At 37.5% G+C, this 57671-nt stretch carries 53 protein-coding genes (1 of these 53 cut by a window edge); 32 read left to right on the top strand and 21 right to left on the bottom strand.

The window, feature by feature from the left end:
* On the bottom strand, nucleotides 1-1569 hold the 5' portion of the coding sequence (gene rapA / locus H4J62_RS03330) for an RNA polymerase-associated protein RapA (RefSeq protein ID WP_182213738.1). 1359 nt of this gene lie to the left of the window's left edge; the window shows 1569 of its 2928 coding nt (coding positions 1-1569); it begins with the start codon at nucleotides 1567-1569; its stop codon lies beyond the left edge, outside the window.
* Nucleotides 1570-1924: 355 nt separating this feature from the next.
* On the opposite strand from rapA, the gene H4J62_RS03335 reads away from it, so the two are divergent.
* Together H4J62_RS03335 and H4J62_RS20620 are read left to right on the top strand one after the other, a co-directional pair.
* Entirely contained in the window at nucleotides 1925-3304 is a 1380-nt protein-coding gene (locus tag H4J62_RS03335) for a PhoH family protein (RefSeq protein WP_182213736.1), read from the top strand.
* Between the two features lie 162 nt (nucleotides 3305-3466).
* Nucleotides 3467-6751 (top strand): ATP-binding protein, encoded by a 3285-nt coding sequence (locus tag H4J62_RS20620; protein ID WP_182213735.1) that lies wholly within the window; start codon nucleotides 3467-3469, stop codon nucleotides 6749-6751.
* Between the two features lie 42 nt (nucleotides 6752-6793).
* On the opposite strand, the gene H4J62_RS03345 is transcribed toward H4J62_RS20620, so the two are convergent.
* Complete coding sequence (locus H4J62_RS03345; RefSeq protein ID WP_259364817.1) at nucleotides 6794-7813, bottom strand: hypothetical protein; 1020 nt, start codon at nucleotides 7811-7813, stop codon at nucleotides 6794-6796.
* Between the two features lie 217 nt (nucleotides 7814-8030).
* On the opposite strand from H4J62_RS03345, the gene H4J62_RS03350 reads away from it, so the two are divergent.
* Complete coding sequence (locus H4J62_RS03350) at nucleotides 8031-9812, top strand: acyl-CoA dehydrogenase C-terminal domain-containing protein (RefSeq protein WP_182213733.1); 1782 nt, start codon at nucleotides 8031-8033, stop codon at nucleotides 9810-9812.
* 156 nt (nucleotides 9813-9968) lie between these two features.
* Here H4J62_RS03350 and H4J62_RS03355 read toward each other — a convergent pair whose 3' ends face one another.
* Nucleotides 9969-10631 (bottom strand): hypothetical protein, encoded by a 663-nt coding sequence (locus H4J62_RS03355; protein ID WP_182213732.1) that lies wholly within the window; start codon nucleotides 10629-10631, stop codon nucleotides 9969-9971.
* Between the two features lie 478 nt (nucleotides 10632-11109).
* On the opposite strand from H4J62_RS03355, the gene H4J62_RS03360 reads away from it, so the two are divergent.
* The 4 genes from H4J62_RS03360 (at nucleotide 11110) to H4J62_RS03375 (ending at nucleotide 12912) form a co-directional block, all read left to right on the top strand.
* The gene (locus H4J62_RS03360; RefSeq protein ID WP_182213881.1) at nucleotides 11110-11451 is read left to right on the top strand and encodes an MlaA family lipoprotein; all 342 of its coding nucleotides are present in this window, start codon (nucleotides 11110-11112) and stop codon (nucleotides 11449-11451) included.
* A gap of 158 nt (nucleotides 11452-11609) precedes the next feature.
* Nucleotides 11610-12350: a 1-acylglycerol-3-phosphate O-acyltransferase gene (locus tag H4J62_RS03365; RefSeq protein ID WP_182213730.1), complete on the top strand. Its 741-nt coding sequence runs from the start codon at nucleotides 11610-11612 to the stop codon at nucleotides 12348-12350.
* A gap of 11 nt (nucleotides 12351-12361) precedes the next feature.
* Nucleotides 12362-12715 (top strand): ribonuclease E inhibitor RraB, encoded by a 354-nt coding sequence (gene rraB, locus H4J62_RS03370; RefSeq protein WP_259364676.1) that lies wholly within the window; start codon nucleotides 12362-12364, stop codon nucleotides 12713-12715.
* Between the two features lie 38 nt (nucleotides 12716-12753).
* A complete protein-coding gene (locus H4J62_RS03375; protein ID WP_182213728.1) occupies nucleotides 12754-12912 on the top strand; it encodes a hypothetical protein in 159 nt (52 codons plus the stop codon).
* A 124-nt stretch (nucleotides 12913-13036) separates the two neighbouring features.
* Here the strand turns inward: H4J62_RS03375 and H4J62_RS03380 are convergent, their stop codons facing one another.
* The 6 genes from H4J62_RS03380 to H4J62_RS03405 all read right to left on the bottom strand — a co-directional run bounded on the left by H4J62_RS03380 (nucleotide 13037) and on the right by H4J62_RS03405 (nucleotide 18909).
* The gene (locus H4J62_RS03380) at nucleotides 13037-13888 is read right to left on the bottom strand and encodes a FecR family protein (protein WP_182213726.1); all 852 of its coding nucleotides are present in this window, start codon (nucleotides 13886-13888) and stop codon (nucleotides 13037-13039) included.
* Nucleotides 13889-14133: 245 nt separating this feature from the next.
* A complete protein-coding gene (locus H4J62_RS03385; protein ID WP_182213724.1) occupies nucleotides 14134-15234 on the bottom strand; it encodes a phosphotransferase enzyme family protein in 1101 nt (366 codons plus the stop codon).
* Between the two features lie 310 nt (nucleotides 15235-15544).
* The gene (locus H4J62_RS03390) at nucleotides 15545-16855 is read right to left on the bottom strand and encodes an ATP-binding protein (protein ID WP_182213723.1); all 1311 of its coding nucleotides are present in this window, start codon (nucleotides 16853-16855) and stop codon (nucleotides 15545-15547) included.
* A 3-nt stretch (nucleotides 16856-16858) separates the two neighbouring features.
* On the bottom strand, nucleotides 16859-17554 hold the full coding sequence (locus H4J62_RS03395; protein WP_182169277.1) for a response regulator transcription factor: 696 nt from the start codon (nucleotides 17552-17554) through the stop codon (nucleotides 16859-16861).
* 31 nt (nucleotides 17555-17585) lie between these two features.
* Nucleotides 17586-18056 (bottom strand): DUF3019 domain-containing protein, encoded by a 471-nt coding sequence (locus H4J62_RS03400; protein WP_182213721.1) that lies wholly within the window; start codon nucleotides 18054-18056, stop codon nucleotides 17586-17588.
* A complete protein-coding gene (locus H4J62_RS03405) occupies nucleotides 18046-18909 on the bottom strand; it encodes a MipA/OmpV family protein (protein WP_182213719.1) in 864 nt (287 codons plus the stop codon). The genes H4J62_RS03400 and H4J62_RS03405 overlap by 11 nt, the downstream gene beginning before the upstream one ends.
* A 492-nt stretch (nucleotides 18910-19401) precedes the next feature.
* Here H4J62_RS03405 and argR point away from each other — a divergent pair, with 492 nt between their 5' ends.
* From argR to H4J62_RS03420, 3 genes are all read left to right on the top strand, one after another.
* Nucleotides 19402-19872, top strand: a complete 471-nt coding sequence (gene argR / locus H4J62_RS03410) for a transcriptional regulator ArgR (RefSeq protein ID WP_070375764.1) — start codon at nucleotides 19402-19404, stop codon at nucleotides 19870-19872.
* A gap of 207 nt (nucleotides 19873-20079) precedes the next feature.
* Nucleotides 20080-20565 carry a hypothetical protein gene (locus H4J62_RS03415; protein WP_182213717.1) on the top strand — a complete coding sequence of 162 codons (486 nt, stop codon included), beginning with the start codon at nucleotides 20080-20082 and terminating at the stop codon, nucleotides 20563-20565.
* A gap of 1 nt (nucleotide 20566) precedes the next feature.
* Nucleotides 20567-20881, top strand: a complete 315-nt coding sequence (locus tag H4J62_RS03420; RefSeq protein WP_182213715.1) for a helix-turn-helix domain-containing protein — start codon at nucleotides 20567-20569, stop codon at nucleotides 20879-20881.
* A gap of 51 nt (nucleotides 20882-20932) precedes the next feature.
* On the opposite strand, the gene H4J62_RS03425 is transcribed toward H4J62_RS03420, so the two are convergent.
* Together H4J62_RS03425 and H4J62_RS03430 are read right to left on the bottom strand one after the other, a co-directional pair.
* Nucleotides 20933-22036, bottom strand: coding sequence for an aldose epimerase family protein (locus H4J62_RS03425; protein WP_182213713.1), 1104 nt, complete (start codon nucleotides 22034-22036; stop codon nucleotides 20933-20935).
* Nucleotides 22037-22288: 252 nt separating this feature from the next.
* Nucleotides 22289-23110: an AraC family transcriptional regulator gene (locus H4J62_RS03430; RefSeq protein WP_182213711.1), complete on the bottom strand. Its 822-nt coding sequence runs from the start codon at nucleotides 23108-23110 to the stop codon at nucleotides 22289-22291.
* 163 nt (nucleotides 23111-23273) lie between these two features.
* Here H4J62_RS03430 and H4J62_RS03435 point away from each other — a divergent pair, with 163 nt between their 5' ends.
* The 8 genes from H4J62_RS03435 to H4J62_RS03470 are packed head-to-tail and all read left to right on the top strand — an operon-like array spanning nucleotide 23274 to nucleotide 28504.
* Nucleotides 23274-23759: a YHS domain-containing (seleno)protein gene (locus H4J62_RS03435; protein ID WP_070375769.1), complete on the top strand. Its 486-nt coding sequence runs from the start codon at nucleotides 23274-23276 to the stop codon at nucleotides 23757-23759.
* A gap of 24 nt (nucleotides 23760-23783) precedes the next feature.
* Nucleotides 23784-24101 (top strand): co-chaperone YbbN, encoded by a 318-nt coding sequence (locus H4J62_RS03440; RefSeq protein ID WP_182213710.1) that lies wholly within the window; start codon nucleotides 23784-23786, stop codon nucleotides 24099-24101.
* Nucleotides 24102-24131: 30 nt separating this feature from the next.
* Complete coding sequence (locus H4J62_RS03445) at nucleotides 24132-24416, top strand: DUF2282 domain-containing protein (RefSeq protein ID WP_070375771.1); 285 nt, start codon at nucleotides 24132-24134, stop codon at nucleotides 24414-24416.
* A 3-nt stretch (nucleotides 24417-24419) separates the two neighbouring features.
* On the top strand, nucleotides 24420-25298 hold the full coding sequence (locus H4J62_RS03450) for a DUF692 domain-containing protein (protein ID WP_259364678.1): 879 nt from the start codon (nucleotides 24420-24422) through the stop codon (nucleotides 25296-25298).
* Complete coding sequence (locus H4J62_RS03455) at nucleotides 25295-26122, top strand: putative DNA-binding domain-containing protein (RefSeq protein WP_182213708.1); 828 nt, start codon at nucleotides 25295-25297, stop codon at nucleotides 26120-26122. The genes H4J62_RS03450 and H4J62_RS03455 overlap by 4 nt, the downstream gene beginning before the upstream one ends.
* 2 nt (nucleotides 26123-26124) lie before the next feature.
* Nucleotides 26125-26607: a DoxX family protein gene (locus H4J62_RS03460; protein WP_070375773.1), complete on the top strand. Its 483-nt coding sequence runs from the start codon at nucleotides 26125-26127 to the stop codon at nucleotides 26605-26607.
* A 54-nt stretch (nucleotides 26608-26661) separates the two neighbouring features.
* Complete coding sequence (locus H4J62_RS03465) at nucleotides 26662-27240, top strand: thioredoxin domain-containing protein (RefSeq protein WP_182213706.1); 579 nt, start codon at nucleotides 26662-26664, stop codon at nucleotides 27238-27240.
* A 58-nt stretch (nucleotides 27241-27298) separates the two neighbouring features.
* Nucleotides 27299-28504 (top strand): bifunctional alpha/beta hydrolase/OsmC family protein, encoded by a 1206-nt coding sequence (locus tag H4J62_RS03470; RefSeq protein ID WP_182213705.1) that lies wholly within the window; start codon nucleotides 27299-27301, stop codon nucleotides 28502-28504.
* Nucleotides 28505-28585: 81 nt separating this feature from the next.
* Here the strand turns inward: H4J62_RS03470 and H4J62_RS03475 are convergent, their stop codons facing one another.
* Nucleotides 28586-29563 (bottom strand): C1 family peptidase, encoded by a 978-nt coding sequence (locus H4J62_RS03475; protein ID WP_182213703.1) that lies wholly within the window; start codon nucleotides 29561-29563, stop codon nucleotides 28586-28588.
* Nucleotides 29564-29736: 173 nt separating this feature from the next.
* On the opposite strand from H4J62_RS03475, the gene H4J62_RS03480 reads away from it, so the two are divergent.
* The gene (locus H4J62_RS03480) at nucleotides 29737-31692 is read left to right on the top strand and encodes a RiPP maturation radical SAM C-methyltransferase (protein WP_182213702.1); all 1956 of its coding nucleotides are present in this window, start codon (nucleotides 29737-29739) and stop codon (nucleotides 31690-31692) included.
* 88 nt (nucleotides 31693-31780) lie between these two features.
* Here the strand turns inward: H4J62_RS03480 and H4J62_RS03485 are convergent, their stop codons facing one another.
* Together H4J62_RS03485 and H4J62_RS03490 are read right to left on the bottom strand one after the other, a co-directional pair.
* Nucleotides 31781-32482, bottom strand: a complete 702-nt coding sequence (locus H4J62_RS03485; protein ID WP_182213700.1) for an iron-containing redox enzyme family protein — start codon at nucleotides 32480-32482, stop codon at nucleotides 31781-31783.
* Nucleotides 32482-32664: a hypothetical protein gene (locus H4J62_RS03490; RefSeq protein WP_182213698.1), complete on the bottom strand. Its 183-nt coding sequence runs from the start codon at nucleotides 32662-32664 to the stop codon at nucleotides 32482-32484. The genes H4J62_RS03485 and H4J62_RS03490 overlap by 1 nt, the downstream gene beginning before the upstream one ends.
* A gap of 193 nt (nucleotides 32665-32857) precedes the next feature.
* Here H4J62_RS03490 and H4J62_RS03495 point away from each other — a divergent pair, with 193 nt between their 5' ends.
* Together H4J62_RS03495 and H4J62_RS03500 are read left to right on the top strand one after the other, a co-directional pair.
* Entirely contained in the window at nucleotides 32858-38956 is a 6099-nt protein-coding gene (locus H4J62_RS03495) for a response regulator (protein WP_182213697.1), read from the top strand.
* An 84-nt stretch (nucleotides 38957-39040) separates the two neighbouring features.
* A complete protein-coding gene (locus H4J62_RS03500; protein ID WP_182213695.1) occupies nucleotides 39041-39952 on the top strand; it encodes a diguanylate cyclase domain-containing protein in 912 nt (303 codons plus the stop codon).
* A 310-nt stretch (nucleotides 39953-40262) separates the two neighbouring features.
* Here the strand turns inward: H4J62_RS03500 and H4J62_RS03505 are convergent, their stop codons facing one another.
* The 3 genes from H4J62_RS03505 to H4J62_RS03515 all read right to left on the bottom strand — a co-directional run bounded on the left by H4J62_RS03505 (nucleotide 40263) and on the right by H4J62_RS03515 (nucleotide 43341).
* Nucleotides 40263-41312, bottom strand: a complete 1050-nt coding sequence (locus H4J62_RS03505; protein ID WP_220465261.1) for a trypsin-like peptidase domain-containing protein — start codon at nucleotides 41310-41312, stop codon at nucleotides 40263-40265.
* Nucleotides 41313-41438: 126 nt separating this feature from the next.
* Nucleotides 41439-42794 carry a Do family serine endopeptidase gene (locus H4J62_RS03510; RefSeq protein ID WP_182213693.1) on the bottom strand — a complete coding sequence of 452 codons (1356 nt, stop codon included), beginning with the start codon at nucleotides 42792-42794 and terminating at the stop codon, nucleotides 41439-41441.
* Between the two features lie 91 nt (nucleotides 42795-42885).
* The gene (locus H4J62_RS03515) at nucleotides 42886-43341 is read right to left on the bottom strand and encodes a YhcB family protein (RefSeq protein WP_182213692.1); all 456 of its coding nucleotides are present in this window, start codon (nucleotides 43339-43341) and stop codon (nucleotides 42886-42888) included.
* Nucleotides 43342-43517: 176 nt separating this feature from the next.
* Here H4J62_RS03515 and zapE point away from each other — a divergent pair, with 176 nt between their 5' ends.
* The 10 genes from zapE (at nucleotide 43518) to H4J62_RS03565 (ending at nucleotide 53109) form a co-directional block, all read left to right on the top strand.
* The gene (gene zapE / locus H4J62_RS03520; protein WP_182213690.1) at nucleotides 43518-44633 is read left to right on the top strand and encodes a cell division protein ZapE; all 1116 of its coding nucleotides are present in this window, start codon (nucleotides 43518-43520) and stop codon (nucleotides 44631-44633) included.
* 205 nt (nucleotides 44634-44838) lie between these two features.
* On the top strand, nucleotides 44839-46995 hold the full coding sequence (locus H4J62_RS03525; protein WP_259364680.1) for an adenosylcobalamin-dependent ribonucleoside-diphosphate reductase: 2157 nt from the start codon (nucleotides 44839-44841) through the stop codon (nucleotides 46993-46995).
* A 33-nt stretch (nucleotides 46996-47028) separates the two neighbouring features.
* The gene (locus H4J62_RS03530) at nucleotides 47029-47697 is read left to right on the top strand and encodes an NrdJb (protein ID WP_182213687.1); all 669 of its coding nucleotides are present in this window, start codon (nucleotides 47029-47031) and stop codon (nucleotides 47695-47697) included.
* A gap of 255 nt (nucleotides 47698-47952) precedes the next feature.
* Nucleotides 47953-48381, top strand: coding sequence for a 50S ribosomal protein L13 (rplM, locus tag H4J62_RS03535; protein ID WP_070375783.1), 429 nt, complete (start codon nucleotides 47953-47955; stop codon nucleotides 48379-48381).
* Between the two features lie 3 nt (nucleotides 48382-48384).
* Entirely contained in the window at nucleotides 48385-48777 is a 393-nt protein-coding gene (gene rpsI, locus H4J62_RS03540; protein WP_182169313.1) for a 30S ribosomal protein S9, read from the top strand.
* Between the two features lie 569 nt (nucleotides 48778-49346).
* The gene (gene petA / locus H4J62_RS03545) at nucleotides 49347-49937 is read left to right on the top strand and encodes a ubiquinol-cytochrome c reductase iron-sulfur subunit (protein ID WP_146799546.1); all 591 of its coding nucleotides are present in this window, start codon (nucleotides 49347-49349) and stop codon (nucleotides 49935-49937) included.
* Entirely contained in the window at nucleotides 49937-51202 is a 1266-nt protein-coding gene (locus H4J62_RS03550; RefSeq protein WP_146799547.1) for a cytochrome bc complex cytochrome b subunit, read from the top strand. Before petA ends, H4J62_RS03550 begins: the two co-directional genes overlap by 1 nt.
* The gene (locus H4J62_RS03555) at nucleotides 51202-51915 is read left to right on the top strand and encodes a cytochrome c1 (RefSeq protein ID WP_182213685.1); all 714 of its coding nucleotides are present in this window, start codon (nucleotides 51202-51204) and stop codon (nucleotides 51913-51915) included. Before H4J62_RS03550 ends, H4J62_RS03555 begins: the two co-directional genes overlap by 1 nt.
* An 85-nt stretch (nucleotides 51916-52000) precedes the next feature.
* The gene (sspA, locus tag H4J62_RS03560) at nucleotides 52001-52639 is read left to right on the top strand and encodes a stringent starvation protein SspA (protein ID WP_070375788.1); all 639 of its coding nucleotides are present in this window, start codon (nucleotides 52001-52003) and stop codon (nucleotides 52637-52639) included.
* Nucleotides 52640-52656: 17 nt separating this feature from the next.
* Nucleotides 52657-53109: a ClpXP protease specificity-enhancing factor gene (locus H4J62_RS03565; RefSeq protein WP_182213872.1), complete on the top strand. Its 453-nt coding sequence runs from the start codon at nucleotides 52657-52659 to the stop codon at nucleotides 53107-53109.
* Between the two features lie 163 nt (nucleotides 53110-53272).
* Here H4J62_RS03565 and dolP read toward each other — a convergent pair whose 3' ends face one another.
* From dolP to H4J62_RS03585, 4 genes are read right to left on the bottom strand one after another with little or no spacing between them, the layout of a single operon-like run.
* Entirely contained in the window at nucleotides 53273-53839 is a 567-nt protein-coding gene (gene dolP, locus H4J62_RS03570; protein WP_182213870.1) for a division/outer membrane stress-associated lipid-binding lipoprotein, read from the bottom strand.
* Between the two features lie 4 nt (nucleotides 53840-53843).
* Nucleotides 53844-54434: a phosphoheptose isomerase gene (locus H4J62_RS03575; RefSeq protein WP_070375790.1), complete on the bottom strand. Its 591-nt coding sequence runs from the start codon at nucleotides 54432-54434 to the stop codon at nucleotides 53844-53846.
* 27 nt (nucleotides 54435-54461) lie between these two features.
* Nucleotides 54462-54854 (bottom strand): YraN family protein, encoded by a 393-nt coding sequence (locus H4J62_RS03580; protein WP_182213684.1) that lies wholly within the window; start codon nucleotides 54852-54854, stop codon nucleotides 54462-54464.
* Nucleotides 54823-56700, bottom strand: coding sequence for a penicillin-binding protein activator (locus H4J62_RS03585; protein ID WP_182213682.1), 1878 nt, complete (start codon nucleotides 56698-56700; stop codon nucleotides 54823-54825). The genes H4J62_RS03580 and H4J62_RS03585 overlap by 32 nt, the downstream gene beginning before the upstream one ends.
* A gap of 76 nt (nucleotides 56701-56776) precedes the next feature.
* On the opposite strand from H4J62_RS03585, the gene rsmI reads away from it, so the two are divergent.
* Nucleotides 56777-57637, top strand: coding sequence for a 16S rRNA (cytidine(1402)-2'-O)-methyltransferase (rsmI, locus tag H4J62_RS03590; RefSeq protein WP_182213680.1), 861 nt, complete (start codon nucleotides 56777-56779; stop codon nucleotides 57635-57637).
* Nucleotides 57638-57671: the final 34 nt, after the last annotated feature.

Raw genomic sequence — 57671 nt, forward strand, 5'->3', positions numbered from 1 at the left:
CGCAGTTTGTGCATGCGCACAAATGACCAATAACTTTTCTTTTTTCAATGTTTGTAAAAGTTCGATTAAGTAGTCAACACGAGGGTCGATATCAGTCCAATTTTCATGGCTGTTTAACGAAAACAAAATTTCAGGCGTAAAAACTTGTTTAGCTTGAGCCAAGGTTTTTAAATTTTCACTAGTGTCCGATAATAAAAACTCATTGATTTGCTCTTGATAAGCCTCTGGTAAAGCTAAAGGCGTAGAATGCAATTCACGCTCAGGGAAACCTTTTATGGTATTTCTGCTGTTTCTAAAAAGAATACGGCCAGTGCCATGACGGTCGAGTAGTTGTGTTAGCACTTGTTCTCGTGATGCATCTTGCGCAAGTATTTCATTATCGCTGGGCAATGCTATATTGATGTTTATTAAATGTTGACTGATATCAGTTTCTTTTAATAGCTTAGTCAATGTTGCTTGTTGTGCTGGCGACAAAGCATCTTTAGCAACCAAAGCATTGGCGGCATTGGCGACTTCAGTATAATGGCTTTCTTCTTCTGTAAATTTTTGATAATCAAAGAAACGGTCAGGGTCAAGCAAGCGTAAACGTGCAAAGTGGCTTTCATGACCAAGTTGATCTGGTGTTGCTGTTAATAACAAAACCCCAGGGATAGTCTGGGCTAGTTGCTCAATACATAAATATTCAATGCTAGGGTTGTCTTGATGCCAATTTAAGTGGTGAGCTTCATCAACTACCATTAAATCCCAGTCCTCAGCAATGAGCTCTTCATACCACTCTGGATTTTTGGTAACAAAATCTAAATTAACCAAAACGAGTTGTTCAGTACTAAATGGATTTTCTTGTTCACCTGAGTTTTTTATTTCTTGGCAACGTTCACTATCAAAAATACTAAAATGTAAGTTAAAGCGGCGTAACATTTCTACCAACCACTGATGCATAAGTGATTCAGGCACAATAATTAAAATACGTTGTGCACGACCGGTAACAAGCTGCTGGTGAATAATGAGGCCAGCTTCAATGGTTTTACCTAAACCAACTTCATCGGCAAGTAACACGCGAGGTGCAAATCTACAGCCAACTTCTTCAGCGATATAAAGTTGATGGGGAATTAAACTGACTCTGCCACCACTTAAACCCATTAATGGCGATTGCTGCTGAGTATGCTGGTGTTTTAAGCTATCTTTGCGTAAACGAAACCAGTCGAGACGGTCAACTTGACCATTAAGCAATCGATCGTGCGGTTTATTAAATTTGATAAAGTGGTCAATCATCACTTCTTTTAGTGACGTTTCTTCACCGGTATCTTGGCGCTTACCATGGTAAGTGAGTAAGTTGTCAATATCTTCAACCTCTTCAACGATAAGCATCCAGCCTTCGTGGCTAGGAATACTATCCCCTTGGTTGAAAATAACACGTGTTAATGGTGCATTTGCTATGGCATATTGGCGCGATTCACCGGTAGCGGTAAATAAAATAGAAACAAAACGGTGTTCAACCGTTAGTACCGTGCCTAATCCTTGATCCGACTCTCCGTCACTTATCCATCGTTGACCAGGGTAAAAAACCATATAAAAACTCCAAAAATTAAAACCTTGCACGATTTTTAAAAACTTGTGCAACAGAACACGCCAATACGGCATTAAAAAAGGGCGCTATAGTAACGTTAATCATAGTTAGGATCACCAAAAAATGCCGAGAATTTACAAAAGGCGGCAATAAAGTTTGTCTGAGGACAAATAATCTTTCGATGCCACTTGCCAGTGATAAATTTAGCTGGCAAAGTAAAGTTATCATTCACGTAATAAGGTGATCGGTAAAGGTATAGTTACTGTTTTTGATTTTTTAGTCGCAGTTGAAGACTAAGTGATTAAGCTTACTTAACGATTCTTCTGTGTCACGTTAACTTAGATAGGAGATCTTTGTATGAATGATGAAAAAATTCTTTACGTATTAGACACAAATATTTTATTACACGAACCTTTCGCTTTTCTCTCTTTTAAAGAGCACGACGTGGTCGTCCCCATGACTGTGCTTGAAGAATTAGACTCCATTAAAGACCGCCACAAAGATGTTAGTCGAGATGCCCGTGTTGCGATACGTGCACTTGAAGATATGCTTGTCGATGCTACTCCTGAAGAAGTACTTGCGGGTGTTAAATTACCTCAAAATGATGACGAACATCCCAGTGGTTGTTTATCAATCTTTAATGATTATACCTTAGAGCAAAAAGCTGGCCGGTTATCTTTTAATGAAAATGACAATCGTATTATTAACGCGGCTTTATACCTACAGGAAAAAAAGGCGCCCAATAAAGTTGTCTTGGTCACTAAAGATATTAATATGCGCTTAAAAGCTAAAGGCGCAGGTTTGGCTTATGTTGAGGATTACCGTACAGATCAGCTTATCGATGATATTAAATTTTTAACGAAAGGCTATCACAAGTTTGAAGGTGACTTTTGGCAACATGTTAATGAGTGTGAAAGTGAAACTGAAGGCCGAAATACCACCCACTATGTTAAGCGTGATGTCCTTCCTAATACTTACATGAATGAATATCTTATTGATGATAGTGAGAACTTTGCCGGCAAAGTTACTGGTTGGGATGACGAAAAATTGTCGATAATGGATTTAAGCCGAGACCGTTTAATGGCAAAACAAGCGTGGGGGATCCATCCAAAAAACATTTACCAGGGGATGGCATTGGATGCTTTACTTGACCCAAGCATAGATTTAGTGATTCTTACTGGGCCAGCAGGTTGTGGGAAAACACTGCTAGCGCTGGCGTCAGCGCTTGAACAAGTAATAGAACGTGGACTCTATGATAAAGTCATCGTTACGCGCAGTACTCCAGAAATTGCTGAGTCTATTGGCTTTTTACCCGGAACAGAAGAAGAAAAAATGGCGCCTTGGCTCGCGGCTATTACCGATTCATTAGAAGTGTTGCATAAACAAGATGAAAATATGAATGGTAGCCTTGATTACATCATGGAAAAAGCCAATATTCAGTTTAAGTCAGTGAATTTTATGCGCGGCAGAAGTATTCAAAACTCTTTGGTTTTGCTCGACGAATGTCAAAACTTAACGGCATCGCAATTAAAAACAATTATCACTCGTTGCGGTGAGGGTACTAAGCTGGTTTGTTCAGGTAATCTTGCTCAAATTGATAGTAACTATTTAACGGCGGTTACGTCAGGGCTAACCTATATTGTTGAACGTTTTAAAGACTTTTCAGGTAGCTCAACTATTAATCTAAATGGTGTGGTGAGAAGTCGATTAGCCTCTTTCGCCGAGGAAAATTTATAGGGTCAGCTGATTTTATAGGTAATATTTAAAGGCTCATTTTTGAGCCTTTAGTTTTGATAATTGACCGACTTAGCCGTGCGACTAGTTATCAAAGACTATTTTAAGTAAGATGTATTAATTGTTATAAATTAAAATTATCTGAATAAATATAAGGTTGCAACAGTGTTTGATAAGTCCTCCAAAGAACAGGTGTTTAGTCGTTACAATCGTTCTGTTTTGGCTGTATTTATCGTAATAACATTGATTGCTATGTCGATAGCGTCTTACCGATATTTTATTGAGTTAGATTCATATCAGGCACGAGAACTTCGCACCTTAACTACACGTGCTAAGCAGTTAGAAAACACCTTGATTTTGGGGTTAAAAAGTATTGCTGGCATTAAAAAATTTGCTAATTATCATCTTTCTTTCCCCGAAGAGTTACTTGCTACAACCCCGCCACTTGAACAAGACGGTAATGAATTCTATTTAAAGAAAAATAGCCGAGATTCTTTTGCTCATCGAAAAAATTACCGAGGAAGTATAACGGGTATCGGGCAGGTTGCTGATTTTGATGAGTTACAAAAGCAAGAGCTGGCAATGGCAAATGCGTTAACGCCAGCATTTATTATTGCCAAAAATTCAATTAAAGAATCTAATTGGTTTTATTACATCTCTTTAAATCAATTTGTTAGCCTATATCCTTGGATAGGGCGTGATAGTTGGCGGTTCTCAGAGCATAACTTAAATAATGACAATATCAATAGCATTAAAACGCTATTGCCTGGCGACGACAATTTCTTTTGGTCACCACCTTATTTAGATTCAGCAGGTAAAGGCTTGAGTGCTTCGTTAGGCACAGCTGTCTATCGTAATCGATCACTCGCTGGCGCGGTGCTAATGGACTTTAGTTTATCAAGTTTGAGTGATGGTTTGCCTGATATTAGTAAACCTAATCAAGCGTTAATATTGCTTGATGAAAAGAACAATATTCTCATCCACAAAACGGCTGATAATCAAGCCTTATCAACCAAGCTGACTTGGCAAGATATTGCACCAAAGCAATTAGCAAGTTATTCCTATCAGCGCATTAATCAATTACCCGACAGTCACAAAGAGGGCACTTGGCTCATTCAAAAATATCAACTACCTATTAATGGTTGGGTTCTCCTTAAGTACCAACCTTATCAAGAATTTACTGCCTCTATTTTTAATCGATTTATCTTGATGCTGGTTTTGTTTTTTGTCGGGCTATTTGCCTTTATGAGTATCATCTATATCGTAACGCGCAAAACCTTTATGAAGCCCACTAAAGAATTTATTAATCATATTGAACATTGCTCGCATGGTGATCCAGGTAAAGTAAAACCTCCAGCGGACTGGTCATATTGGTTTAAAATTGTTGAAGATATTTTTGGACAAAATCGTACTTTATTGCAGCAAATGAAAGATCAAAATGTGATTCTTGATACGCGTGTTAACGAAAAAACCCAAGCGTTACGCCTTAAGAGTGAACAACACCAACGTGACTATGCTTTGCTGCGTTCGGTGATGGATGCTATTCCTGATTACATCATTTTTAACGACTTAGATGGCACCATGATGGGGTATAACAAAGCGTTTGAAAACTTTGTTCAAGCAGGCTCACTAGATTTAATTGGTAAGTGTAGTAATGAAGTAGTCAGTGTCGAGTTAGGTCAGTCATTAGTCGCTATGTCTGAAGCGTCATTAACACGGTCAACAGAACAAGGATTAGCAGAGGTTGTTGAAACACCGGCTAATACTTATGAGGTGTTTAGTAACCAGTTATATAGTCAAACCGCTGAAATTGTTGGCACTATCAATTTAGTACGTGATGTTACCGCGCAGTATTCGGCGAATGTCGCTTTGGAACAAGCAAAAAACCAAGCTGAATATGCTAACCAAGCAAAAAGTCAGTTTTTAGCTAATATGAGCCATGAAATACGCACGCCAATTAATGCGATTAAAGGTATGCTATTTTTATTAGCCAGAACACGTTTAACGAATGAACAGCAGCAACATATATTAAATGCTGAAGGTGCATCTGTGTCCCTTTTACATTTGGTTGATGAAGTGCTTGATTTAGCCAAAATAGAATCTGGCAATATGTCTGTTATAAAAATGCCCGCCAGTATTGACAAAATAGTCGATCAAGCCGTTAAACTTAATATCGGTATGATCAGTGAAAAACAATTATCTCTAAAGATAAATATTGCTGTTGATGTGCCAGATATTGTCTTAACTGATGATATGAGATTGGTGCAAGTACTAACAAACTTACTTAATAATGCGATGAAGTTCACCCACCAAGGTGAAATTTCACTAACAGTTGAAAAAGTTAATACGGGCAATGATGCTGCAGGCACCATCTTTGATGACTCACAGGTTTTAGTACGCTTTATCGTTGCTGATACAGGTATAGGTATAGCTCAAGAAAAACAAGGTCACTTATTCGAAGCATTTCGTCAAGCAGATGAATCGATGACCCGCGAATATGGTGGTTCAGGATTAGGATTATCTATTTGTCAGCAAATTATCAATCTTTTATCGGGTGACATTTCCTTGAAAAGTGACTTAGGTAAAGGCACTAGCTTTACTTTTGTTTTACCTTTTAACGTTGTTGAAAATAAGGCATTAAGCAAAAAATCAGCACTGACCTTATGCAGTTATTCTCAAGAATTATCTGAATCGTTAATAGGTCATCTAGCGGGTTCTCAAATAAGCCATGTTAATATTACGGCGTTATCGGAACTCGACAAATATAAGAACAATGAAAATGTAGTGCTGATTATTGACGAACAAAGCATTAATAAATATCCAGAAAAAATATATCAAAGCTGTCTTGATAACCAGATTTTATTAGCGATAAGTCATCCAATGGCTAAAGGTATTTCCAGTGAAATCATTGAACGTATTGAGGCATTAAAACTTTCTTATATCTTGCTAGAAAAACCACTTTATCGAAGCTTTATCAGTAAGCTATTTTCAGTCATAACAGCTAGAGAGCTTGCGGCTGAAGCAGCTATTGACGAATCGATTCCTTTGCAAAGCCTGTCGCAAGATATTGATAATTTAAAAGGTATTAATGTTTTATTGGTTGAGGATAATTTAGTTAATCAGTTGGTGGCAAAAGAGCTATTAAAAACGATGCAAGCCAATGTCATTATTGCGGGTCATGGTAAAGAAGCGTTGGAAATATTGACCGATAAGCAGCACCATATTGATGTTGTGCTTATGGATATTCAAATGCCGATCATGGATGGTTTAACAGCGACTAGGCAAATACGCCAACAAAAAGAATTTCATAACTTACCCATTATCGCGATGACGGCGCACGCCCGTGAAGAAGACAAGCAGAGAAGCTTAGCAGCGGGTATGAATAAGCATATGGCAAAACCTATCAGTGCTGAATTACTACTTTCGAGTATTTTAGACGTGCTTAATTAATTGCAACAACTCATCGTTATTCACATTAATAACAGCTCGGTGTTATGGTTCCTTACCCACTACAGTCGTATTATTAAGGTCTGTTTTTAATGCTCGCTTTACCTTTTTATGGAACCGCTCTGCTGTGTAATGCCCGTTACCTACCGCTAACTCTGAAGCGGGAGCTATTTTCCCTAAAGGTAAAAGCCTAGGCCCTGTTGGCTCTGCTAGCACATACGATATGCCATCAATAACAACTGTTTGATCATTTGCTTGCACAGGCATTTGAATACCGAGTAAAGCGTGATTATCAATAAAGACTAGAATCATTTTTATACGTGGCATTAGGCTACGTAAAATTGCCGCTGTTAACGTGACTTTACTGTCGCAATCACCTTGGTTTTCCCATAATAACTTTAATGGTGGATTAAAACCTGCTCCAGAGGCGGTTACTCTTGATTCTAAAGTTGCATAGGGAATACTTTGTATAAATCCTAAAACATAGTCGGTAACTTTTCGAATGTTTTTTATTGAAAACTTTTTAAGAATAATAGGCTTTACCGGCTTTAAATCAATGCTGGCAATATTTGCAAATCGTCCATGGTCTGGTTTTACCGCGTTAATTTGATCATGAGTTATAAATTGATGATAGTAATTATCTGCTAAATATTGATCACTTAACGCTTGCTTTAACTCATAAACTCTAGCGTAGGCGGCATTGATTGTTTGGTTGTTTCGTCCTTTTATGACAATTTCATCATTTGTGGAATTTTTATTAAAATCAATCATTACCCCACGGATAGGCTCTGCACGTAATTTCTTTTGTAGGGCATTATTAATTGAATATTTTGCCATATCAGCTTTAAATACTTTGAAGTTTCTAAAACGATCGAATATTGCTTTTTTAGCCAGTAAAAATTGTAGGCTTTGTGTTTCACCCTGATAATCAAGCCATTGATAATTAAATTGGTAATTATCTCCTTTTTCTACTTTTGAAAAGGCGAGTTGTTCGGCTAAGGCCAAAGAGGGCATTAAACAGCAAAGCGTTATGCATAAAAATTTAGTTAACATAGGAGAAGTCATCGAAAATAATCAAACCACTAGCAAAGATATTACCTATGCTAACATTAACGCATTTTTACTTTTCATACCAATCAACAAAAGATGACTTAATATTTATCGTTGACGCTTTACTTTTAAGCAGATTTTGCTATATTCAAACGCATGTTTGAAATGATTGTTTCAAAAGTTAAATTACAATGTTATTTGTCGTAACATTTAAAAATATTAGGGGAATACCGTGGCTGATTATCAAGCACCATTAAAAGATATGAATTTTTTGTTATATGATGTTTTTTCAATGGAAGCAATGTGGCAGTCAATGCCTACCTTATCAGAGCATGTCGATCGCGAGACCGCGCAAGCCATCTTACAAGAATGTGCAAAAATAGCTGAGCAAGAAATTGCCCCGCTTTCACGCCAAGGTGATGAAATTGGTGTAAGTTTCAATGAAGGTAAAGTAACAACCGCTCCAGGTTATAAAGAAGCATTTAAAACTTACGCTGATGGTGGTTGGACAGGCTTAGGTGGCGAGCCTGACTTTGGTGGTATGGGTATGCCTAAAGTGATCACGGCATTACACGAAGAAATGCTCTGTTCAGCAGATATCGCCTTTTCATTATATCCAGGGCTAACCGCTGGTGCTGGCTTATCGATTGCTAAGCATGCGACAGACGAATTGAAAGAGCGCTATTTAACACGTTTGTATGCAGGCGACTGGATGGCAACCATGTGTTTAACTGAACCTCATTCTGGTACTGATTTAGGATTGATTTACACTAAAGCTGTTCCTGAAGACGATGGTAGCTTTGCCATTAGTGGTACAAAAATATTTATTACTGCCGGCGAACACGATATCACTGAAAATATTGTCCATTTAGTATTGGCGAAATTACCCGGTGCGCCAGCCGGCCCTCGTGGTATTTCACTATTTTTAGTCCCTAAATATCAAGTCAATGACGATGAGTCATTAGGTGATTTTAATAATGTGAGCTGTGGTTCCATTGAACATAAAATGGGTATTCACGCTTCAGCAACTTGTGTAATGAATTTTGATAGCTCAAAAGGTTACTTAGTTGGCGAAGAGAATAAAGGCTTAGCCTGCATGTTCACTATGATGAATTTTGAACGTATTGGTGTTGGTATTCAAGGTATTGGTGCGGCAGAACGTTCTTACCAGAATGCTTTAGAATATGCAAAAGAACGCTTACAAGGTCGTTCATTGTCAGGCGCTAAGTATCCAGAGAAAGCAGCTGATCCTATCATTGTTCATGGTGACGTACGTCGTATGTTACTTAACATGAAGGCATTAACTGAAGGTTCACGCGCATTGTCTACGTACATTTCAATGACACTGGATATGGCAACCTATGGTGAAGGCGAATTAAAAACTAAGGGTGAGAGTTTATCAGCTTTAATGACTCCTTTAGCGAAAGCCTTTTTTACCGATTTAGGTCTTGATAATACCGTTGCAGGTCAACAAGTCTTAGGCGGTCATGGTTATATCCGTGAATGGGGACAAGAGCAGCTGGTTCGTGATGTACGTATCGCACAAATATACGAAGGCACTAATGGCATTCAAGCGATGGACTTATTAGCAAGAAAAGTAGCCGCTAGTAAGGGCGAGTTAATGCAGACTTTTATCAATGAAGTGAACACTTACATTGAACAAACTTCTGCCGATAACATGCAAGAATTTATTCAACCTTTAAAAGATGCCAATATTGATTTAGCTGAATTAACTCAGCATATCCTTAAAGCAGCGCAAGGGAATATTGAAGAGTTAGGAACATCGGCTAACGATTACCTGCATGTATTTGGTTACACAGCAATGGCATTTGTTTGGGCTAAAATGGCTGAATCCGCTTTGGCTAAAGAAAGTTCAAGTGATGAATTTTATGAAAGTAAAATAAAAACAGCGCGCTACTACTTCGCACGTTTGTTACCTCGTCGTTTGTCATTGACTGCGTCGATAAAAGCGGGTTGTGATACCTTGTTTGATATTGATGAAAGCTTATTCTAGTCAGCTAAAATAACATTAAATAGCATGATAAAAAAAGCGCTACCATTTTATGGTAGCGCTTTTTTATTGATCTCACAGCGACCCTTGCCATTCTATTGATGTTTTAGCGCCCCTTTTGTGGTGACGAAATTCTATTGATCTTACTGCGACCAAAGATTAAAAAATATAGGTGGTGCCAAATATCGCTACTTGTTCTTTTTGAATATTATTAATAGGTAAATTGTTTGTTGAATCTTCATGAGCTGTTGATGTTAATCCTCCGCTCACATACCAGTTATTGTTTATTGAATATTGACCTAGAATACCAAACCTAGCATAGGATTTTGCGCCGTTAATATCTCTGGAAGATACTTCGCTTGAAACAAAGTCATTACTGTAAAACTGGTAGATTGAGTGATCACTTAAAGACTCTATTTTTGCAGTAACAAGTAAGGCAAAATTTTCTTGTTGTAGTACTCGGTAACTGCCTTGAATAAAAAAAGTCTGTTCATTAATTTGATCAAGCCCCTGGTGTGAAAAACCACTTTGGGCACTAAAAGCTTTATTATCAAAAACGATCGCTATTTGGTGAGTTTCAGATTTGTTGATTAATCGTGTCTCAGATGGGGCAGTGGCTTTGCTTGTCAGAGGGAATCCTATGGCTTCTAAATCATAACCTTTATCTAAAGCCTCAAAAATTACCGCCGAATTGGCCCAGTCACTAATTAAGGATCCCTCTATAGCGCTTGGTACTATTTTTTCATCGTCGTAGGCTTGTGCATTAGGTAATACACTTAAGGTAAATAGTAGTGATAGCATCCATTTTATCAATATTTTCATGAGATAACCTATTCCAAAAAATTAATGTTTTTATTATTTTAATTAACTTTTACTAGATGTTAACTATAGGCAAGTATTGAAAAAAAGGCGTTATATTTAGCTTAAATACCACTTTATATCGCTTAATATTTGATTAGTCGAAGAATTAACCTTGTTCAACACAGTACAAAAAACAACGAGAGTATTTAGCTTAATAAAATATTGAGTGTGAAATAGTTGGCTTTAATGACCCTATTTATTTGTATTTTATTGAAGGTAATACCGAAGCGCCTCGAGTGAAGTTGTCTTTAGCCCATCAAAAAATAGCGGTTACTAATCGATATGACGATCCTTGGCAAAGGTTCAATCGACGTATGTATGACTTTATGCAAAAGCAGACGAATACATACTTTTACCTGTTGTTGCTGGTTATAAAGCGATAACACCTGACTTTGTTGAAAGAGCGGTTAGTATTTTTTTACAAACGTAGGAGCGTTTTCTGTTTTTATCAACGCACTTTACAAGTAAACCTAGTGTTGGCGTTGAAACTCTTGGTCGTTTTGCGGTAAATACCACTCTTGGTGTTTTTGGTGTATTTGATGTAGTAACGAAAATCGGTCTAGATAAACAAAATGAAGACTTTGGTCAAACACTGGGTTTATGGGGCATTGCCCCAGGACCTTGTTTAGTTTTGCCTATATTAGGCCCATCTTCGTTACGTGATGCTTTTGGGGTAGAAATTGATATGCTTGCCTTGCAAATCGTTATTGATGAATTAGATGCCAGTGGTGATAAAGAGATATTACTGACTTTTTTACGTAGTATTGATATGAGCGTTTAAAAGTTCTTTATATGAAATATAGAGAAATTCAAATAGCCCGATAATTTCCATTAGATAAATAATAGCTGTTTACCCCCATTTTAGTTAATAAAAAGGAATTTTGTTGTCGAACATCTATAAGGTATACTGCGCCGATATATAATAATTAGGATGTAAATTTGTTAGCCATAATTCGCTTTATTGTCATGACACTAGCTTTAGTCTTTATTTGTTGTGCTGCTTGTATTTATAGTATTTTACGACCCTTTCATCGTAATAATGTCTATCATACCTCACATTATTTGAGTAAGGTCTCTACACTTTTAGGCCTAACTATTGAGGTTAGAATACCAGAAAGTATTAAAGATATTGGACCAGCAGTTTATATATGTAACCACCAAAATAGCTACGATATTTTTACTGTTAGTGCAGCTGTTCAGCCTTCTACTGTTAGTGTTGGCAAAAAAAGTTTAAAGTGGATCCCTTTTTTCGGCCAAATGTATTGGTTAACGGGTAACATTTTAATTGATCGTTCAAATTCAAGTAAAGCCATTAATACCATAGCGTTAACTGCAAAAAAAATTACTGAAAAAGAGTTGTCTGTGTGGTTATTTCCAGAAGGAACTAGAAGTAATGGTAAAGGTTTACTGCCTTTTAAAACTGGCGCATTTCGAACAGCGCAACAAGCAAATGTACCTATTATTCCTGTTTGTGTTAGTAATTTACACGGCAAGATAAAATTAGGTCGTTGGAACAACGGTAAATTGATTATTGAGCTATTAGAGCCTATATATTTTAATAACCAAGCTAAAGAAAGTATTAGAGAAGTCGCTAACACCGCCCATAAAAGTATGCTTGTTAAAATTGCTGAGCTCAGTAAAGAGTCTGGAAACGAGCTAATCCTAAAAAATAAAGTTTAAAAATAGAGATCATGATGATAGATGAAGATTTGCAACAATGGCAAGATCACACCAATAATTTAGTGAATGCCCTTATCGAAGATGGTACCAACGAAGAGGTACATCACACTATTGAGCATCATTTTTCTAGTACAGATTTTGATCTGCTAGAAAAAGCGGCTATTACCGCTTTTAAAATGGGTTTGGAAATAGAAGACCCTGAAGAAGCCGAGCTAGAAAATGGTGATAAAGTTTTCGCTTTTGATATTATTACTGAACAACCGCTCGATGAAGAGATTATTTTCGAAGAGACTAAAAAAATGTTTGAGTTAGCCAGCCTTTGTAAAGTTGATTATGATGGTTGGGGGACTTATTTCGAAGAATAACCGTTAAAGCTTAATTAATAATTTTAAAGGACTTACTGATGGGATGGTTAGAAACACTACTTAATCCGGCAACACTCGCATTATTAATACCCATTATTGCTATTGTTGGCGCTTTTTCTGTTAATGCATTGAAAGCGCATCATAGGCACCAAGAGCGAATAGAAAAAATTAAGCAGGGTCTTGACCCTGATAGCTAATATTAATAATTTAATATGCTTAACCGTAAAACCTAAAAAAGCAAAGTCTTAGCACTTTGCTTTTTTAGTAAATGAGATAATACTTTTAAAAACGGTATTCGGCGCCAGCTTAGCAATAAACGCTTTAGTGATTTTCTTCGGTGTTTAGGCTTAAGCGAATGATGTTATTATTTACTTTTTCGAATTGAACATTAAAGTTGTTTTTTAAAGATTCAAGTAGCCCATCGATATCGTTAGCTTTAAAGTAGCCTGATACTTTTGTTTGGTTGAGTTTACTATCAATGATTTCAAACTTTATGGTGGTATAGCGACTAACTTCAGTTAAAGCTTCATCTAAGGGTTGACCATTAAAAACCAACATACCTTGTTGCCAGGCGAGTACTCGCTGAATTTGTTCAAAAGACGTGCTTTTATTTGCAGTGAAGGTACTATTTTCTATGGTGGCAATTTCACCTGACGCAATCACTACCCCAGGCAAGTTTTCTGTTGTTAACCTTGTCTGTTGCTTAACTAATTTATCGATGGGCTGGTATGATTCGGTAATTAAAACACGGCCTTTGGTCACAACAAGCTCGATATCTTTGTTTGATTTTTTTTCTATATTAAAAATGGTCCCTAAGGCGGTAAATGATCTTTCACCCACCATGACCATAAAGGGTCGACTTTTATCTTTAGTAACATCAAAGCTCGCTTCGCCTTTTATAAGCGTTAATAAGCGCATTTTTTTTGAAAAATTGACTTCGATTAGGCTATTGGTGTTGAGCTTAACTCTTGAACCATCAGAGAGCGAGAATCGAGTCTGCTGACCAATGCCAGTTTGCAATGTGCTTACTTCCACAAATTGTTGTTCATTATCGCTTTTAGTAAATGTTGTGATGTTATTAACTAAGTTACTGGCAATTATCAATATAAATGCAATGCTTGCTAACATGGCGTATTTAACAAACCTTGGGGTGACGTTATTATAGCGAGCCATGATTATTCTTATTATTATATTTTGAAAATAGTGTAGGTTAAAAAACAAACAACAACAACAAGGTCAAACTCGTCGAATATAAGATACATTATTGGATTCTTCACTCATTATAACTTGTGTCTCTAATCGCAAAAGTGGCAAAGTAACACTCAATAAAGAAGGTAGAATTGATTGATTAGCAGGTCGTGTCGCCTTTAATATAACTTTACCCCGTTTATAAGTCTGACCAAAGGCAACAGCAGGGGTTAACTTATGGCGAGGGCACAATCAGTGGTTATTTTACTCAGTTTTTCACGATCCTTATGTAACAACTGATAAAGGTTAAGCTGATTTTTAGCACGTTCTACATTATGACTTTGATGCTTTACATGAAAGTAATTATCTCCATCTAGATAATCAGTTAAGAATCGAACGCCGAGCATAAAAGGTAATAATTGTGCGCCAATTGTTAAGCTTTGTCGTTCAAGTGCCGACATTTTGTCACCAAAAGCTTCTATGTAGCCTTGCGCTAGCGCGCTGTAAATATCAAATCTAACGGCCATCTTTGTTAAATCTTTGCCATCTTCAGGTAAATTTGAACAGCAAGTTCTTACCATGTCACCAAAGTCATGCATAAGATATCCTTGCATGCAGGTATCTAAATCAATGACAGCAAGTGGTTGGTTGGATTTAGTACAAAATAATAAATTATTAATTTTAGTATCGTTATGGGTAACTTGCAGCGGAAGTTGTTGGGTAAGGCTAGCGACTTCATCAATAAAAACTTGCTGTGCAAAACAAAAATCAACGAGTGCTTGGCATGAAGATAAACGCTGCTTAGCATTGGTATTGACTACCGTTTTTAAATCATCCATTCGTTTAGATAAATTATGAAAGTCAGGAATGGTTTCGGTTAATGATGTTGCAGAAAAATCACTTAATGCTGCTGTAAATTGCGCAAAAGCTGAGCCAACCTGACGTGCTTGTACGGGGTTTTCAACTTCTTCAACAGTAAAACAGTTCGGTATGTAGCCAATAGCACGCCAGTACTCTTTGTGTTCATCAATAACAAAAGGTTGTTTATCGATAGTTGGTATTTGCCATATTGGCGATAGCGAATATAAATTCTGCTGCTTTTTTGCTAATAAATGTTGGTTAATCAATTCCGCATTATTAATGACGTCTTCTGGCTTTTTGAAAACGTTTTTGTTTATTCGTTGTAAAACAAAATTATCGTTAATATTCCGCACTAAGTAAGTGCTATTAATTAAGCCATTCCCTAAAGGAGATACGCTACATTGATCAACAGAACATCGATAGTTCGTTAGCACTTGTTTTAGGGAGGTGTTATTAACAACTTTACTCATAGTTATTTACTGCTAGTGTTTAGTTTTGAAAAATAAAAAACAAAATAGTCCTTTATTTTAAAAGGCTTTAGTTAATTTTATCAAGATGAAATCAGGCGGTATACTAATAGAAAGTTATAAATATGGGAAGTTAAAGCTTTAGCATTACTCATATTTACCGTAAGTAGGGGGTGGCAACTAACTTAATAGGGTACTAATGCAAAATAGCAGTCACCAATTGGCCATTCTTTCTGTAAATGATAACGATAATAGCACACTCATCTTATTATCATCACAAGTTGTCTTGGTAGCAAACTATTGTAAATGTTTATTATTTTTCAATTTGACTCTGCGCTGGAAAGAGTAAAATAAATCGTGCACCTGATAAATGAAGACCTGCAATGACTTTAATGGTGCCTTGATGCCAGTCCATCACTTTAGCGCTAATAGCAAGCCCTAAACCAAAGTGTCCTTGCTCTCGTGAACGTGAACTATCAAGTTTTATAAAAGGTGAAAAAATGACGTCTCGTTTATCTTTTGGAATACCTTTACCGTCATCTTCTACTGCAATGGAAAACCCTTGCTGGGTTAGCTCTACCGATAATATGACTTGTGAATTGGCATGCTGAATAGCATTACTCACTAAGTTTAATGCGGCGCGATAACACCAATGAAAGTCTAAAGAATAGAATTTCTCTATGTTTAATGACTGGCAAGTTAATTTAATATTATGTTGTTCTGCTAATGATTGACAGTCGCTGGTCACCAGTTCAATGAGATTATTGACATCAATTAATTCGGTATTTAAATGAAAGCTCTGTCGTTCCATACCCGCATAGTCAAGAAAAGCAGTTGTCATATCTTCCATGCGGGTCAATTCGTTTTCCATACGCAAAAGATAGTTGTTTTTTTTGTTTAAATCATCACAGTCTAATGCGGCTTCAACGCCAAATCGCAGGCATGACATAGGTGTGCGAATATCATGGGAAATACTGCGGGCAAGAATTTTATTGTCAGCAACCAATTTCTCTATGCGCGCCGCCATATTATTAAAGCTGCTTTCTAAGGTATTTATATAAGATAAACGGTTATAAGGAACACGTATTGATAGATCGCCAGCGCCAATTTTGGCAGCGGCAAATGTCAGTAAATAAAGGCGACGAGTTAATGGCAACAGCCAGAGCAGTAAAATACCACAAATGCCTAGATAGAGGATCAAGGTGAAAAGTAGATTTTCTTGTTCATTTTCTGGCACCATCGGTGGTAATTGTAAATGTATCAGCGTTTGTGGATACAAGGATATCTTTCTTAATAAATAAGCATCATCTTGAGAAGCGAGTAATAAACCACCTGATTGTGAGAGTTGTGCCAGTAAAGAGGGTGGCAGAGCAATGTTATCGGTACTTTCAAGTGAAACATTGACTTTAAAGTTCTTTGCTAATTGATTGGTTTTTTCTAATAATTCATCAGCTTTTATGCTTGATAACTGTTGCTCAAAACCATCAATGAGTTTCTGGTAAACCACTAACTCTGTATTTTCATGTTCATTACCTTGTTTTGCGACCAGTTTATCTAGTCCCCAACTTATAATGAATAATGCCCCCAACACGGCAACTACCATACTGATATACAAGCGTTTCATTTTTTATTCAGCCCACGCATCGGCCACAAATAAATAGCCTTTACCCCAAACAGTTTTAAATTTTTGTGGCTTTTGTGGATCGTCTTTAAATATTTTCCGTAGTGTTGAAAGCATCACATCAAAACGGCGATCTTGTCCGTCATATTCGCGACTTTTTAACGCTTTAAATACGGTGTCTCTGTCAACAACTTCGCCAGCATGGCTAGCAAGAAAAGTTAAAAAGGCAAATAAACTGGTCGATAATTCCACCTCTTCATTTTTATAGGTGACTCGCTTAGCTTCACCATTAATAATGAGTGAACCGAAGGTTATTATTTGCGTAGATGATTCGGTTGGAGCGCTATGCTTAAGCGCACCCGTTATTCTCGCTAGTAGGGCACGTGGACGAACAGGTTTTATTACGTAGTCATTAGCGCCGGCCTCTAAGCCTATAACTTCATCAAACTCATCCGCTCTAGCGGTGAGCATTATTATCGGTAACTGACTTTCCTGGCGAATCAATCGGCATACTTCAATACCATTCAAGCCAGGTAACATAATATCGAGCAATACCAATTGTGGTTGAAATTTTGCCATGGCGGCCATGACTAAGTCACCACGAGCGACATGATCAACAATAAAATTTTGTTCGCGAAGATACTCACAAACCCAATCAGCTAAGGTTAAATCATCTTCTACTAATAAGATTCGACTGGTCATTTTTTTATCCTTATTACATCTGACGTTAGCATTAAAATATACGCCAGCGACGTTTTCTTGGGGTTGCTTCGTGCACCCAGCTTACTTCTACTGCGGTTTCTGCAATAACTTGCTTGTCTTTAGAGGACATCAGCTGGAATTCAATTTTCTTATTTGATTCAAAATTAAAAATAATTTCGTTGCCATTGCTACTTTTCCAGCATTTTATGTTTTGCTGAACTGTTCGTGCTGTTTTTTCTTGTTTAATCAATAGACAATAATCTTGCTTAATATCGCTAGTCCAATTTATTTTTACGTTAGCGTAGCAGGTTCTACCATATCGCAAAGCAATACAGTTAGCTGGCTGTGCTGAAAAGCTTACGTGATTTTCTGGCGATTTTTCCAGCTGTTGATCTTGTTTCTCCTGCGTTATTTCTGCGGCGACACTAGACGTCAAACCCGCGAATAAACAGCTTAATAATAACCACTTTTTAGCATGTCCTTTGCTAAATTTAAAAGACATAAAGTACCCCTAACATCACTTGTGTTAAGTGTTGCTGGCCAATCAGAGGGCTGTCATTATAAGAAGCAGAATAATAACTTTGAGTTACACCGCCATTAAACGACCACTTTTGAGATATAGGGTAGCGAGCAAATACTTCTAATTGTGCTTTATAACTGCTACCGGGTTTATAAAAAGAACGCATATCTGAAACTTCATTTTTATTAACACCGACAAAGTAATCAGTCACTTGTGCTGAATAGTGGGTAAGACCTGCGCCAAGATAAATGTCCCAATTTCTATAGGGAAGCAACTTGCTATAAAAGATATCAGCCACCCAGCCATCGGTGATAAGTGCGGCGACATCGACCGATAAAATAGCATCGTCATAAAAGTGGGAATAACGAAAACCTAACCCTTCACCCGAGTCTCTTTCTTGTAAACCGAGTAAGGTGGCGATACCAGAGTCGCTATTTTTTATTAATTCTTTAGGCTGATAACCCTGTACATAAGTTTTGGTGATAATATCGAGTTCCCAATTGTCTTCAACAATGAGTTCGTAGCCTATTTCACCTCCTAGCGTGACAGCATCAGAGCGACGATGATTTGATTGGATAAAAAAACCTTTGTAATAAACATCAAGTAACAGTGAAATATTAAGGTAATCTTCAAATTCTGATGGCTCAACCCCCATTAATTGACTCTGTTGGTAAATACCTGAGATCCCACCCATAGCTTGCCAGCTGAATGTTTTATCAAAGACCGTAGTTTCATTTTCATGTTGTGGATCAGCAGCTAAAGCGGGTACTGATATAAATGTCAGTAATAAAAAAAAGAGTTGATAGGTACTTTTTATTAAGTTTTTACTCAACATAATTTGCAGCCTATTAAGCGATCGGTCTTTGGAAGATGATTGTTCATGATTCTTCGATAAATTCTTATTATTTTTTATATAACTAAATGTTAACAAATGTAAGCAAGTTTTGTCAGACATATGCGTTTGAAAAATGTTTAAAAATTGTAAGCAAGTAAATATGTATAACTATCGAGTAAAGTAAAATTGCTACTTAGCGTCTCAGCAGTAAATCAAAAGCAACGAAGGGTAAATCCGTATACTAATGGAATGAAAGAACGGTACATCCTCGCGCAGAACTGTCATAAAAGTCTTTATATTCAGATGTTTATTACCCACTTTTTACTTTTTTTTGTTTTAGGCTAAGGCTTTATTTATGTAGCCTTGTATCCTTAGGTGTTATTTCTTTAGTGAAAATACAAAGTTAACACTACTTTTTATAAATTTGTCTAGGTGAATATAGTGTTAATCGCTTAAAATAAAAAATAATATAACCACTGTACCAGCGAAGATATGATTTCTAGCCGTAAAAAAAATGAAGCAGAATTAGTTTTAGCATTCAAATCCTTATTAAAAGATCAATGCTACGGTTCACAAAGTCAGCTCGCTGAAGCTTTAGATAAGCAAGGTTTTAAAAACATGTCACAAGCGAAAATATCTCGTTTGTTGTCAAAACTTGGCGCAGTTAAAATGCGTAACGCCAATACTGAAGTTGTTTATATTTTACCTGATGAGCTTGCAGTACCTAAATCAAAGCAATCTATTCAGTCAGTTGTGGTCAGTGTTAAGCATAATAATATGCAAATAATTTTGAAAACCGGTATTGGTGGTGCGCCATTGATTTCGAGAATGCTAGACAGTTTAGGTGAACCCGCCGGAATTTTAGGCACATTAGCTGGCGATGATACTATCTTTATTGCCCCGATAGATATTAATAGAATCGATGAAATCACCCAACAAATTAAAGATTTATTAGATGTATAGTTAACTAGGTTGACTTAGCATAAAAGAGGGCAACAATTATGTTGCCCTCTTTTATTTTGTGTTGTTTAATATTTTCAATACGTTAGTTTATGTGACACTGATGTTGTCATATGACATTTAGGGGTACTGTCACCTCAATGACGCAGACTTTATTACCGAAAAAAGTTTTACTGGCCTCACACCAATAAGACTAACTAAGGCAACATCATGGAAAATAATGCAGAAAACACGACAAAGAAAAACTCAGAAAAAAATATACCACCGAATATGACAACGGCTAAACGAGATTTGGAAGGTACGATAAGTTTTCGCAAGGGTTTCAACTATAGCTTTATTGAAGGTGACCATACGGTTTACTTAAATTGCTCAGCGGTTAATGGTAAAGAGCGACTTTATGTTGATGATGTATTAGTCTCTGGAAAATGGTCGTTTAGACGTAAATCAATTCATTATTTTTCTATTGGTGGAGACTCTTATGAAGTTGAATTACATGTTGTTAATATGTTTACCGGTGAAACTCACTGTACGTTAATCAAAAATGATGTCCATGTAAAAACACTTAAAAAAGCGCTAAAGAAAAGTCTTCAACTCAGTAAAGATAAACTCTGGTGGTTCATCCCAAGTTGCTTTGTAGCCGGTGCACTTTGTGGTTTTTTAGCCGTTAACGTTTTATTTATGTTGTTTGGTGAATAAGATGGATGTTAATGCCAAAAAAATTAAAGAGCTTCGCACGGCCAATGGCTGGACCCAGCAACATTTAGCTGATGCCTGCGCTATTAGCTTAAGAACGGTGAAACGCGTAGAACGTTACGGTAATGCTTCTCAAGATACCGTACTTGGACTCGCGTCGGTTTTTGAAATAGCACAAACTGAGATAGTTTTACTTGAAGCGCTTGATGAAGCGTTTTCAGATGAAGAAGACAATAGTTTTAACCCAAATATGCAAATATTATTTGCGGCGTTATTTGGCGCAATGGCTGGTGCACTCATCATGTTTTTCGTTAAGTAATTACCAGCAGATAAAAAGGATCACCGATCCTTTTTATCTGTGATCTTCATTTTAAAGACAAGAAAAAATCCAGCGAGTCTTACTATAAAAATCTGCTTCAGGGGTCAATAGTACATTGTCGATAGAGCAACCCTTGTGAAAACTATTAGCGCGTTGGGTTTCTAAACAAAGTGCAGCGCGTGGCTGGTAACGGCAATGGTCTTTACCTATTTGGCTACCGTCAATATAATTGGCGGTATATAAAATTAAGCTAGGTTGGTCTGAATAAATACTTAGGCAACGGCCAGAGGATTTTTCGACAGCTTGTGCTGCAAGCACTTCTCCCCCTAAAGACTCTTTATTTAAAAGCCAATAATTGTCATAACCCAAGCCAATTTTTATTTGTTCATCTTCACCGTTAATTTCATCGCCCAAAGTGCGTAGGTCTGCAGCGTTGGTAAAATCATGAACCGTTCCAGCAACGGGGCTTTTTTCACCTGTCGGATAGACACGTTCACACATAGGTAAGAAATGGTTAGCATTAATATAAACTTGATGATCTAAAATATTACCACTGTCATGGCCAGCCAAGTTGAAATAACTGTGTTGCGTTAAATTGACTATAGTAGTTTTATCGGTGTGGGCAAAATATTCAAGGGTGAATTGGTTATCGTCATCTAAAGTATAAATTACTTTAAAAGTAACGGTGCCGGGAAAACCTTCTTCGCCATCGGGGCTAGTATAAGTGAGCACTACACTTGCCGAGCTGTTATTTTGAAATGTATTGGCTTGCCATAATTGCTTGTTAAGGGCTTTTTTTCCTCCATGAAGTTGGCTGTCAGGAGCATTTAAGGTCAGCTGAAAAGTTTCATCAGCAATACTGAAAGTCCCTTGCTCAATTCTACCGGCGTAGCGACCAATAATGGCACCTAGATAATAAGGGTCGTGTTCGTAGCTTTCAATGTTATCGTAACCTAAAACGATATCAGCAAAAATACCTTTGCTATCTTGTGTGTTAATGGCGGTGATTATGCCGCCAAAGTTAGTGATACTGATCTGAGTCCCACGGTTGTTTTGCAGGGTAAAAAGTTGTGTCGATTCACCACTTGATAATTGACCGAAATCAGCGCTTGTTAGTCGCCTAACGTTACTTTTATTGACTAAATGTTCTTTCACCAAAAATCTCCCTGCATATACCGCTATATTCTCATCAATAGATCATATTGAAGCTAAGTGTTTAAGCAAATAAAAATTGTAATGTTTTTCGTTCGCGGTTTGGCGGTTAAATAAAAATATATCAGTATTGCATAAATTTTTATTTATAATTTATTTTTCAATAGCTGGTTTTATTATTAAAGATAACTTCATTAATAGCAGCCAATTTTGGCTGCGTTGAAAAGGTAAGTCATGTCACATAGTCAAATTAAGTTAGCGTGTTTGTTCAAGCCACTGCTTTGGGGATATTCCCAATTTTTTTCTAAACACCCGTGCTAATGCCGAGCCATTTTCATAACCAACTGCATTAGCCACTAATGCCACAGATTTATCTTGTTTTAATAAGCCTTTAGCCACAACAATACGCCAATCAATTAAATAATCTCCAGGGCTTTGACCAACAGTACATTTAAAAATATCTGCAAATTTTGAACGGGACATCATTGCAAGCTCAGACATTTCTTCTAAGCTCCACTGATGCTGTGGCGCATCATGAACAGCTAATAATACCCTCGATACTTGAGGGTGGGCTAATCCTGCGAGTAATCCGTGCTGCATAATATTGTTATCGAGTACATGGCGAAGTACATGAATAAGAAAGATATTGGTTAACGAATTAATCATAGGAAGTCGTCCACATCGTTCGTGAAACGCTTCTTCGAATAACCAATCTGCAGTTTGTTTCAGTTTTTCGTCTTCGCCAAGTGTAAAGGACATTCTCGTAGGCAGAGCATTAGCAATGGGATTAGAGGAACTTTCGTTATAGATGATGTTAGCGCAAACTAATTCAGGAGGATTATGCTCACTACCAATAATACGATGAGCATGAGGTGTTGGGAAAAATACCACGGTCGGTTCATTAATTAATTGAGGTTTACCCCGCTCATCAATCAGCGTTAACTCTCCACTGCGAAGTAAGTGCAAGTGTCCCTGATTTTGCTCGCGATTAAAATTACTAATACCACATAAATTTCCGGTAAAGAAAACCTCAGTATTCATCGAAAAGCGTTGCAAGATGACTGAAAGTTGATCCATTTTATCTCTCTTTATACCTATTCTGGACGATAGGGTTCAAAGTTAGGACTATCTCATTCCTTTTAGGTAATTGAAAGGCCTATATTATCAACCAAGGAAACATCCTTATTAATAAACAAACTTTGAACATGACAGAGTAAAAATTAATTACTGGAGCAACAAAATGAAAATTTCAACATTGATAAAATCTACCTTTGCGACTTCTGCCTTATTAGTTAGCAGTTTAAGTTTTGCAGCGAATATTGAAGTAAATGCCAATGGCAATGATTTAGCGATTAAAGGCTATGATACGGTATCTTATTTTACTAAAGGCTCACCAACGAAAGGCTCAGATCAATTCACTGCAGCTTACAACGGCGCTATTTACCAGTTTTCTACGGCAGATAACCGTGACCTTTTTAAATCTGAGCCAAGTAAATATGCACCACAGTACGGTGGTTTCTGTGCCTTTGGCGTTACGATGAATAAAAAATTTGATACCGATCCGATGGCCTGGCATATCCGTGGTGACAAATTATATTTAAACCTCAATAAAGACGTGCAAAAAAAATGGGTAACAGATATTCCGGGTTATATTGAAACCGCTCAGACTAATTGGACCGATATTAAAGGGTTAACAGAAGCGCAAATTGAAAAAATTTACGACTAATACTCACCCATTAGGTAAGGCTTGATGATGAAACAACTAACATTAGATGACTCAATTGATGATCTATTATCTCAGCATCAATATTCACTGTTATATTTTACTGCTTCATGGTGTGGACCTTGTAAAACAATGTCTCCTATTGTTGAAGGAGCCTCTGATCTGATGAAAAATAGATTTAACACGATTAAAATTGATGTCGATAGTATGGCAAGTGTAGCTGCTGATTATGGTATACGTAGTGTACCCACGCTGATGTTGGTGAATAATAGTGCAATTATTGACCAGCGTGTAGGTGGCTTACCACAACAACAATTAATACAATGGTTAGAGCAACGGATCTAGTTGCTCATTTAAACAATAATAGGATAAATGATGAATAATAAATTATTAGTAAGTGCAGCACTAGCTGCAGTAATTTCGACAGGTATTGTTGCACCAGCAGAAGCAGCAGATAAGAAAGAAAAATGTTATGGCGTAGCAAAAGCGGCACAAAACGATTGTGCAAATTTAGCGGGTACCCATTCATGTGCCGGTCAGTCAAAGGTTGATAACGATAAAGGTGAATGGAAGCTAGTAACTAAAGGTACTTGCTCAACACTTGGCGGACTATCAAAAGCAGATGCTAAAAAGCTTTATAAAGCAACGAAAGGCGCTTAAATAATGAGTATGTCGGTATTCAACAGTAATGTAATGATAGGCGTTGGTCTAAGGCACCCTCATTTTACCGACATACTAACTCAGCCCAAACAGGTTGATTTTATTGAAGTACATTCGGAGAACTTTTTTGGTCAAGGCGGCGCTGCGTTATCTGTACTTAAACAAGTTAGAGAGAAATACCCAGTTAGTTTGCATTCAACGTCAATGGGGCTTGGCTCTGCACAGAACATTCCGCAGCATTACTTGGATCGTTTGAAAAAATTAACGGAAAATATTGACCCATTTCTTATGTCTGAACATGCCTGTTTTACTTGGGGACAGCAACAAGGGCAAGTTATTCACAGTGGTGATCTGTTACCGATTGCCCATACTCAGCAGACGTTAGCCTCGATGTGTGAACAAGTTGAAAAAGTACAAGATTTTTTAGGGCGAGAACTTATCATTGAAAATGTTTCTGCTTATATAAAGTTTGATGAAAGCCATCTTTCAGAGGCTGAATTTTTAACACAGCTCTATCAACGTACGGGGGCAAAAATATTATTAGATATTAATAATATTGCCGTTAATAGTGTAAATTTTGATAACGGCGATATTCAGCAATCTATAGCTGATTATATTAATGAATTACCCGTGGCGAGTGTGGCACAAATTCACTTAGCCGGTTGTAGCATACCTTTGGTGGGAGAGTTAACCATTGATGATCATGCTTGCCCCGTTTCTGATGAAGTTTGGTTAGGCTATAAAAAAGCGCTAACCCGTTTTGGGGCACTGCCAACACTCATTGAATGGGACAGCGATTTGCCCGAGTGGTCAGTACTGGTTGCTGAAGCTAAAAAAGCGCGTGATATTGCCCATGCGGTATTAGTGAGAAAGAGCACATGAGTGAACAACCTGAAACTGAGCTAAGCATTAATGAACCAGCTAGAAAGGAACCCAATAAAAGTCTCCAGCAAACATTGCTAGACGTTATTTGGCATGAAGGTTCAACCGTTTTAGAACAATGTGGTTTTGACGCTAAAGGTATTACTGTTTATCGACGAAACCTACTGGCTAACGCTCAACGAGCATTGACGATTAGTTTTCCAACAGTATTTGAATTGTTAGATAGTGATATTGGCGAAGACCTAGTTTATCAATTTTTAAGGAGATCGCCACCAGACCAAGGTGACTGGGCTCTATGGGGAGAAAATTTTTCTCACTTTTTAGAAACAACAAAAATAGCTATGATTTATCCTTATATTTCTGATTGTTCTGCTCTAGATTGGCACATTCATTGTGCATTAAATGGTCGTGATCAGACCTTGGTACAAACGTCATTGCAAGTGCTTGGTGAAAGTGAACCTAAGGATATTTTTATTGAATTTAATCAGAATGTGCGCGTGTTGAAAACAGCATTTCCATTAGAAGATATTTTTTATGCACACCATCATGAAGATGAACTTCAACGAAAAATGGCAATGAATAATGCAAGGCAAGCACTATCAGTAAAACCTTTAGAACAATTTGTGATGGTTTACCGTCCTGAATATCAGCCAAAAGTAACAACATTAACTATAAATGAAGGTCTTTTTATCAATGACTTACTGGCTGGTAAATCATTAGAACAAGCCCTTAATGCAGTAAATCATGACAACGAATTTTCATTTGAACAATGGCTGATTAGTGCTATTGAACGTAACTTAATTTATTATTTTAAAGAGAAATAACCATGGATACTTTACAAAATCTATTCTTACAAACCAGCCTTTTTTATCGTAATGTTGCCAGTAAAATTAGTATGTTAGAACCCGTCGCATTGTTAGCTGCGCGTTTTTATGTTGCTTGGGCCTTTTTTGCCTCTGGACTAACGAAGCTCAGAGATTGGGAGAGTACACTGATGTTATTTGAATATGAATATCAAGTACCTGTATTACCGTTTGAATTAGCCGCTTATTTAGGTACAGGTGCAGAAATTATTTTACCCTTGTTATTAATGGCTGGATTAGCGAGTCGATTTTCTGCTTTAGGTTTGTTTTTTGTTAATATTGTTGCTGTGATAAGTTTAGAAGATATTGCGCCAGTCGCCTATGCTGAACATGTATTATGGGGAGTATTACTCGCATTGGTTGTTATCTTTAATGGTGGGCGCTTTGCATTAGACCGACTTGTTGAAAAACAGTTATTCAATGGCAAAGTTTCAACAGTCTCATAGGTAATTTATTTAGCTATAATCATCAATGATAAGTAATACAGGGAAATATTTGTAATGACTATACCTATTCCTCATCGCCCGAGCGGCTTCCTTCTTGGTGATGCAGCGGCACTCATTACTCTTGATGCTTTTATTGATATTCAATGCCCACATTCTCGCACTATCTGGCCAACGTTACTGGCAGTGTCTGAACATTATAAAGATAAGCCTGTCAGTCTTAGAGTGCATTTAATCACCCTGAGCAATCACCGACAGGCTTGGGATATGAGTTTAGGGCTATTTGCATTAGCACAGGGTGACGCCAGTAAATTTTATGATTTCACAACATTTATATTTGAGCGACAAGCACAATTTTATAATGATAAGTTTTTACATAAGTCTCACTATGATTTAATTCAATTGATAGCCGATTTTTCTGAAGAGCATGCCAGTGTAGACCGCGAAAAATTTATTAACAGCATGAATAATAACGATACTTACATCCAGGCTCGTACTCCTATTCGTTATGCTGCCACCAAGGCTGTATGGGCAACACCAACATTATTTATAAATAATGCTGGTAAAGTACCGTTAGATCACCAATCAAGGTTAACCGACTGGCAAGCGGTTATCGACCCACTGTTGCTTACTTAACGTCATCTACGTATAGCACGTAAGTTAACGCCGTTAATTAACACACAGGAGAGAACCGATGAGAAAAAAAGTAGAATTTCCTAGCCAAGGTCAATATCTAGCAGGTTTGTTAGAAACGCCTGATCAAAAAACTCGAGCCTATGTACTTTTTGCCCACTGTTTTACTTGTGGTAAAGATATAGCGGCAGCATCACGTATTAGTCGATTTTTGGTGCAACATGGTTTTGCCGTTTTTCGTTTTGACTTCACTGGCTTAGGAAATAGTGACGGTGATTTTGCCAATACTAATTTTTCATCCAATACTGAAGATTTACTGTCAGCCGCTCACTTCCTTGAACAAAATTATCAAGCTCCTCAACTTTTAATAGGTCATAGTCTTGGTGGCGCGGCTGTTTTAGCTATGGCTTCACAACTTCCAAAAGTTAAAGCCGTAGTAACGATTGGTGCCCCATATGAGGCAAGCCATGTTATACATAACTTTGATGCACATCTTGATAAAATTGAACAAAGCGGTTCGGCGAAAGTGAGTTTAGGTTCTCGTGAATTTACAATTAAGAAGCAATTTTTGGATGATTTACGTAATCAAACGACAGAACATATACAACACTTGAATAAAGCTTTATTGGTCTTACACTCTCCGATTGACTTAACCGTAGATATTTCAGATGCAGAGAAAATCTACAAAGCGGCAAAACACCCTAAAAGTTTTGTTAGCCTAGATACCGCTGATCACCTTTTATCCAAATCAATTGATAGTGAATATGTTGCTCAAACAATTTCAGGGTGGGCGAGTCGTTATCTTCCCGCGCCTGAAATCTCGACTGTTAACATTACAAAGGGACATGTTTTGGTTGCTGAGCTTGATCACAAATTTCAGCAGGAAGTTTTTAGTGATAGCCATCACTGGTATGCGGATGAACCGACTCAGTCAGGTGGGAAGAATTCAGGTCCAGATCCCTATGAACATTTACTTGCTGCTCTAGGTACTTGCACGGCAATGACCATCCGTATGTATGCCGACCACAAAAAAATTCCGCTTCAGCACGTTGAAGTTTCTTTATCCCACGAGCGTAATTATTTAAATGATGCAGACAAAGCGTCAGAGCATGATGAAAAGATAGAATCATTACTCCGGAAAGTTCAGTTGTTTGGGCCGTTAAGTGATAATGAAAAAAAACGATTAATGGAAATAGCTGACCGTTGTCCTGTGCATCGAACATTGCACAATAATCCGCAAATATTAACGGTATTGATTGATGGTTAGGCTAATGTATCTAAGTTTATCTACCTAAGATTAATGCCATTAAATGGTCACACCGATGACTCATAAATTGTTACCGAGTAATTAGTCATGAGTCAGGCACCAAAAACTAAAGGTATTATCTTGTGTCTCTTCAGGCTGATTTATTTGATTGGTGTTATATTTACCAATAAAAAAATCATAAGGTATATAGCAATAGCCTTTGTCGCCAAATTCTTCACCCCATGAATTTCTAACAATAAAGTGCTGCGCGGCATCATTATATCCAACCGCTAGTAAGGCATGACCACCGAGCCTAATTTCATTTTGGGAAGGCATAGTAAAAATACCACTCGCCGGTGTTAAATAAAAACTTCTCGGTACCATCATGCCAAAAATAACAGGAAAGCCTTTCGACAAAGACATTTTTAGGTCTAGCAAACCGTTATCTAGGGTTAATTTGCAATAACGGTTGATTATATGTTTTTTTGCTTGTGTGAGAGCCTGCATAGAGGGGCTTTGTGAAATAGCAGCATGTAATTCGGTTTCATTGTCTTTTAGTGCTTTTGCTATCGCTGCTGTAATTTCTGCAACGCTGCCTGTCCTAATAATATTTTTAATGCTTTTGGGTAATGTTGTTTCAGGATAAGGCCAAGAGACTTCTGAACAAATGCCGTTTTTAAACAAAGATTTAATTCCGTTACGAATAAAAACAGGGGCATTTAAATCAACTTTACCTTCTATTACGCGCTCATTGTAGTAAATGAACATTTGTGAAGCATCGATATTACTGATGTTCTCATTAATAAAAGGCTGATTATCTTTGACTAAATAAAGTTCAGCCGCTACTGCAATAGCACAGGCTGAACATGAATTAAGTAAGCCTTGGTTAATTATCTCAGAGGTAAGACTCTTGCGTAAATCTACCATAGGGAGAATATCTTCAGCCATTTGCTCTTTTAATTTAATTGGGCAAGTTATATGGCTGTACTGGGGCGATTTGTCACCGTGATGTAGACAAAATTGGTGATCACGATGATCATGGATATCAGGTTGTATGGTTCTTTTATGCAAGGCTTCCATGTCTTTTTTAACTTTATAAACAATAACAATGACTAAAGATACAATATTTGTTTTGTTAGGTCGATAAAAGTGTACAAACTTTGTCCTTTATACAAAAGAGATTAAAGGAAGCGAAAAATAATTTTAGTTGTTAATATATCGTTTAATTAAATTTAATAAGACTTGTCTCTTTCATGCTTTCAACTATCTACTTGATCAATATGCCGTATTCTTCAATTACTCGGCCTTCTCTAGCACTGGGGCTTATTGAAAATTATATTAATAAATATGGTCACCAAGTAGAAACAATATATGGCAATGTTGAATTCTCGACAAAAATTGGCCTTGAACTTTATGATCAAATAGACAACTCTTTTTTTGAACATCTCATTGGCGAATGGACATTTTCTCGTGGTGCTTTTCCGGACAAAAAACGTGATGACGACGGTTTCTTTGGGCTATTCACTGATTTGACCGACATCATAAAACAGCAACTTTTATCCACTAGAAATAAAGCGGAACAATATATTGCTGAATTAGCTGATCGCATCCTAGCAGACTCACCCAAAGTCGTAGCCTGTACTTCTACCTTCCAACAAAATTGTGCCTCTTTGGCGTTACTACGCATGATCAAAGAAAAAAATAGCAATGTAGTAACAATGATGGGAGGGGCAAATTGTGAAAGTATTATGGGGCAAACCATCAGTGAGTCTTTTCCGTGGGTTGATTACGTTTTTTCAGGTGAGTGTGACGACGTTATCGGTAAGTTCATTGATAAGCTGATGCGTAATGAATTTATTGGCACGCATAACTTACCGCATGGTTTTATTTGCCAAAAAAATAATGACTTATTGCTCTCACAAAACAAGGTGTCAACCAAGCCACCACGTGGTTATATTGAAGATATGGCTCAGGTAGGTATCCCCATTTACGACAGCTATTTTAGTACGTTAAATCATTTAGATTTAACGGCAAGTATTCATCCGGGGTTGTTAGCTGAAACCTCGAGAGGATGCTGGTGGGGAGCCAAAAAGCATTGCACCTTTTGTGGCTTAAACGGTGTTAGCATGACGCATCGCTCAAAGTCTTCGTCAGCAGTATTAGCTGAATTTGAGGAGCTTCATCAAAAATACAACATTAATAAATTAGAAATTGTTGATAATATTTTACCGATGGAATACATGAAAACAGTGCTACCTGCATTAAGTAAGGAACAAAAATATAATATTTTTTATGAAACAAAGTCTAACCTGAAAAAAGAGCATGTCGCTCAACTAGCTGATGCTGGGGTAAAATGGATACAACCTGGCTTTGAAAGTTTACACGACGATTTTTTAAAGCTCGTTGCTAAAGGTGCTACAGGTATTCAAAATGTTTCTGCACTTAAATGGAGCTTAAATTTTGGTGTGAGGGTTTCATGGAATTTGTTATGTGGAGCGCCAAATGAAAAAGACCATTGGTATGATGAAATGGCAGAAATACTGCCGCTTATTATGCACTTACAACCACCTTATCATGAATTGATTAAAATACGCTATCCGCGCTTTAGCCCTTATTTTAAAGACCCTAAAAAGTACGGCCTAACGCTTGAACCATTACAAAGTTATCAGTATATTTATCCTTTAACAGAGAATGAACTTGCTAATATCGCCTATTTTTTTGATGATAAATCAACAAAAGATCAAGCTGTTTTTAGTTTAACTGTTGGTAATGTTCACAATGTAGCGGGTCATAAGTTACTACAAGAGCAAGTTACGCTATGGTCACAGCAGTGGAGTGGTAGCTCAGTACCCTTACTTTATATGAGCGACCAAGGCGAAAATATTGTTGTTATTGACACCCGTAAAGTGGCTACTAACGTTACCCATCAATTATCAGGTTTAACAGCATGTATTTACAGATTATGTGAAGAGCCAGTGTCAAAAAGTCGTTTGATCAGTAAGTTAGCCGAGTTAGCACTCCCTAATGATGATATCAACGTGAATAAAGCATTAGCAATACTGATAAAAAATAAATTGTTGCTCTCATTAAGTCACTGTTATTTAGCACTTGCATTAAAAGGGAAAACGCCAAAATTACCCGATGTAAAAGATTATCCTTCAGGATATTTGAATTTAGATAAAGCAGCAAAGGCGGTTGCCATCGAGTGAGTGGATATAAAAAACAGTTACCAAATTATGTGAAAAATAATCAGATAAATACTTTTTTTACCACAAAGAATATTAACGAACCTTGATATTAAGTACTCGTTTTTTGTTGAACGGGTGCTACCCGACAAACATCTTCCATCACTAAAGCGACATAGCGATAAGTCTGAAAAGCACTTAGTTCCATCAATTTATATTGCTCTTGCGTTAATGGTAAAGCGTTTATCGTATCTATAATATCTTGCTTATGATGTGAATCAACTTTGGCATGATGCATTAAACTGTTAAAGCCTGCTGCCGGTAGACCTGAAGTTTCAATTAATGTTTCAACATATTCTACCGTAGGGTGGTTCACCTCTAAACAGGCCAAGTATCCCATAAAGGCAATCGGGTCAGCATGGCGGATCCAGTAATATTGTGAACCAATTAAGGCGGCTAAATTGGTTGAAGGTATTTTATTGATAACAGACTCTCTGGGTACCCCAAGTACTTCTAAGTCTTTTAAGCACCACTCGTCGTGATTAAGCTCTTCAGGAATATGTTGTTCCATGTAAGCAATAAGGGGTTTTGATATAGGGTCTTCAGGTCGTAATTTAGCGCAACGAATAACTTCTTTCATCAACTCTGTAGATGTCGTTGATATTTTATAATTTACGATGGCTTGTTCTATACAAACATCAGGGTAACAAGCAAGTTGAGTAAAAGTACTATTTACAGCCCCTGCTCGCATTTTCATTAACAAAAGGTTTGTATTTAAACGTTGATAATGAGTTAACGTATTCTTTTTTTCCATTAAACAATAACGCCAACAGGCTTATCATTGCCTTTGTTCGCACTTTTATGAATAGACTCTAATTGTGCAACTTCTTCTTTTGATAAACTATCGATGGCTTTTAGATGTTCATCACTTAGCTCTGCTTTGTTCACTACTCCAGCGTCATGTAGATGATCTGCGTTACTTTTATTATTAGACATATTTTTATCCTTAGATTAGAGGTATTATTTACCTTACTTTATACCAGTACATTGAAATAAAGCTGCAATAGCATAGTAATTAATTGAATTTCTTGTCAAGTGATAATTTTAATTATAACTTGTTGATGTCAAACTTTATATTTAAGCTACATACCAGCTTCCTTGAATCATTATTTATAAAAAGAAGAAACAAATGCGCTGCTTAATTCAATTACTTTCCCTCATCATATTATGTGCTACGTCGCTACACAGCTATGCAGAAAACTCGAAGTATAGTTTTGATCACTTCTCTCGCGACCAAGGGTTATCACAAGCATCAGTGCAAGCTCTTTATCACGATAAACAAGGCTTTATTTGGGCTGGTACTACTGATGGTCTTAATCGCTTTGATGGTTATCAATTTAAAGTGTACCGCAGCAATAGCGATAAACTTGATAGTTTATCTAATAATAATGTTTTATCGATTACCCAAGACAGCAATGAAAATTTATGGTTTGGAACGGTAAACGGTTTAAATAGGTTTAATAAAAGTACCGAGTTATTTACTACGTTTCTACATGACAACAAACAAAATAATAGTTTGAGTAACAATATTGTTCAAACATTAACTGCCGATAAGTTTGGTAGCGTATGGGTAGGCACCAAAAATGGATTAAATAAATTTAATGGCGAAAATTTTGTTCTATTCTCCCACCAGAGTGAAGAAAATAATGCTTTACGTAACAATATTCAAGCTATTCTCGAAGATAGCAACAATGATTTATGGTTGGGTACTCAAGGTGGACTTAGTTTTTTTGATGTGAAAGCTAAGACGCTGAACGCTGTGAAAGTAGAGTTGAAAGAGCAAAGTATCACTAGCCTTTTCGAATATGACGATAATACATTATGGTTGGGCACTGAAAATGGTTTGTATTTATACCACAAGAAAAGTGGTTTGCTTAGTGATCACAACACATTAATTAATGAACTTGCTAGTAGCCATATTACCTCATTTTTATTACAGAATAATAAAGACTTATGGATAACGACTAGGAATAAGGGGCTTTATCGCTATAACCTCATCAGCAAAAGTATTGAGCACCTGCAATCAGACAAGAAAAACCCTGATAGCTTAATCGACAATGATATCAGAGCCATTATTAATGATAATGCAAATAACCTATGGATAGGTACATATATCAATGGTATTGATAAATATGACGTATCTAGAGAACAATTTAACCATACAGTACAAGATGTTACAAAAAATAATAACTTACAAGGTGGTGCTTTTTTTCACTTTTTGGAACACTCTACCGATAAATTATTAATTTCAACCTATCAATCAGGGTTAAATGAATATGACAAAACGACAGGCGAATATCATCAATATTTACATGATCCGACCAATAATAATAGCATAGGATCGAATACGGTTACTTGGTTAATCAATGATGAAAAACAAGGTGTTTGGGTGGGTACCGTTGGTGGCGGTTTAAATCTTTTTGATGTTAAAACAAAAGTTTTTACGCGCTTTATGCATAATCCTGATGATCCAAACAGTATTAGCCATAATAAAATACTACCTATTTTTCAAGAGAATGAGCATACTTTATGGATAGGTACTTGGGGGGGCGGTCTCAATAAATTTGATACGCGCACTAAAAAGTTTACTCGCTTTATGCACGATCCTAACAATATAAATTCTTTGTCAGGAAATAATATATGGGCGATACATAAAGACGATAAAGGCTTTCTTTGGCTCGGCACCATGTTTAGTGGCTTGAATAAGTTTGATCCTAAAACGAATACTTTTACGCACTTTAAGCACGACCCCAAAAATGACAATAGCCTTAGTAATCAATTTGTTGATGCAATTCATCAAACGAGTGACGGTATTTTATGGTTGGGGACTTCAAATGGTTTAAATAAATTTGACCCATTAACAGAAAAGTTCACCCATTATAAAGAAAAACATGGTCTTGCCAGTTCTACTATTTATGGCATCTTAGAAGATGAACAAGGTCACTTATGGTTGAGTACGACTAATGGCTTGTCACACTTTAATCCAGAAACAGAAAATTTTAAAAACTATGATGTTACCGATGGACTTCAATCAAAGGAGTTTGCCACACTTTCATATTATAAAAGCAAATCGGGTGAGTTGTTTTTTGGTGGTGTTAATGGTTATAACCATTTTTATCCACAAGATATTAAAGACGACACCAGATTACCCAACATTGTCCTAACCAATTTTTTGGTACATAACGAAACGGTTAAAGTGGGCTCATATGAAGAAAGTGGCAATAAAACTGAACAGCCATTTATGCTTGATGCCGTCATCAATGAATTAACACAACTAACGTTAACTCACCTTGAAAAACTGATCACTTTTGAATTTTCAGCTCTCCACTTTTCTGAGCCAATGAGTAATAAATATGCTTACACACTTGAAGGCTTTGATGAAAAATGGGTTTATACCGATGCAAAAAATCGCCGAGCCACTTACACCAATTTACCCGCAGGCGATTATGTCTTTCGGGTAAAAGCCAGTAATGGTGACGGCTACTGGAACGAACAAGGGAAGTCATTAAACGTTACGGTATTACCAGCGCCATGGCTTTCTTGGTGGGCGTTTACTTTTTATTTTATTGTCGGTATTGGCGCGCTAATCTCTTATATATATCGTTTGAATTACCAACGTTTAAAAGAGCAAGCCATTAATTTACGTTTAACCCGTGTTGATAAATTAAAAGATGAATTTTTAGCTAATACTTCCCATGAATTACGTACTCCTTTAAACGGTATTATTGGTTTAGCCGAGTCATTAATTGACGGTGTTGCTGGGCAGTTGCCGGAAAAAGCGAATCATGACCTATCCATGGTGGTGGCGAGTGGTCGACGGTTATCAAACTTAGTGAATGATATCTTAGATTTTTCAAAATTAAAAAATCATGGTTTACAAATACAGACCTCTGCAATTGATATTAACAGTATGGTTGATGTGGTCTTTACTTTATCTCGAGCCACATTAAAAACAAGAGACATTGAACTAATTAATAATATTGCTAAAGATTTCCCTGCGGTCAAAGCTGATGAGGACCGTTTGCAGCAAATTCTTTTTAATTTAGTTGGCAATGCCATTAAGTTTACCCCATCAGGTACAGTGACTATTTCTGCGCAATTAGTGGGCAATAGCCGTACTGATGAACAGCAGTTTGTTTGTATTGATATCAGTGATACTGGGATTGGGATTGCAACAGAAAATTTGGCGACTATTTTTAAATCATTTGAACAAGTTACGGGTAACGAGACGCGTGCCGCAAGTGGCACAGGTTTAGGCTTAGCGGTTTCTAAACAGCTTGTTGAGTTACATGGCGGTACTATAACGGTAAGCTCGACACAGAATAAAGGCAGCATATTTAGCTTCACGCTTCCGATTTACGATATAAGTGATAGTGAATTAAGTGAACTTATCGCCGTGGGGGATGTAAACCATGAGCAAACTAAGCAACAGTTATCACGATTACAGGCCCTAGATGACACTATTGACTACTTTCCTGTTGATATTTTATCACCCAAAGATAATACGACCAATAAGGAGAATAATGATTTTCGAGTATTAATCGTTGATGACGATCCGATTAACCGTCAAGTCTTAAATAACTATTTATTGCCACTGGATTATCAGCTTTTTCAAGCCCAAGGTGGTGAGCAAGCTTTAGCGCTTATTGAACAAGCGAGTGAAGGCTTGTTGGCGGGGGAACGTCCGTTTGATTTAATTTTACTTGATATTATGATGCCAAAAGTTTCAGGTTATGAAGTCTGTCGAAAACTTCGAGAAAAATATTCAGTTAATGAGTTACCAGTGATCTTTTTAACGGCTAAAAATCAAGTAGTTGACTTAGTTGAAAGTTTTTCTGCTGGCGGTAATGATTATTTAACTAAACCTATCTCAAAATACGAACTATTATCGCGTGTTGAAACGCATTTAACCTTGCTAGATATTAACCGCAGTTTAGAGACGAAAGTCGCTGAGCGTACCGTTGAACTCGAATATGCGATGCAAGCAAAAGGTGAGTTTTTGGCTAAAATGAGTCATGAAATTCGCACACCGATGAATGCTATTATCGGTTTAGGTTATTTAACGCTGAAAACGGATTTAAATCCCCATCAAAAAGACTTAATTAGCAAAACCCAAGACGCTTCTCAAGCGCTTTTAGGGCTAATTAACGATATTCTAGATTTCTCCAAAATTGAAGCCGGTAAAATGTCAGTAGAGTCGGTAACAATGAATATGGGTGGCTTAATTAAGAAAACCAATAATATTTGTGCGTTGCGTGCTCATGCTAAAGATTTAGAGCTTATTGTTAAAGTACATAGTGATGTGCCAAAGCATATCAAGTCTGATCCGGTTCGCCTGCAGCAAATTTTAGTTAACTTAGTGAGTAATGCTATTAAGTTTACCGAACAAGGACATATCCTTATTGAAGTCGGTCTGGCTAAACAGTCATTAATGGCTGATGATAGTAATCAGCTTACGCTTGAATTTAGTGTGAGTGATACGGGTATCGGTCTCGAACAATCAACAATGAATAACCTCTTTCAGTCGTTCACCCAAGCAGACAGTTCAATTACCCGAAAATTTGGTGGCACAGGTTTAGGCTTATCCATTTGTAAAGAGTTAAGTGGTTTGATGGGCGGTGAGATTTGGGTTGAGAGTACGTTAGGAAAAGGCAGTAAATTTAGCTTTAATATTGTCTGTGAAAAAAGCGATTTACCGGGCAATGAGCTGATAAATATTGACGCTATTAAAGGACTTAATATTTTAGTGGTGGATGATAATGAGCTTTGCTTGAATGTTATTACTGAGTTGTTACAAGAGTTTCATTGTGAAATTACCGCCGTAGCCAGCGCAGAAACAGCATTAGCATTGTTAGCAACGGCAAAAAGTAATCATAAATCTTATGACTTGGTTATTACTGATTGGCGTATGCCCAAAATGGACGGTATTGCTTTTGCTAAAGCGATACAAGATGATAAAAATCAATATAACGTTCGAGCAGTGTTAATGGTGACGGCATTTGATAAAAGTGATGCCATGCCGTTAGCACATTCATCGGGTATTGATGGCTTCTTAGAGAAACCTGTTAATGCCAGCTTGCTATTAGAGGCGATGATGGACGTATTGAAAATCTCCCCTGATGAAGACTTTTACAGCATAAAAAATGCAAGTTTAATGGATTTTTCAACAACCGACATATTATTAGTTGAAGATAATGAGTTAAACCAACAGGTTGTTTTAGGATTTTTAGAAGATACCCAAGCGAATGTTGATGTTGCAGAAAATGGCCTTGTCGCCTTAGAGAAATTAGCCAATAAAAGTTATGACTTAGTTTTGATGGACATTCAAATGCCTGAAATGGATGGGGTAACGGCCACACAAGAAATTAGAAAACAAGCCCAATTTAAAAAGCTGCCTATTATTGCTATGACAGCTCACGCGATGACAGATGAGCTCAATAAATGTTTGGCAGCCGGTATGAATGAATATTTCACTAAACCGATTGACCCTAACGCGTTATTTAGTTTAATGGCAAAATACTTAAGTGATAAAATTAATGCCGTGGTAAACAAATCTGTCGATATTAAAGAGCAAAATATTGATATTACTGAGTTGATTTCGGATAACCCCGAAAAAACATTAATGGATCGCATTGCACAACTGAGTTGCTTAAACAGTGCGAAAGCCTTGCAGGCGATGGGTGGCAGACAGCATATTTATCAAAAACTCGTTATCGACTTTCATAAAAGTACCCTAAAAATTCCTCAAAAAATAGAGCAAGCTTACAAAGATAAAGACGTTGAAAGTTTATATCGCATGGTTCATTCTTTGAAATCTAATGCCGCTTACATTGGTGCCTTCTGTTTAGCTGAGTTATCAGCAGAGCTAGAAGGAAAAATAAAAGAGCAACCTGAGAACTGTTTATCACTCATGAGACAACTGATAACAGAACACCAGAAGATATTATCAGCCTTAGCGACCTTGACTAATAGCCATACAGATTTATTAAGTGATGAGCCTAAAAAGGCCATTAACAAAGAGTTACTACTCGTACTGTTAAATTCTATTGTCGACTTACTTAAAAAAGAAGATGCAGAAGTCGAAGACTTATTACCACCGTTACTCGAATATACCCGAGGAAGTGATCTCGTTGAACTTGTTGATAATATTGTCGAATTAGTTGAAGATATCGAATACGCTAGCGCATTAAACCGTATCGAAGCATTAAGGAATAAACTTGTCTATTAGTCGGCTCAAGGGCAAGTGAGTATTAGTGGGTCAAGTTTGGCTTGATTATTATCTGTTTTAAAAGAAAAAAGTTGATAGCGGAAAATGAAAACTTTAGAGCAAATCATTTTAATTGTTGATGACGATAAAGCAAACCGTAAAATGCTAAAAGAGTTGTTGCAGGAACAAGCAAAAATTATTTTTGCGAAAAATGGTAAACAAGCCAGAGAGCTTGCTAGAAAACATCTTCCTGATCTTATCTTATTAGATGTGATTATGCCTGATATTTCTGGTTTTGAGGTCATCGATTCTTTGAAAAATGACCCTAAGACAATCAATATTTCGGTCATTTTTATCACAGGTTTAGCTAATGATGATGATGAAGAGCGTGGTTTTAATTTAGGCGGCTGTGATTATATCTATAAGCCCTTTAAACCCAACATTGTTATTGCTCGCGTGATGATGCATTTAGAATTAATTCGTCAACGTAAAATGTTAGATGAAATTGCTCATATTGACGCCTTAACAGGGGTTAATAACCGGCGTAAGATGGATCTTGTTTTAAAAGATGAAGTTGCAGCAAATAAATATGAGCATGCCAATTTACTCGTGGCAATTCTCGATATAGATTACTTTAAACAATATAATGATGGCTATGGTCATGGCGCTGGCGATGTTGCTTTAAGGCAAGTTGGACAGGCGCTTCGTGAAATCTGTGTAAGACCACGAGACTTTATCGCACGCTATGGTGGTGAAGAATTTGTGCTCATCTTACCTGATTGTGATAAAGCGGGCGCCGAAATTATGCTCAGTAATATTTCTCAAGCGATCAAAGATAAAAAAATCAAACATCAGTATTCTAGTGTGTCGCCACAATTAACAGTCAGTGTTGGTGCTGTGGTGGTTAAGTCGTCTCAGTCTGTTGTTGTCGCTAATGTTATGAAAAAAGCGGACGGTTTACTCTATCAGGCGAAAAACAATGGCCGTAATCAATACTGTCTTGCTGAGCTGAGCTGAACGAGCTAGGCAAATTGTTTATCAACAGCGCCGGATGTTAGTTAATTTTTATCCAAGTGATAAAACACCCATGGCGTTATAATTTAATCACTGTCTTGCTGAGCTGAGCGAACTAGGCAAATTGTTTATCAACAGCGCCGGATGTTAGTTAATTTTTAGCGCAAGTGATAAAACACCCATGGCGTTATAATTTAATCACTGTCTTGCTGAGCTGAACGAGCTAGGCAAATTATTTATCAACAGCGCCAAATTTTTGTTAACTTTTGGCGCAAGAGATAAAAAACATTTGGCATTATCATTTAATCACTGGCTAATCTTTTGCCTTTTCAGAAATAGTGACAGATACTTCTATTAACTGTTTCTTTCGTATTAATTTAAAAGGTAATACGGTGCCAGGTTGAGTTTCAGCCACAATATCTTGTGCTTGTATAAATGAACTAATGGCGACATTATTAATCTGGTAAACGATATCACCGGGTTGTAAGCCAGCTCTAAAGGCAGGGCTGTTCTTTTCAACGCCAGCAATAGTAAAACCTTTAAAGTTGTTTGGTAGCGAGTTGATACTTACGCCTAAGTAGCCACGTATTACCCGACCATTAGCAATTATTTTTCTCATCACTTTATGGGCGAGTGAATAAGGAACGGCGAAAAATATTCCCTGAATATTCCTTTCTGTATCAATGAACTTTCTTGAATTAATACCTACCAGCTCGCCATTAGTATTGATAAGCGCGCCGCCGGAATTACCATCATTAATGGCCGCGTCCATCTGTAATAATTCTAAATAATTAATGACACTTAAACCGCTACGACCTGTGGCACTTATCACGCCTTGAGTCACTGTTTGTCCTAAATTTAGTGGATTACCTATCGCTAAAACCACATCACCAGCAAGTGATTGTAAATCAGCTCTTTGTGGAATAACCGGTAGGTTCGCTGTGTCTACTTTAAGGACGGCTAAATCAGTATAAGTATCATAACCAATAAGTTCTGCAGGAAAACGCTGGCCATTTTGCAGATCAACATTAATTAAATCAGCATTTTGTACGACGTGAAAATTAGTTAATATATATCCGTTAGAATCCATGATAACCCCAGAACCTAAGCGGGTAGATCTTCTTGCTTTTGCACCATAGACAGGGCTAGTGCTTATATCTTCTGAATAGATGTTAACAACAGCAGGACTGGCGGTACTTACTGCTTTTGCATAAGATAATGGTTGTTGTTGTGGTTGATTGTTTTGTAGTACTTGCAAAGTGTTGTTGCGTAACTCTGGCACTAATAGAAGTAAAGTGACAGCTAACATCACGCCATAACTGGCTGGACGAACAATGTATTTTATTAGGTTTATTATGTTCAAAATTAATTTTTATGATGAGTGTTTAATATCGCTAGCATAGCATAGGTCTGCTTTAATCTAATAGTTTGAAAAATAAAAAAGGCTCATAAAGAGCCTTTAGATAAGTCCATTATCACCCTTGCGGTGTTAGCGGATCATTAAAAATAATGTGCTATTACCCCTGACAATATTGAGCGCAAAAACCCCTTTGTTATCATTTAAGTAACTGCGTAATTCACCTATAGACTTTATACGCGTGCGGTTTATTCCGCTGATCACGTCACCTCGTTGTAAACCAATAGCGGCGGCGGGACTTTCTTCTTCGACTGACTTAATATCAATACCTTGATCATTCGTACTATTTTCAAGTTCCGCGCCATCTAACATTCTGTGAATGCTTGCGGCCTCTACTTTTGCTGTTTCTTGTTTTTTAAGCGTAACGTCATAAGTCTTTTCTGAACCGTCTTTTTTGATGACCGTTAACTCAACAGACTTGCCTGCGCCAATCGAGCCAATTTTTCCTCGAATGGCGGCAAACGTTTTTACCGCTTTTCCGTTCACTTTGGTAATAACATCACCAGACTCAATGCCGGCATCAGCAGCAGCAGAATCAGCAACGACTTGCTCGATAAAGCCACCTTGGCTCGACTCGAGTTCTAGTGCCTTGGCGATTTCACCATTGACACTTCGGCCTAACACGCCAAGTACACCGCGGCGAACTTCGCCGAACTCAATTAATTGTTTAACAATGTTATCGACCATATTACTGGGTATGGCAAAGCCAATACCCACATTGCCACCATTAGGTCCTAATATTGCCGTATTAATGCCAACAAGTTTACCGTGTAAGTTAATGAGTGCGCCACCTGAATTACCGCTGTTAATAGCAGCATCAGTTTGAATAAAGTCTTCGTAATTCTGCGCGTTTAATCCGCTACGTCCTAAAGCACTTATAATACCTGAAGTGACGGTTTGACCTAAACCAAAAGGGCTACCAATTGCAACAGCAAAATCTCCAACTCGTATATCATCTGAGTCAGCTAATTTTACTTCAATTAAATCTTCAGCGTCTATTTGTAGTAAAGCGATATCACTACTGGCATCGGAGCCAATTCTCTTGGCTGTGATTTGACGACCGTCTTTTAACGTTATTTGAATTTCATCAGCTTCATTGATGACATGATTATTAGTGACTATGTAGCCTTGTGCAGCATCAATAATGACCCCTGAGCCTAAACCTCGAAATTCACGTTTTCTTGCTTGGTTTTGTTGAGGATTACCAAAGAAAAACTTTAAAGCATCTGGTACTTTAGATTTATCTTCGTGGGTACCGGTAACCGAAATTAGCACGACACCCGGAGTAACCTTCTCTAGCATCGGCGCTAAACTTGGCAACTGTTGACCACTAACGGAAAAAGGTAAATTGGCTTGGACGGGCAAACTTGCCACGGCAATAGAGCCGGAAAGAAGAATACTTGTTGCTAAAACAGACAATTTTTTCATAAAAGAGACAACCTTCTTATAAACATAAATGATTAATGTAATTTTATACTTAACTAAAGACCTATGCTGTGTGCGTTAGTTCCAAAGAACATTAGCCTACATTTGTAACACTTTGTTTCTTGTCGGCAAAAAGTCCACTCGCTTGACCTGAGTAGTCAAGTGGTGGTTCTGTGCTTGTTTCTTCACTCTTACGTTCGGCTCGGCTGTGACGTAATGATACGGTTTGTGCAAGTTGTTCTTGTGTTTCTTTTGAGAAAAAAGGCATGCCATCAACGTCTGAAGGTGTTGCTTGCTTTAATAACTGCGTACTTTTTTCCATTTGCAACATGGCTGTTTGGCAAGTGCTATTCATTTTGTCCAAAAGTATTGTTGAATCATCTAAATGTTCTGCAACATCGAGTTTATATTGCGCTAAAGCGGCTTCACTATTACTAACGCGTTCACTAAGTTTCTGGTTGTCTTGGACTGATGCAGATAAAAAACGACTAGCAACAAAACCTATTGCCGCACCAACTAATAAAAGAAAAATTGCTAAAACTATATCCATAGTGTCAAACCCTCGTTATATTCAATAAAATTAGTAAAAATATGGGAACTTATTTTGTATAATAGCGCTTCTGTTCGCGCTTACCTAATGAATATGATTGCGAATTTGTTAATTTCAAGAAAATATTTCATTAGTCCTGTAAAGACTTTGTGAAACAAAATATAAGTGGCCAATAAATGATCAAGCTTTCACCTCTAGATAAGTATAATGAAGATTTAACTCGTGATGATTTTTTACATGACGATGCGCAGGAAAATGCGGTAAAAAACTTACAGCGTCTCTATGAAGATCTTCAAAATAAACCCTTACCCGTTGAAGGATTTAAGAAGGTGCTTAATCGCTGGAAGCGCATTGTTGCCTCATCTGAAACCAAAACCATACAAGGACTTTATTTTTGGGGTGGCGTTGGTCGAGGGAAAACTTATTTAGTTGATACATTTTATGATTGTTTGCCTTTTGAAAATAAAATGCGTGTTCACTTTCATCGCTTTATGCACCGTGTTCATCAAGAATTAAAAACATTAACCGGGCAAGCTGACCCATTGAAAATAATTGCCAAACGTTTTGCTGATGAAACCTGCATTATTTGTTTTGATGAATTTTTTGTTTCCGACATTACCGATGCAATGATCCTTGGCGCTTTGTTTGAAGAATTATTTGCACATAATGTTACTTTAGTGGCAACGTCAAATATTATACCTGACGGTCTGTACCGAAATGGTTTGCAACGCGAACGTTTTTTACCAGCCATTAAACTCATCAATAAACATTGTGATGTGGTAAATGTCGATAGCGGTATTGATTACCGTTTGCGAACCCTAGAGCAAGCCGAGATTTACCATGCTCCACTTGATGCAGAGGCAAGTGAAAACCTGGCGCAATATTTTATTCAATTGTCGGTCAAACCAGGTAAGAAAGATGTTGACGTTAAAATAAATAATCGCTCATTATCGGCGATTGAAGAGTCAGACGGTATTGTGCACTTTGACTTTTCGGTGTTGTGTGAATCTGCACGTAGTCAAACTGACTATATGGAGATAAGTCGTTTGTATCACACGGTATTATTAGCAAATGTTAAACAAATGAGTGTCGATCGTGAAGATGCGGCCCGTCGATTTATTGCCTTGGTTGATGAATTTTATGAACGTAATGTAAAATTAATTATTTCTGCTGAAGTCGAAATGGAAAATTTATACAGCCATGGTGGTTTGGAATTTGAGTTCAAACGTTGTTTAAGTCGTTTACAAGAAATGCAGTCACATGATTATTTAGCAAGTAAGCACTTACCTTAGTGAGATAGTAAAACTTACTTAAAGATTATTATAAAAATGCCGATTTAACGATCGGCATTTTTTTATGCCAATTTTAGCGTTATTACGCCAAATATCTATATGTCGTGTTGTTTATTGATCTTGATCGCAATATGTAGTGCTTTGGCTTTTGTCATTTATTTTTATAGGTAATATATACCAAAAATAAAATGATAAAGGAATGCTGATGACAAACGCTTTTTCACCAGGCTTAGCGACAAGTATTAAATTACAAGCCGCTTCAGTTGATATTTGGGATAAAAAATACCGCTTAAAAGACAAACATGGCCACCCGCAAGAGAATACTATTTCAGAAACATTTCATCGAGTAGCCTTAGCGCTCGCGGATATAGAAAATAAAGATAAGAAAAAGTGGTACGAGAAATTTGTTTGGGCGATGGAGTGTGGCGCCTATCCTGCGGGACGAATAATATCAAATGCAGGTGCCGAAAAATTTAAGCCCGCCACATCAACAATAAACTGTACGGTTTCAGGCACTATCGACGATTCAATGACGGGTATATTAACTGCGGTGCACCAAGCAGGCCTAACGTTAAAGGCGGGGTGTGGTATTGGTTATGAATTCTCAACTTTAAGACCCAGTGGTGCCTTTGTTGCTGGCGCCGGTGCCACAACTTCAGGTCCACTGTCGTTCATGGATATCTTTGATAAAATGTGTTTTACCATTAGTTCTGCCGGCGGGCGGCGTGGTGCGCAAATGGGGGTTTTTGATATCTCTCACCCTGATGTTAAACGTTTTATTTTAGCGAAGCGCGAGGATGGTCGGTTACGGCAATTTAATTTATCACTACTGATCAGTGATGAATTTATTGCTGCTGTAAAAAATCAACAAGACTGGTTACTCAATTTTCCTATTTCTCACCAAGAGTTACTTGCCGATGATATCGCTATCACCGATCGGGATAAAATACTCTTCAAAGAGAATTATTTTGATAACGCTTATATTAAAAAACATAATTATGTATTGAATCATGAAGGTAAAATCGCCTGTAAAATTTATAGCTCGATACCAGCTGTTAGGCTGTGGGATATGATAATGAGCAATACATTTAACTATGCTGAACCAGGTTTTTTACTCATTGACCATGCTAACGAAATGAATAACAACTGGTTTTGTGAAAAACTACGTGCAAGTAATCCCTGCGGCGAACAAATATTACCGCCCAACGGTGCTTGTCTGCTGGGTTCAGTAAATTTAGTTAAATTTGTTGAGCAACCTTTCACTTCTAGTGCGAAATTTAATTGGGATAAATACCGCGAAGTTATTAAAGTTTTTACCCGCATGCTCGACAACGTAGTAGAAATTAATGGCTTACCACTGCTTGAACAACAGCAAGAAATTCAAAGTAAGCGCCGTCATGGTATGGGGTACTTAGGATTAGGCTCAGCTCTGACATTATTAAAAATACCTTATAATAGTCCTGAAGCCTTGGCTTTTACAAACAAAGTATCAAAAGTTTTAGCGATAACGGGGTGGCAAGAAGCGTTAAATTTAGCAAAAGAAAAAGGTCCTGCGCCGATACTTGCACAAACGTTCGTGGTAACTCAGCAAATGCTAGTAAAACGCCCCGAAATGATAAAAGACGGCATAAAAGTGGCGGATAAAATAAAAGGTTCAGTTCTGCACGCAAAATACAGTCGTTATATGCAGCGTATCGCTGAAGAAAATCCTGAACTTGTCGAAGCGTTAGCTGAGGTTGGCGCCCGTTTTACACATCATTCTTCAATAGCACCCACAGGCACTTTAGCGCTCAGTCTAGGTAATAATGTATCTAATGGTATTGAACCAAGCTTTGCACATGAATATCACCGCAATATTATTCGTCAAGGTAAGAAATCAAAAGAATCCGTCGCTGTTTCAAGTTATGAACTGCTGGCATATCGTCATTTTATCAATAAAGATGCTTTGGCATATAGCGAAGATGACAATAAAAAGCTGCCTAACTATTTTGTATCTGCTGATGCCATCGCTCCTAAAGAACATGTTGATATTCAGTCTGCAGCACAATACTGGATAGACTCGTCTATTTCAAAAACAATTAATGTTCCAACTGATATCGATTATGAAAACTTCAAAGATATCTATTTGTATGCATACGACCAGGGCTTGAAAGGCTGTACGACTTTTCGTTTTAACCCAGAAGTCCATCAAGGCGTATTAGTAAAAGACGAAGAACTCGCTAATGTAACGTATCAGTTTACCTTAGCCGATGGCACTGAGATTTTAGCGAAAGGTAATGAAGAGGTGGTTTACGACGGCGAAACGCATACGGCTGCAAATCTTCATGACGCTTTAAAAGAAGGTTACTACGGTAAGCTCTAAAAGCCCTGGCAAAAAATAACGAGGAAACTAATAATGAGAGAAATTAATCAAGCGATCACTGCGGTTAAGGTGTTAGTTGCTGATCAGCTGCCTGTTAAAGAAAAAATAAAAGGCATCGCGGATAAACTCACCGAAAGTACAAAACGTCCTGAAATGTTAATTGGTTCTACTTATAAAATAAAACCGCCAGTATCAGACCATGCTCTTTATATTACTATTAATGATATTTTGCTCAATCAAGAAAGTGACCAAGAAACTCGCCGTCCTTTCGAAATTTTTGTCAATTCAAAAAATATGGAGTTTTATTCTTGGGTAGTGGCGCTAACACGGGTTATTTCAGCCGTATTTCGCAAGGGAGGTGACTGCACCTTTTTAGTCGAAGAGCTAAAAGCAGTATTTGACCCCAAAGGTGGCTATTACCAAAGAGGCACAGGTATATTTATGCCATCGGTGGTCGCTGATATTGGCCATGTTATTGAAACACATTTAAAGGCATTAGATATGTTGCCAAAAAGTGAAAGAGATAACCACCAACAAGCCTACATTGAGGAAAAGCGCCAAACAATAAAAGCTAAAGAGGGAAGTGAGCTATTAGCTTTTCCAACCACAGCAAGCCAATGTGTAAAATGTTATCAAAAGTCGGTAATCTCATTAGACAATTGCGCTACTTGCTTAAATTGCGGCGATTCAAAATGTGGTTAGTTACTAGCTAGCGATTGTATTCGTGATAAAAGTTTAAAAAAAGTGCAATTGATTGTGATTTATAGGTGATCTTAGTAGATAACTTCTGTATAATCCGCGCTCCCTGCGTTACAAATGCCTACTGTTTTTGACTTTTGTGAAAAGTAGTGGCGATGGACTCGATACTCGAAGGGGTAGAGCGTGGTCTTTTTAACCGGTGATGCTAATTCTTAGCATTCATCATTTAAAGTAACATAATAAATATTGGGTTTTTTAATGAAAACTTTTGTAGCAAAACCAGAAAGCGTACAACGCGAATGGTTCTTAGTGGACGCCGAAGATAAGACTTTAGGACGTATCGCTACTGAAATTGCAACCCGTTTACGCGGCAAGCATAAAGCAGAATATACTCCTCACGTAGATACTGGCGATTACATCGTTGTTATTAACGCTGAGAAAGTGAAAGTAACTGGTAATAAAGCGAAGGGTAAAATTTACTACTCGCATACAGAATTCCCAGGCGGTCTTAAGCAAATTAGTTTTGAAAAACTAATTGAAAAAGCTCCAGAGCGTGTTTTAGAATTCGCAGTTAAAGGTATGTTACCTAAAGGTCCTTTAGGTCGTGAAATGTTCCGTAAGCTTAAAGTTTACGCGGGCACTGAACATAAGCATACTGCACAACAACCACAACTTTTGGAGCTTTAAGCAATGGCTGATAATCAATATTACGGTACTGGTCGTCGCAAGAGCTCAACTGCTCGTGTGTTCATGAAAGCTGGTAACGGTGCAATTACAATTAACAAGCGTGACATTTCTGTATACTTTGGTCGTGAAACGGCTCGTATGGTTGTTCGTCAACCATTAGAATTAGTTGAAATGTTAGAAAAGTTTGACTTTAACATCACTGTTGTTGGTGGTGGTATTTCTGGTCAAGCTGGCGCAATTCGTCACGGTATTACTCGTGCATTAATGGAGTTCGATGAAACTTTACGTGGTTCTCTACGTGTAGCTGGTTTCGTAACTCGTGATGCTCGTAAAGTTGAACGTAAGAAAGTTGGTTTACACAAGGCTCGTAAAAAGCCACAATTTTCAAAACGTTAATATTTACCTTATACGTTTTCAAAAAACCGACTTTATGTCGGTTTTTTTATATCTGTCATTTAGAAAAATCAGCATCCGCAGTAAGGTAACTTCGTGGGCTGTTTATTATAAAAGTGACCTTAGGCGATAATAAATAATACAGTGCGAGTTCCAATAAAATGGTAAACTTTAAAGGATCAGTAATAAAAATAATATGCGGGAAAATAGTCGTATTATTGAGCTGTTTACTGAGCACTTTTTCGATGGTTAGCAATTACACTCAACTATATAAGCATTAAAATAATTTATCGGATAGCGAAAGAGAAACTATTCTTTTCTGCGCTTTTTTTGAATAATAATCTTTCGTATTTAGCTGTGTGTCTAAAGTGACAAAGTCAGTGAAATAAAGATATATAACTGATGTTTCGCTTATTTTTACTTGTAAAAAAGTGCTTATTTCTTTATTATCAGAAAAATTTTTTGTCGCAAGTTTGGGCAAACAATTGGAAAGTATTTCCTCTCGCAACTCACTGTAGCTGTGAGAATAATAATTCGAATTTGTTTGAAACAATGTTATTTGGAGATTTTGAATGAGCAATGCGCCCGTGAATAACGGCCGTCGACGCTTTTTAACTGCTGCTACTTCGGTAGTAGGTGGTGTTGGTGTTGTCGGTTTGGCTGTGCCTTTCATTGGTTCTTGGAACCCTAGTGCTAGAGCGAAAGCTGCAGGTGCTCCGGTTGAAGTCAATGTTAGTAAAATAGAACCAGGTCAATTAATCCGCGCTGAATGGCGAGGAAAACCTGTTTATGTGATCCGTAGAACTGAAGAAATATTATCAACTTTAGCGGCGCATGACGATCAATTGAAAGACCCAGGTTCAGAAGAGCCTCAACAACCTACTTATGCAACCAATGCATATCGTTCAATTAAGCCTGAGTTTATGGTTGCTTTAGGCGTGTGTACTCACTTAGGTTGTGCTCCTACTCATCACCAAGGCGATTTTGAAGAGTTTGTTGAAGGTGTAAAAGACGGTTTCTTTTGTCCTTGTCACGGTTCTAAATTCGATATGGCTGGTCGTGTTTTTCAAAGCGTTCCTGCACCAACAAACTTGGTGGTTCCTGAGCATTCATTCCCAACAGCAGACACCTTATTAATTGGTGTTAGCGCAGGAGAAGCATAATGTTAGCTAATTTAATGGCGTGGATTGACAAACGTTTACCGTTAACCGACGCGGTAAACAAGCATGCTGGTCAATACCCTGCACCTAAAAACTTTAATTTTTGGTATGTCTTTGGTGTTTTAGCGAGTGTCGTACTCGTCAATCAATTGTTAACGGGTGTTTGGTTAACAATGAGTTATGAGCCATCAGGTGAAGGTGCATTCGCTTCTGTAGAATACATCATGCGTGATGTTGATTACGGCTGGTTACTTCGCTATATGCATTCTACAGGCGCGTCAGCGTTCTTTGTTGTTGTTTATATGCATATGTTCCGTGGCATGATGTACGGTTCATACCAAAAGCCTCGTGAGTTACTTTGGATCTTCGGTATGTTGATCTTTTTAGTGCTTATGGCTGAAGCTTTCATGGGTTACTTATTACCTTGGGGTAATATGTCTTATTGGGGCGCGCAGGTTATTATTTCTCTGTTTGGTGCTATTCCAATTATAGGTGATGACTTAACACTCTGGATACGTGGTGACTACGTTATATCAGGTGCTACCTTAAACCGTTTCTTTGCTTTACACGTTATTGCAATGCCACTGGTTTTAGTTGTATTAGTTTTCTTACATATTCTTGCACTTCATGAAGTGGGTTCGAACAACCCTGAAGGCACAGATATTAAAAAACCTAAAGGTAGTGTGCCATTAGAAGAGCACAGTAAATTTACTTTCCATGAGCAATATACTAAAAAATACGATATCGTCGATGCGATCCCGTTCCACCCTTATTACACGGTTAAAGATTTAGTGGCGATCGTTATCTTCTTAATCATTTTCTCTTGGGTAATGTTTTTCAACCCTGAAGGCGGTGGCTACTTTATGGAAGCGCCGAATTTTGAACCTGCAAATGGTTTGAAAACACCAGAGCATATTGCACCGGTTTGGTATTTTGGTCCTTTCTATACCATCTTACGTGTTATCCCTGATAAGTTATTAGGGGCAGTTGGTATGTTTTCTGCGATCATTGTCTTATTCTTATTACCTTGGTTTGACCGTGGTACAGTGAAATCTATTAAATTCCGTTGTACTGCTCATACGGTTAACTTAGCGCAATTTGTTATTTGTTTTATTGCTTTGGGTATTTTAGGTACATTGCCATCAACACCGGTCTATAACTTAATTGGTACTATCGCTACGTTTGGTTATTTTGGTTTCTTTCTTGCCTTATGGGTATACAGTAAGAACGAAAAAACTAAGCCAGTTCCAGAGAGGGTTTCAGGATAATGAATAAATTTATTAGAGCTTTTACTTTTGGAATTTTTGCGCTTGTGCCTATGCTTACACTTGCTGCTAGCAGTGGTGTTCATTTAGACAAAGCCGGTAATGATTTAAGTGACAAAGAGTCACTTAAACGTGGTTTTCAATCTTACATTAATTATTGTTTAGGTTGTCACCAGTTACAGTACCAAAGATACAACCGTACTTTTGAGGATTTAGGTATTAGTGAAGCCGATGGTATTGCTAATTATATGTATACGGGTGAAAAAGTCGGTGATCATATTACTAATACTATGCCAGCAAAAGATGCGGCTAAATGGTTTGGTAATACACCACCTGATTTAACGCTAATGGCGCGTTTAAAACCAGGGCCTGATTATATTTATACCTACTTGCGTTCTTTTTACGTTGATCCTGAGCGTCCCTTTGGCGTTAATAACACTGTATTAAAAAATGCGGGTATGCCGCATGTTTTACAGGGTTTACAAGGTGTTCGTACGATGGACGAAAATGGTAAACTCAGTGAAGCAACGGGTGGTTCTATGACCGTTGAAGAGTACGATGCCTTTGCTCGTGATTTAGCCAATTTCTTAGAGTACACCGGTGAGCCAAGCAAGCTTAAGCGTGAAGCTATGGGATATTGGGTAATAGGTTTCTTATTTATTTTCCTTATTTTTGCTTACTTACTTAAAGTTGAATATTGGAAGGATGTACACTAACAATTATTGTTAATGTACAGCGTTTTATTTATGGGGGGCTTTGGCCCCCTTTGTTAGTTTTTTATTACAGATTTTTGGAGGCATTATGGCCGTAGCAGCAAACAAGCGTTCAGTGATGAATTTATATTCTCATGCTGATGATATGTATAGTCATCAAACACGCATCGTACTCGCTGAAAAAGGTGTTGGCGTTGATATTCACTTAGTTGATTTGGCTAACTTACCAGAAGATTTACTCGACTTAAATCCCTATGGCACAGTACCGACGTTAATTGATCGTGAATTAGCACTATACGAAGCATCAATTATTATTGAATACTTAGATGAGCGTTTTCCTCATCCACCATTAATGCCTGTTTATCCGGTATCACGTGGTCGTAGCCGTTTGATGATGCACCGTGTAGAACAAGATTGGTACAGTCTAGCAAAAATAATTATGAGTGGCCCAGCAGACGCTGCAAGCAAAGCTCGTCAAGAACTTAAAGAAAGTTTGTTAAGTGTAGCGCCAATTTTAAATGAAGCGCCTTACTTTATGAGTGAAGAATTCAGTTTAGTTGACTGTTACTTAGCACCACTACTATGGCGTTTACCTGCTTTAGGTATTGAACTTGATGGTGAAGGCTCTAAAGAATTTAAAGGTTACATGCTGAAGTTATTTGAACGTGAGTCATTTCAAGCATCGTTAACTGAAGAAGAACGTGAAATACGTTTAGGTATGTTTTAACCTTGATATCTCCAGAGATGACCTCTAACAAGCCTTATATAGTGAGAGCTTTTTATCAGTGGATTTCTGATAACGACCTTACACCATATATTGCTGTAGATACGAGTGTCTATGGTGTGTTAGTTCCAACAGCTTATGTGACTGATGGGCAAATTGTGCTCAACGTTTCAATGTCAGCCGTTGGCTCTATTTCTCTTGCTGATCATGCCATTGAAGTTAGCGCACGTTTTGGTGGTAAGCTTGAACAGCTGGTCGTGCCTTACGGTGCTATTAGTGCTATTTATGCAAAAGAGAATGGTGCAGGGACATCGCTTGCGATTGAACACCCTGAACCAGAACTTGATAAAGAAATAAGTCCAGTAAAGCCAGTAGGTTTATCTAGTGTCTCTTCAGATAAGAGCAGCACTGCAAAAACCAAGTCTGAAACGGGTTCAGCGAAAGGTAAGCCTAGCTTAAAAGTGATCAAGTAATTACTAAAGACACCATAATTTTTGTTGGTATATTAGCGGTTATGATGAAATTGTTTTAAATTTATTTCAGTCGTTATTATGACAAGCAGCAAATAATAAAAAAGCTTCACAAGTATTAACTTGTGAAGCTTTTTTTATGAGCGCTATGGTAAGTAACTTATCGTTAAATGTATTCAAATATTTTGAATACACGATTGACGCCGCTAACATTACGGGCTATCTCTACGGCTTCATTAGCTTGTGCTTGTGTTATTAAGCCCATTAAAAATACTTCGCCATTTTCAGTAACCACTTTAATATTAGTCGCATCGATGTTGTCACTGCCAAAAAGAGCCGCTTTAACCTTAGACGTTAACCAAACATCATTACTTCTGGTCGTAATAGAAGTGGTATTACTGATACGAATTTGATTATGTAGCTGAACAATTTGTTTAACTTCATTAATCGATTTTATCGCCAGATCGCGTAAATAGGTATTGGGCACTTGCCCGATAACTAAGACACTACCGTTAACACTGATCACTTGTAGATTAGTGTTGTCTTCGAGGGCTTGATGTTTGCCAAGCTTAGCATTGGCCTCAAATTCAATTTTTTGGTCGTCCAACTGTGTACCAATACTACGCTCATCGGTAGCAGCAGATGCTCCACCGACAATAGTAACAACAGCAGCAGCAACACACCCTTGCAAAAGTACAATACTTGCTAGGGTTATTAATAATTTTTTTCGCATCATATTAATTGGCATCTTGAGGAAATAAAGTCGTGTCAATAATATCGCATAAGCAATGTATTACCACTAAATGTACTTCTTGAATTCTAGCCGTACGTGAAGAAGGTACACGTATTTCTACATCGTTTTCGCCCAGTAAACCTGCAATATCACCACCATCACCGCCGGTTAATGCGATAATAGGAATGTCGCGAGATACTGCTGCTTCAATCGCTTTTATGACATTGCGAGAATTACCACTGGTTGAAATAGCGAGTAAAACGTCACCATTATTACCTAATGCTCGCACTTGTTTAGAAAATATTTCATCAAAGGAATAATCATTCCCGATAGAAGTAATCGTCGACGTGTCGGTTGTTAAGGCTATTGCCGGCAAAGGTGGTCGTTCAGTTTCATAGCGGTTTAATAACTCGGCTGAAAAGTGCTGTGCATCACCCGCTGAACCGCCGTTACCACAGGCAAGTATTTTATTACCAGCCAATAAGCTTTGCACCATTATCATACCAGCATGCTCAATAGGGCCAGCTAGTAATTCACTGGCGGCAATTTTGGTTTGGATACTTTCGGTAAAGTTGCTTTTGATCCGTTCTAACATAAATGAAATTAGCTCCGTTTATTGACTCTAAAAGGCGTTTTTTAGCCAGGTAATATCGAGATTGTTTATATTACCTTGTAAAGCAATAACATCAAATCGACAAGAAGTATTATATTCGTTTAAACCACATTGTTGCAGATAAATTGCAGCTGTTTTCCTAATTTTTTGCTGTTTTTTCGTTGATATTGCTGAAATAGCACCACCAAACGACATCGAAGCACGATATTTTACTTCGACAAAGACATAAGTGTCAGCATCTTTGACTATTATATCAATTTCACCTAACCGGCAGGTGTAGTTTTTTTCTTCAATAATTAAGCCTTGTGCCACCAAAAAATCTCCCGCGTACCTTTCGGTAATATCGCCAGTTTTTTTAGTCGTAACTGGCTTAGTCCATAGCAATTTCAGCGACCTCGCCATCTTGATATATGCCCCACAATAAGCTTCGCGTTAGGGTGTTATTACTGTTTAATTTTAATATACCGGTTTGACCATAATGACGAACATAAGGTTTTTGTTTCATTAGCGGCAGTTTATCGACTAAATATAGGCTGTCATAACCCATGGCAAAGATGCGTTGTAAAGAGTCAGTGCGACTTGGCCAAAGCGTTTTACTCAAATCAGCTAATTGAGCATTTTGTTGTTGGCTACTTAATAGCCAAGGCATTTCGGTAAATATAAGGTTACGAAGATCATTATGCTTACTTGAATCTTGTTTACTGCTATGACTGCGAGAGCTAGCATAAACCGGGATAATAGTAGCAAAAGGACTGGTATTAACATCAATGTACGGTTTTAGTAATTTTGTTTGTGCCGGTGAACCCACTAAGTAAAACATATCGATGTCACGGCGATTTCTTGGCTCTGAATCGATACTCTGTTTTACTCTTATTTTCAAATCCTTGATACGGGCTTGGCTACTATCAACCTCTAAGCTAGCCTTGAGTTGCTCTTGCATCATTTTGCCTTTTTCGAAATATACAACTTCAGGAGCATAGCCGTTAATCAGTTGCCATTGTTTGCTAAAGGCTCGGGCAATTCTTTTACTGGCGGTATCTCGGTGGCTGAGTATGACTGGTGAGCGATAATTTTTTCGACTCAATGTTGTTGCTGCTTGGTAAGCTTCGTCTTCTGGGCGCATCGACAGAATGAATTGCTCTGCGCTCCGTTGCTGAACTTTTGGGGTGTTAAGTAATAAGCTAGGTAGCAAAATTTCACCTTGGGCAAGGAACTTATCAACATTATTTTTAAGCAAAGGGCCAATAATAAAATGACTATCTAAGGCGATTAGCTGTTCATTTAATAAGGTCCAGTCAAGTGTATCAGCATCGATAAAGGTTAAGTTTTTATTGGGAATATTACTATAAGCGGCTAGGATCCCTTGCTGGGCAGCTTTTCCTGCAGACGCTTGTTTACCGGAAAGGGGTAAAATAATAGCAATATTTTCAATAAGTGCTTGTGGGCTTTGTTCTGTTCTTCTTAATGTTTCAATAATCGCTTGTGCGGGGTGCGCAGAAAAATCACCTTGCCACTGACTTAAGTAAGCATCAAAGCGGTTAATATCACCGCCAAATTTATGCGCGTAAGTTAATAGTTGTTGCCAACCTTTAATATAAGGCGGGTCAAGCTCTGCTAATTGGCTGACTTGCCAAGTAGACAGTAAACTTAATGCTTGCCATAGTTCATAAATATCATCAACGTCTGTATTTGAACTACTGGAAAACCATTGCAATTTAGCGTTGACCGCACTAATTTCTAATGCTCTACGCTGCTGTATATCAGCCAGTAAGAAGTAGTAGTTTTCGCGATGAATAGCGTTATTATCGGTTGAAATTTTATTAGCAACTTCAAGCTGCTTAAAGGCTAATTCAACCTCATTTAGCTTAAGTAAACTTTCTGCACTTACCAATGCTAGACGGTAATTGTCTTGTGAATTGTCAGTTAATGTTGTGAGTTGCTCAGATAACCATAGTGCTTGATTATAACTCTCCTCACCAATCAGTAATTCACTAGCATCAATAAGTGTGGCGATTGCTGTTTTTACTTCTTGTGTTTGTGCAGCCGACAGCAACTGTTGTGAGGTTATTTTATTATTGGCACTCGCTAATGGTTGATTTCGAGAGTCGATTGCGCCTTTATTGGCAGCAATATTTTTGGAAGTACCGCAACTTGTCAATAATGTCGTTGTTAGTAGAACGACAGAAAAGAGTGTAGTAATGCGATAAAAAGTGCTTTTTTTAGAAAACAAAAAATTAGTTTGGCTCACCAGCGATAAATCCGTACTTTATTAGTTAGCTTTATAATAAACTTCATCTTCATCAGTCTCAACTTAAGTATTCATTATGTCGTCAGTATTTGTAGAATCAGGCACGCTTTACATCGTCGCCACACCCATCGGAAATTTAACCGACATCAGTCAACGCGCACTTGATGTGTTAACTCATGTGGATATTATTGCCTGTGAAGATACTCGCCATACTCAAAGATTATTATCTGCTTATTCTATCAAAAACAAAACATTATCATTACATGACCATAATGAACGCCAACGTCAAGACTATGTAGCAACACTTTTACAAGAAGGCAAAAGCATTGCACTGGTTTCAGATGCCGGAACACCCTTAATCAGTGATCCTGGTTTTCATTTGGTTCGCCATTGCCGACAACTTAATTTACCTGTTTCTCCTATTCCGGGTGCTTGTGCAGCAATTGCTGCTCTATCTGTCGCGGGTTTACCCACAGATCGCTTTTCATTTGAAGGTTTTCTTCCTTCAAAATCAGGTGCTAGACAATCAACATTAGCAAACTTATTAGAAGAACCGCGCACTATGGTGTTCTATGATGCGCCACGTAGAGCAATTGATACCGTTGAAGATATTGTCAAAGTATTGGGTGGAGACCGTCAGGTGGTTATTTCTCGTGAGTTAACAAAAACGTTCGAGACCGTCCACTCAGATACTGCTGAAAACTTACTAGCTTGGTTAAAAGAAGATCCAAATCAGTTAAAAGGTGAAATGGTTTTAATCATAGAAGGCAAAAAAATTGACGCCAATGTGATACCCGCAAAAGCGATTGACACATTGAAGTTATTATTGGAAGAAATGAAACCTAAAAAAGCTTGTGCAATTACTGCTGAAATTTATGGTGTGAAGAAAAACGCTTTATATGAGATTGCCCTTTCAATGAAGGAAGACCAAGTTTAGGTCGTTTACTCTCACTAATACGCTTATTTTAAAT

This window comes from Colwellia sp. BRX8-5 (assembly GCF_014077325.1).
Lineage (GTDB): Bacteria > Pseudomonadota > Gammaproteobacteria > Enterobacterales > Alteromonadaceae > Colwellia_A.

Coding starts and splice junctions, on each gene's coding strand:
- H4J62_RS03565 (WP_182213872.1), top strand. CDS start 52,657: ATGACCTCTAACAAGCCTTATATAGTGAGAGCTTTTTATCAGTGGATT.
- petA (WP_146799546.1), top strand. CDS start 49,347: ATGAGCAATGCGCCCGTGAATAACGGCCGTCGACGCTTTTTAACTGCT.
- H4J62_RS03430 (WP_182213711.1), bottom strand. CDS start 23,110: ATGGATCAACTTTCAGTCATCTTGCAACGCTTTTCGATGAATACTGAG.
- H4J62_RS03500 (WP_182213695.1), top strand. CDS start 39,041: ATGAAAACTTTAGAGCAAATCATTTTAATTGTTGATGACGATAAAGCA.
- dolP (WP_182213870.1), bottom strand. CDS start 53,839: ATGCGAAAAAAATTATTAATAACCCTAGCAAGTATTGTACTTTTGCAA.
- rpsI (WP_182169313.1), top strand. CDS start 48,385: ATGGCTGATAATCAATATTACGGTACTGGTCGTCGCAAGAGCTCAACT.
- H4J62_RS03460 (WP_070375773.1), top strand. CDS start 26,125: ATGGATACTTTACAAAATCTATTCTTACAAACCAGCCTTTTTTATCGT.
- H4J62_RS03455 (WP_182213708.1), top strand. CDS start 25,295: ATGAGTGAACAACCTGAAACTGAGCTAAGCATTAATGAACCAGCTAGA.
- H4J62_RS03375 (WP_182213728.1), top strand. CDS start 12,754: ATGGGATGGTTAGAAACACTACTTAATCCGGCAACACTCGCATTATTA.
- rraB (WP_259364676.1), top strand. CDS start 12,362: ATGATGATAGATGAAGATTTGCAACAATGGCAAGATCACACCAATAAT.
- zapE (WP_182213690.1), top strand. CDS start 43,518: ATGATCAAGCTTTCACCTCTAGATAAGTATAATGAAGATTTAACTCGT.
- H4J62_RS03575 (WP_070375790.1), bottom strand. CDS start 54,434: ATGTTAGAACGGATCAAAAGCAACTTTACCGAAAGTATCCAAACCAAA.
- rplM (WP_070375783.1), top strand. CDS start 47,953: ATGAAAACTTTTGTAGCAAAACCAGAAAGCGTACAACGCGAATGGTTC.
- H4J62_RS03435 (WP_070375769.1), top strand. CDS start 23,274: ATGAAAATTTCAACATTGATAAAATCTACCTTTGCGACTTCTGCCTTA.
- H4J62_RS03550 (WP_146799547.1), top strand. CDS start 49,937: ATGTTAGCTAATTTAATGGCGTGGATTGACAAACGTTTACCGTTAACC.
- H4J62_RS03525 (WP_259364680.1), top strand. CDS start 44,839: ATGACAAACGCTTTTTCACCAGGCTTAGCGACAAGTATTAAATTACAA.
- H4J62_RS03450 (WP_259364678.1), top strand. CDS start 24,420: ATGAGTATGTCGGTATTCAACAGTAATGTAATGATAGGCGTTGGTCTA.
- H4J62_RS03465 (WP_182213706.1), top strand. CDS start 26,662: ATGACTATACCTATTCCTCATCGCCCGAGCGGCTTCCTTCTTGGTGAT.
- H4J62_RS03345 (WP_259364817.1), bottom strand. CDS start 7,813: ATGACTTCTCCTATGTTAACTAAATTTTTATGCATAACGCTTTGCTGT.
- H4J62_RS03530 (WP_182213687.1), top strand. CDS start 47,029: ATGAGAGAAATTAATCAAGCGATCACTGCGGTTAAGGTGTTAGTTGCT.
- H4J62_RS03415 (WP_182213717.1), top strand. CDS start 20,080: ATGGAAAATAATGCAGAAAACACGACAAAGAAAAACTCAGAAAAAAAT.
- H4J62_RS03385 (WP_182213724.1), bottom strand. CDS start 15,234: ATGAGTAAAGTTGTTAATAACACCTCCCTAAAACAAGTGCTAACGAAC.
- H4J62_RS03405 (WP_182213719.1), bottom strand. CDS start 18,909: ATGTTGAGTAAAAACTTAATAAAAAGTACCTATCAACTCTTTTTTTTA.
- H4J62_RS03335 (WP_182213736.1), top strand. CDS start 1,925: ATGAATGATGAAAAAATTCTTTACGTATTAGACACAAATATTTTATTA.
- rsmI (WP_182213680.1), top strand. CDS start 56,777: ATGTCGTCAGTATTTGTAGAATCAGGCACGCTTTACATCGTCGCCACA.
- H4J62_RS03440 (WP_182213710.1), top strand. CDS start 23,784: ATGATGAAACAACTAACATTAGATGACTCAATTGATGATCTATTATCT.
- H4J62_RS03490 (WP_182213698.1), bottom strand. CDS start 32,664: ATGTCTAATAATAAAAGTAACGCAGATCATCTACATGACGCTGGAGTA.
- H4J62_RS03470 (WP_182213705.1), top strand. CDS start 27,299: ATGAGAAAAAAAGTAGAATTTCCTAGCCAAGGTCAATATCTAGCAGGT.
- H4J62_RS03485 (WP_182213700.1), bottom strand. CDS start 32,482: ATGGAAAAAAAGAATACGTTAACTCATTATCAACGTTTAAATACAAAC.
- H4J62_RS03510 (WP_182213693.1), bottom strand. CDS start 42,794: ATGAAAAAATTGTCTGTTTTAGCAACAAGTATTCTTCTTTCCGGCTCT.
- H4J62_RS03395 (WP_182169277.1), bottom strand. CDS start 17,554: ATGACCAGTCGAATCTTATTAGTAGAAGATGATTTAACCTTAGCTGAT.
- sspA (WP_070375788.1), top strand. CDS start 52,001: ATGGCCGTAGCAGCAAACAAGCGTTCAGTGATGAATTTATATTCTCAT.
- argR (WP_070375764.1), top strand. CDS start 19,402: ATGATTTCTAGCCGTAAAAAAAATGAAGCAGAATTAGTTTTAGCATTC.
- H4J62_RS03475 (WP_182213703.1), bottom strand. CDS start 29,563: ATGGAAGCCTTGCATAAAAGAACCATACAACCTGATATCCATGATCAT.
- H4J62_RS03400 (WP_182213721.1), bottom strand. CDS start 18,056: ATGTCTTTTAAATTTAGCAAAGGACATGCTAAAAAGTGGTTATTATTA.
- H4J62_RS03580 (WP_182213684.1), bottom strand. CDS start 54,854: ATGGCGAGGTCGCTGAAATTGCTATGGACTAAGCCAGTTACGACTAAA.
- H4J62_RS03355 (WP_182213732.1), bottom strand. CDS start 10,631: ATGAAAATATTGATAAAATGGATGCTATCACTACTATTTACCTTAAGT.
- H4J62_RS03495 (WP_182213697.1), top strand. CDS start 32,858: ATGCGCTGCTTAATTCAATTACTTTCCCTCATCATATTATGTGCTACG.
- H4J62_RS03515 (WP_182213692.1), bottom strand. CDS start 43,341: ATGGATATAGTTTTAGCAATTTTTCTTTTATTAGTTGGTGCGGCAATA.
- H4J62_RS03445 (WP_070375771.1), top strand. CDS start 24,132: ATGAATAATAAATTATTAGTAAGTGCAGCACTAGCTGCAGTAATTTCG.
- H4J62_RS03390 (WP_182213723.1), bottom strand. CDS start 16,855: ATGAAACGCTTGTATATCAGTATGGTAGTTGCCGTGTTGGGGGCATTA.
- H4J62_RS03555 (WP_182213685.1), top strand. CDS start 51,202: ATGAATAAATTTATTAGAGCTTTTACTTTTGGAATTTTTGCGCTTGTG.
- H4J62_RS03380 (WP_182213726.1), bottom strand. CDS start 13,888: ATGGCTCGCTATAATAACGTCACCCCAAGGTTTGTTAAATACGCCATG.
- H4J62_RS03420 (WP_182213715.1), top strand. CDS start 20,567: ATGGATGTTAATGCCAAAAAAATTAAAGAGCTTCGCACGGCCAATGGC.
- H4J62_RS03480 (WP_182213702.1), top strand. CDS start 29,737: ATGCTTTCAACTATCTACTTGATCAATATGCCGTATTCTTCAATTACT.